46 protein-coding genes, 1 tRNA gene and 1 pseudogene are annotated in these 46,028 nt (G+C 68.3%); 27 read left to right on the forward strand and 21 right to left on the reverse strand.

The features are described 5' to 3' along the window. Nucleotides 1-1,708: tetratricopeptide repeat protein (locus MJ777_RS09675; protein WP_239375387.1), on the forward strand; the 1,708-nt coding region annotated here is incomplete at its 5' end. 729 nt (nt 1,709-2,437) lie between these two features. After that, entirely contained in the window at nt 2,438-3,649 is a 1,212-nt protein-coding gene (gene tnpB / locus MJ777_RS09680) for an IS607 family element RNA-guided endonuclease TnpB (protein WP_239375391.1), read from the forward strand. Between the two features lie 330 nt (nt 3,650-3,979). Here tnpB and MJ777_RS09685 read toward each other — a convergent pair whose 3' ends face one another. The 4 genes from MJ777_RS09685 to MJ777_RS09700 form a co-directional block, all read right to left on the reverse strand. Next, nucleotides 3,980-5,404, reverse strand: a complete 1,425-nt coding sequence (locus tag MJ777_RS09685) for a DUF234 domain-containing protein (RefSeq protein WP_239375393.1) — start codon at nt 5,402-5,404, stop codon at nt 3,980-3,982. A 105-nt stretch (nt 5,405-5,509) separates the two neighbouring features. Beyond that, the gene (locus tag MJ777_RS09690; protein ID WP_239375396.1) at nt 5,510-7,144 is read right to left on the reverse strand and encodes an AarF/ABC1/UbiB kinase family protein; all 1,635 of its coding nucleotides are present in this window, start codon (nt 7,142-7,144) and stop codon (nt 5,510-5,512) included. Nucleotides 7,145-7,228: 84 nt separating this feature from the next. After that, the gene (locus tag MJ777_RS09695; protein WP_239345857.1) at nt 7,229-8,452 is read right to left on the reverse strand and encodes a ThiF family adenylyltransferase; all 1,224 of its coding nucleotides are present in this window, start codon (nt 8,450-8,452) and stop codon (nt 7,229-7,231) included. Nucleotides 8,453-8,786: 334 nt separating this feature from the next. Then, nucleotides 8,787-8,939: a DUF5679 domain-containing protein gene (locus MJ777_RS09700; protein ID WP_239312409.1), complete on the reverse strand. Its 153-nt coding sequence runs from the start codon at nt 8,937-8,939 to the stop codon at nt 8,787-8,789. A gap of 490 nt (nt 8,940-9,429) precedes the next feature. On the opposite strand from MJ777_RS09700, the gene MJ777_RS09705 reads away from it, so the two are divergent. After that, a complete protein-coding gene (locus MJ777_RS09705; protein ID WP_239312406.1) occupies nt 9,430-10,248 on the forward strand; it encodes an enoyl-CoA hydratase/isomerase family protein in 819 nt (272 codons plus the stop codon). A gap of 222 nt (nt 10,249-10,470) precedes the next feature. Here the strand turns inward: MJ777_RS09705 and MJ777_RS09710 are convergent, their stop codons facing one another. Then, nucleotides 10,471-11,859, reverse strand: coding sequence for a zinc-dependent metalloprotease (locus MJ777_RS09710; protein ID WP_239312402.1), 1,389 nt, complete (start codon nt 11,857-11,859; stop codon nt 10,471-10,473). 161 nt (nt 11,860-12,020) lie between these two features. On the opposite strand from MJ777_RS09710, the gene MJ777_RS09715 reads away from it, so the two are divergent. From MJ777_RS09715 to MJ777_RS09725, 3 genes are all read left to right on the forward strand, one after another. Further along, entirely contained in the window at nt 12,021-12,521 is a 501-nt protein-coding gene (locus MJ777_RS09715) for a molybdenum cofactor biosynthesis protein MoaE (protein ID WP_239375399.1), read from the forward strand. Between the two features lie 14 nt (nt 12,522-12,535). After that, the gene (locus MJ777_RS09720) at nt 12,536-12,754 is read left to right on the forward strand and encodes a hypothetical protein (RefSeq protein ID WP_239345827.1); all 219 of its coding nucleotides are present in this window, start codon (nt 12,536-12,538) and stop codon (nt 12,752-12,754) included. Nucleotides 12,755-12,826: 72 nt separating this feature from the next. Then, the gene (locus MJ777_RS09725; RefSeq protein WP_239345828.1) at nt 12,827-13,870 is read left to right on the forward strand and encodes a PDZ domain-containing protein; all 1,044 of its coding nucleotides are present in this window, start codon (nt 12,827-12,829) and stop codon (nt 13,868-13,870) included. 61 nt (nt 13,871-13,931) lie between these two features. On the opposite strand, the gene MJ777_RS09730 is transcribed toward MJ777_RS09725, so the two are convergent. Then, a complete protein-coding gene (locus tag MJ777_RS09730) occupies nt 13,932-14,438 on the reverse strand; it encodes a PPA1309 family protein (RefSeq protein ID WP_239313685.1) in 507 nt (168 codons plus the stop codon). Nucleotides 14,439-14,492: 54 nt separating this feature from the next. On the opposite strand from MJ777_RS09730, the gene MJ777_RS09735 reads away from it, so the two are divergent. The 3 genes from MJ777_RS09735 (at nt 14,493) to MJ777_RS09745 (ending at nt 18,069) form a co-directional block, all read left to right on the forward strand. Continuing rightward, the gene (locus MJ777_RS09735) at nt 14,493-17,534 is read left to right on the forward strand and encodes a UPF0182 family protein (protein WP_370652685.1); all 3,042 of its coding nucleotides are present in this window, start codon (nt 14,493-14,495) and stop codon (nt 17,532-17,534) included. A 76-nt stretch (nt 17,535-17,610) separates the two neighbouring features. After that, nucleotides 17,611-17,687: transfer RNA gene (locus MJ777_RS09740), tRNA-Met, on the forward strand. Nucleotides 17,688-17,829: 142 nt separating this feature from the next. Then, nucleotides 17,830-18,069 carry a PIN domain-containing protein gene (locus MJ777_RS09745; protein WP_239313496.1) on the forward strand — a complete coding sequence of 80 codons (240 nt, stop codon included), beginning with the start codon at nt 17,830-17,832 and terminating at the stop codon, nt 18,067-18,069. 214 nt (nt 18,070-18,283) lie between these two features. Here MJ777_RS09745 and MJ777_RS09750 read toward each other — a convergent pair whose 3' ends face one another. From MJ777_RS09750 to MJ777_RS09760, 3 genes are all read right to left on the reverse strand, one after another. Next, nucleotides 18,284-18,667, reverse strand: coding sequence for a hypothetical protein (locus tag MJ777_RS09750; protein ID WP_239375402.1), 384 nt, complete (start codon nt 18,665-18,667; stop codon nt 18,284-18,286). A 297-nt stretch (nt 18,668-18,964) separates the two neighbouring features. Beyond that, entirely contained in the window at nt 18,965-19,300 is a 336-nt protein-coding gene (locus tag MJ777_RS09755) for a type II toxin-antitoxin system VapC family toxin (RefSeq protein ID WP_239375424.1), read from the reverse strand. 61 nt (nt 19,301-19,361) lie between these two features. Continuing rightward, entirely contained in the window at nt 19,362-19,724 is a 363-nt protein-coding gene (locus MJ777_RS09760) for a hypothetical protein (RefSeq protein WP_239375426.1), read from the reverse strand. Between the two features lie 132 nt (nt 19,725-19,856). On the opposite strand from MJ777_RS09760, the gene MJ777_RS09765 reads away from it, so the two are divergent. From MJ777_RS09765 to MJ777_RS09785, 4 genes and pseudogenes are all read left to right on the forward strand, one after another. Further along, nucleotides 19,857-20,234, forward strand: coding sequence for a hypothetical protein (locus tag MJ777_RS09765; protein ID WP_239375428.1), 378 nt, complete (start codon nt 19,857-19,859; stop codon nt 20,232-20,234). Between the two features lie 58 nt (nt 20,235-20,292). Further along, nucleotides 20,293-20,784, forward strand: a pseudogene (locus MJ777_RS23060) (DEAD/DEAH box helicase); the annotation flags it as partial. A 44-nt stretch (nt 20,785-20,828) separates the two neighbouring features. Next, on the forward strand, nt 20,829-21,119 hold the full coding sequence (locus MJ777_RS09780; RefSeq protein WP_239311850.1) for a nucleotidyltransferase family protein: 291 nt from the start codon (nt 20,829-20,831) through the stop codon (nt 21,117-21,119). Nucleotides 21,120-21,138: 19 nt separating this feature from the next. After that, nucleotides 21,139-21,480 carry a DUF86 domain-containing protein gene (locus MJ777_RS09785; RefSeq protein WP_239375434.1) on the forward strand — a complete coding sequence of 114 codons (342 nt, stop codon included), beginning with the start codon at nt 21,139-21,141 and terminating at the stop codon, nt 21,478-21,480. A 169-nt stretch (nt 21,481-21,649) separates the two neighbouring features. Here the strand turns inward: MJ777_RS09785 and MJ777_RS09790 are convergent, their stop codons facing one another. After that, on the reverse strand, nt 21,650-22,699 hold the full coding sequence (locus tag MJ777_RS09790; protein WP_239375436.1) for a hypothetical protein: 1,050 nt from the start codon (nt 22,697-22,699) through the stop codon (nt 21,650-21,652). A gap of 614 nt (nt 22,700-23,313) precedes the next feature. After that, entirely contained in the window at nt 23,314-23,931 is a 618-nt protein-coding gene (locus tag MJ777_RS22695; protein WP_370652686.1) for an integrase core domain-containing protein, read from the reverse strand. Here MJ777_RS22695 and MJ777_RS09800 point away from each other — a divergent pair. The 5 genes from MJ777_RS09800 (at nt 23,852) to MJ777_RS09820 (ending at nt 26,564) form a co-directional block, all read left to right on the forward strand. Beyond that, nucleotides 23,852-24,232: a hypothetical protein gene (locus tag MJ777_RS09800; protein ID WP_239375440.1), complete on the forward strand. Its 381-nt coding sequence runs from the start codon at nt 23,852-23,854 to the stop codon at nt 24,230-24,232. The genes MJ777_RS22695 and MJ777_RS09800 overlap by 80 nt on opposite strands. Before the next feature lie 218 nt (nt 24,233-24,450). Next, complete coding sequence (locus tag MJ777_RS09805; RefSeq protein ID WP_239375442.1) at nt 24,451-24,762, forward strand: hypothetical protein; 312 nt, start codon at nt 24,451-24,453, stop codon at nt 24,760-24,762. After that, nucleotides 24,759-25,244 carry a hypothetical protein gene (locus tag MJ777_RS09810; protein ID WP_239375444.1) on the forward strand — a complete coding sequence of 162 codons (486 nt, stop codon included), beginning with the start codon at nt 24,759-24,761 and terminating at the stop codon, nt 25,242-25,244. The genes MJ777_RS09805 and MJ777_RS09810 overlap by 4 nt, the downstream gene beginning before the upstream one ends. 429 nt (nt 25,245-25,673) lie before the next feature. After that, nucleotides 25,674-25,835, forward strand: a complete 162-nt coding sequence (locus MJ777_RS09815; protein WP_239341829.1) for a hypothetical protein — start codon at nt 25,674-25,676, stop codon at nt 25,833-25,835. A gap of 204 nt (nt 25,836-26,039) precedes the next feature. Further along, a complete protein-coding gene (locus MJ777_RS09820) occupies nt 26,040-26,564 on the forward strand; it encodes a helix-turn-helix domain-containing protein (protein ID WP_239375446.1) in 525 nt (174 codons plus the stop codon). A 94-nt stretch (nt 26,565-26,658) separates the two neighbouring features. Here MJ777_RS09820 and MJ777_RS09825 read toward each other — a convergent pair whose 3' ends face one another. Continuing rightward, entirely contained in the window at nt 26,659-28,545 is a 1,887-nt protein-coding gene (locus MJ777_RS09825) for a toll/interleukin-1 receptor domain-containing protein (RefSeq protein ID WP_239375448.1), read from the reverse strand. Nucleotides 28,546-28,675: 130 nt separating this feature from the next. Beyond that, complete coding sequence (locus MJ777_RS09830) at nt 28,676-28,933, reverse strand: hypothetical protein (protein ID WP_239345858.1); 258 nt, start codon at nt 28,931-28,933, stop codon at nt 28,676-28,678. 284 nt (nt 28,934-29,217) lie between these two features. Between MJ777_RS09830 and MJ777_RS09835 the strand changes: the two genes are divergently transcribed. Next, nucleotides 29,218-30,606: a spermidine/putrescine ABC transporter substrate-binding protein gene (locus tag MJ777_RS09835; RefSeq protein WP_239375450.1), complete on the forward strand. Its 1,389-nt coding sequence runs from the start codon at nt 29,218-29,220 to the stop codon at nt 30,604-30,606. 31 nt (nt 30,607-30,637) lie between these two features. Here the strand turns inward: MJ777_RS09835 and MJ777_RS09840 are convergent, their stop codons facing one another. After that, nucleotides 30,638-31,915 carry an aspartate aminotransferase family protein gene (locus MJ777_RS09840; protein WP_239310131.1) on the reverse strand — a complete coding sequence of 426 codons (1,278 nt, stop codon included), beginning with the start codon at nt 31,913-31,915 and terminating at the stop codon, nt 30,638-30,640. 101 nt (nt 31,916-32,016) lie between these two features. Then, nucleotides 32,017-32,508 (reverse strand): Lrp/AsnC family transcriptional regulator, encoded by a 492-nt coding sequence (locus MJ777_RS09845; protein ID WP_239310130.1) that lies wholly within the window; start codon nt 32,506-32,508, stop codon nt 32,017-32,019. Nucleotides 32,509-32,695: 187 nt separating this feature from the next. On the opposite strand from MJ777_RS09845, the gene MJ777_RS09850 reads away from it, so the two are divergent. From MJ777_RS09850 to MJ777_RS09865, 4 genes are all read left to right on the forward strand, one after another. After that, a complete protein-coding gene (locus tag MJ777_RS09850) occupies nt 32,696-34,126 on the forward strand; it encodes an aspartate aminotransferase family protein (protein WP_239310129.1) in 1,431 nt (476 codons plus the stop codon). Nucleotides 34,127-34,200: 74 nt separating this feature from the next. After that, complete coding sequence (locus MJ777_RS09855; RefSeq protein WP_239310128.1) at nt 34,201-35,631, forward strand: gamma-aminobutyraldehyde dehydrogenase; 1,431 nt, start codon at nt 34,201-34,203, stop codon at nt 35,629-35,631. Nucleotides 35,632-35,996: 365 nt separating this feature from the next. After that, nucleotides 35,997-37,154: an alpha/beta fold hydrolase gene (locus tag MJ777_RS09860; RefSeq protein ID WP_239310127.1), complete on the forward strand. Its 1,158-nt coding sequence runs from the start codon at nt 35,997-35,999 to the stop codon at nt 37,152-37,154. A gap of 456 nt (nt 37,155-37,610) precedes the next feature. Continuing rightward, on the forward strand, nt 37,611-37,808 hold the full coding sequence (locus MJ777_RS09865; protein WP_239345848.1) for a hypothetical protein: 198 nt from the start codon (nt 37,611-37,613) through the stop codon (nt 37,806-37,808). Between the two features lie 250 nt (nt 37,809-38,058). On the opposite strand, the gene MJ777_RS09870 is transcribed toward MJ777_RS09865, so the two are convergent. The 5 genes from MJ777_RS09870 to MJ777_RS09890 all read right to left on the reverse strand — a co-directional run bounded on the left by MJ777_RS09870 (nt 38,059) and on the right by MJ777_RS09890 (nt 43,183). Beyond that, the gene (locus tag MJ777_RS09870; protein ID WP_239310126.1) at nt 38,059-38,835 is read right to left on the reverse strand and encodes a glycerophosphodiester phosphodiesterase; all 777 of its coding nucleotides are present in this window, start codon (nt 38,833-38,835) and stop codon (nt 38,059-38,061) included. Next, nucleotides 38,832-39,650, reverse strand: coding sequence for a histidinol-phosphatase (gene hisN / locus MJ777_RS09875; RefSeq protein ID WP_239310137.1), 819 nt, complete (start codon nt 39,648-39,650; stop codon nt 38,832-38,834). Before hisN ends, MJ777_RS09870 begins: the two co-directional genes overlap by 4 nt. A gap of 171 nt (nt 39,651-39,821) precedes the next feature. Continuing rightward, a complete protein-coding gene (gene rsgA / locus MJ777_RS09880) occupies nt 39,822-40,895 on the reverse strand; it encodes a ribosome small subunit-dependent GTPase A (RefSeq protein ID WP_239310125.1) in 1,074 nt (357 codons plus the stop codon). Between the two features lie 35 nt (nt 40,896-40,930). Further along, nucleotides 40,931-42,286, reverse strand: coding sequence for a 3-phosphoshikimate 1-carboxyvinyltransferase (gene aroA / locus MJ777_RS09885; RefSeq protein ID WP_239375452.1), 1,356 nt, complete (start codon nt 42,284-42,286; stop codon nt 40,931-40,933). A 78-nt stretch (nt 42,287-42,364) separates the two neighbouring features. Then, on the reverse strand, nt 42,365-43,183 hold the full coding sequence (locus tag MJ777_RS09890) for a methyltransferase domain-containing protein (RefSeq protein WP_239310124.1): 819 nt from the start codon (nt 43,181-43,183) through the stop codon (nt 42,365-42,367). Nucleotides 43,184-43,421: 238 nt separating this feature from the next. Here MJ777_RS09890 and MJ777_RS09895 point away from each other — a divergent pair, with 238 nt between their 5' ends. The 4 genes from MJ777_RS09895 (at nt 43,422) to MJ777_RS09910 (ending at nt 45,861) form a co-directional block, all read left to right on the forward strand. Further along, nucleotides 43,422-43,700: a hypothetical protein gene (locus tag MJ777_RS09895; protein WP_239375454.1), complete on the forward strand. Its 279-nt coding sequence runs from the start codon at nt 43,422-43,424 to the stop codon at nt 43,698-43,700. A gap of 71 nt (nt 43,701-43,771) precedes the next feature. After that, on the forward strand, nt 43,772-44,581 hold the full coding sequence (locus MJ777_RS09900; RefSeq protein WP_370652687.1) for a sigma-70 family RNA polymerase sigma factor: 810 nt from the start codon (nt 43,772-43,774) through the stop codon (nt 44,579-44,581). Continuing rightward, nucleotides 44,578-44,862, forward strand: coding sequence for a mycothiol system anti-sigma-R factor (gene rsrA, locus MJ777_RS09905; RefSeq protein WP_239310122.1), 285 nt, complete (start codon nt 44,578-44,580; stop codon nt 44,860-44,862). The genes MJ777_RS09900 and rsrA overlap by 4 nt, the downstream gene beginning before the upstream one ends. Before the next feature lie 48 nt (nt 44,863-44,910). Continuing rightward, nucleotides 44,911-45,861, forward strand: a complete 951-nt coding sequence (locus MJ777_RS09910) for a GDP-mannose 4,6-dehydratase (RefSeq protein WP_239310121.1) — start codon at nt 44,911-44,913, stop codon at nt 45,859-45,861. On the opposite strand, the gene MJ777_RS09915 is transcribed toward MJ777_RS09910, so the two are convergent. Then, the coding region (locus tag MJ777_RS09915) for a hypothetical protein (RefSeq protein WP_239375464.1) at nt 45,848-46,028 on the reverse strand (181 nt) is incomplete at its 5' end. The two genes, MJ777_RS09910 and MJ777_RS09915, sit on opposite strands and share 14 nt — an antisense overlap.

Here is a 46,028-nt window from a genome sequence, read left to right on the forward strand (position 1 = left end):
GTTGTACCCGGACCGGTTAGGGGAGGATTTCCTCGCGTTGCAACTCCCCGGTGCCGACGGCGGGCAGGACCCTGATCCGTGGACGGCCACGGCGCTGTCCCGGCTGCTGGTGGCTGGGGCTGAGGAGCCGCCGGTGTATCTGGGTCGGGCGTTGACCGTGCTGGTGGAGACCGCGAAACGCTGGCCGCATGTCGCTGCTCGGCTGACCGCTCTGCTACGGGAGCGGCCTGATCTTGCGGTTGTGGGTGGTACGCCGGTCCTGGTCAGCCTCGCGTCCTGGGAAGCTGCCGACGTCGAGGTGCTGGAGGCGGTGGAGCGCCTGTTTCCCGATCATCGTCATGTCGACCTTGACGCTGGGATTGCCGCGGTCACGTCCTGGCTGCACACCCGCAGACTCGCTGCGGCCAGCGATCCGGCCGGGCAGGCCCGGCTGTATGAACGGCTCGCCTGGCGGCTCGGCCACGCCGGGCGGCGGGAGGAGGCGCTGGCCGTCACCGAACAGGCCGTCGAGATCTACCGGCGTCTCGCCACGGTGAACCGGGCCGCGTTCGAACCCGACCTCGCCGCCTCCCTGGGCAACCTCGGCGGCCGGCTGTCGGGATTGGGGCGGCGGGAGGAGGCGCTGGCCGTCACCGACCAGGCCGTCGAGATCCGTCGGCGCCTGGTCACGGTGAACCGGGCCGCGTTCGAACCCGACCTCGCCCGATCTCTGACCAACCTCGGCGGCCAGCTGTCGGAGTTGGGGCGGCGGGAGGAGGCGCTGGCCGCCACCGAACAGGCCGTCGAGATCCGTCGGCGCCTGGCCACGGTGAACCGGGCCGCGTTCGAACCCGACCTCGCCGCCTCCCTGACCAACCTCGGCGGCCAGCTGTCGGAGTTGGGGCGGCGGGAGGAGGCGCTGGCCGTCACCGACCAGGCCGTCGAGATCCGTCGGCGCCTGGTCACGGCGAACCGGGCCGCGTTCGAACCCGACCTCGCCCAATCCCTGACCAACCTCGGCGGCCGGCTGTCGGGATTGGGGCGGCGGGAGGAGGCGCTGGCCGCCACCGAACAGGCCATCGAGATCCGTCGGCGCCTGGCCACGGTGAACCGGGCCGCGTTCGAACCCGACCTCGCCCAATCCCTGACCGACCTCGGCATCGGGCTGTCGGGATTGGGGCGGCGGGAGGAGGCGCTGGCCGCCACCGAACAGGCCGTCGAGATCCGTCGGCGCCTGGTCACGGCGAACCGGGCCGCGTTCGAACCCGACCTCGCCCTATCCCTGGACAACCTCGGCGGCCGGCTGTGGGAGTTGGGGCGGTGGGAGGAGGCGCTGGCCGTCACCGACCAGGCCGTCGAGATCTACCGGCGTCTCGCCACGGCGAACCGGGCCGCGTTCGAACCCGACCTCGCCGCCTCCCTGACCAACCTCGGCGGCCGGCTGTCGGGATTGGGGCGGCGGGAGGAGGCGCTGGCCGCCACCGAACAGGCCATCGAGATCCGTCGGCGCCTGGCCACGGCGAACCGGGCCGCGTTCGAACCCGACCTCGCCCAATCCCTGACCGACCTCGGCATCGGGCTGTCGGGATTGGGGCGGCGGGAGGAGGCGCTGGCCGCCACCGAGGAAGCTCAAACGCTGTCCGCCGCGGCCCAGCGAACAGATCAACAGCAGCGTGGTTCACGCCGCCGTAGGACATCCACAATTGTTGCCCGCATTCTTGGACGGTGACCACAGCCGGTCTCACCGCTGGTAACCGTGCGGGTCGGGCTGCCCGGGGAGCGAAGCGGCCCCATACTGTCTCCCGGCTGCCCGCTGGCGTGCCCGTTACTCGTTTTTCGTCCGCCACCGACACACCCGCTGATGGTCTTCGTTGGTCGCTGCGGTCTGCCCATCCCGAAACGCGTTCCGGTAGTCAGTAAGCCTGACCGCGGAACAGGGCCAACAGCGCGAATCCGTGCCGCTCGGTACGGCATGGATTCGCCTGACCGGCAGCAGTCGACCTGAACAGCGTGGCGCGGCTGACCCGGGGTGGTCAGCCTGCTTGCTGGTCCTGGCCTGGGTTCTGTGCGGCGGCGGGGTGGCGACGCGCCCGGCGAGCACGGCCGTCAGGCCGCGCGTAGCCGGTTGCGGGGCGCGGCTCGCGCCGCGTCTTGACCCCTAAATTGGGTAACTCGGCAATCATCGAGACCTACCGCTTGGTATCCCGTCATTCAATTTTGCTGAGGTGGGGTTTGAATAGGCTGCTGAGGCTGGCGAGTAGTGCGGTGCCTTTGGTGGCGGTGGCCTGGGATGGATACCGATGACTCCGGTCGGGGTGTAGGTAGGCATCCCGGTGACGAGGAGGTGTGGGCGTTCGTCGGCTACGTGGTCGCCAGTCTTGTAGCTGGGTCTCACCTGGTCGGGTGCGACGTGTAGAAGAATGGAGACCTCTAGCCCTCCGGCGTGCATGTCTTCGGAGTGATTGGGTCCTACGGCTTGTCCGGCGACCTGCTCACTGCGGTGCGGTGGACCCTGCCCGCGTTGCGGCTCGCCTGGAACGCCGCCAAGCGGGACGTCGCCCCATGGTGGGACGCGTGCTCGAAGGAGGCGTTCTCCGCCGGGCTCGACCAGCTCGCCCGCGGGTTGAAGAACGTCACCGACTCCCGCAAGGGAAAGCGGAAGGGCCGGCGGGTCGGCTTCCCCAGGTTCAAGAAGCGTGGGAAGGCCCGCGACTCGTTCCGGTACACCACCGGCGCCTATGGCCCGGCTGGTGACCGGCGGGTGAAACTGCCTCGGATCGGCCGGGTGAAGGTCCACGAACCGATGGGTGCGCTCACCGGCCGGCTGGCCGAGGGGCGGGCCCGGCTGTTCGGCGCGACCGTGTCGCGCACCGCCGGGCGCTGGTTCGTGTCGTTCACCGTCGACGTGGAACGCGATGCGCCCGCCGGGCCGTCGCGTCGGCAGCGCGCGGCCGGGCCGGTCGGGGTGGACCTAGGCGTGAAGCACCGTGCCGTGCTGTCCACCGGGGAGACGGTGGCGAACCCGAAGCATCTCGCCGGGTCGCTGCGCCGGCTGCGGAAGGCATCGCGGGCGTATGCCCGGTCGAAGCCCGACAGCGCGGGACGGCGCCAGCGTGCCGCCCGGCTCGCCCGCATCCACGCCCGCGTCGCCCACCAGCGACGCGACGGGCTGCACACGCTCACCACCCGGCTGGCGAAGCGCCACGACGTGGTCGTGGTCGAGGACCTGCACGTCGCCGGCATGGTCCGTAACCGGCGGCTCGCTCGCGCCGTGGCGGACACGGCCATGGCCGAGATCCGCCGCCAGCTTTCGTACAAGACCATCTGGTACGGCTCGCGGCTCGAAGTCGCGGACCGCTGGTACCCCAGCTCGAAGACCTGTTCCGGCTGCGGCTGGCGAAACCCAAGCCTGACCCTGTCGGACCGTACGTTCACCTGCCAGTCCTGCGGGCTGGTGGTTGACCGTGACCTGAACGCCGCGGTCAACCTGCGTACCCTCGTCGCCGGCAGTGCGTCGGAGACGGAAAACGCCCGTGGAGGCGACCGTAAGACCGCGCTCGCGCGGCAGGTGCCCGGGAAACGGGAACCCGGCACCGCGCGGGCGGGTCAGACCGGGAGCGCCGTCCCACCAAGGACGGCTGCGAGGCAGAGGCTTACTCATGCTTCATGACTCGCAACGGATACGTGCCGGACTGCGTGGCCATACCGATCACGCGGCTCCGGCCGGCCGCGATCTGATCGACTCCAGCCGCTGAGGGTCAATACAGTGGCTCATCGACGCACGCAAGGCGGGTCTGATCGCCTGGCCAGACCGGATCCCAACGGCCAGGCGACCATCTGGAGCGCCCGGCAACAGGGAAGTGGATCAAGGAGTGGGGCTGGGGTGCGTACGTCGCAAGGCGGAGGAGGGAGTCACCCTGGTGCTGGGTGGCGACCGACGACAACGATGCGAGGTGCGTGCCCCAGCCCCGCGACGCCGCGTCCCTATTGCCGGGCGCTGTTAGGGGCGCCAGGCGGTGAGCAGGTCGTCCGGGCCGAGGGCGAGGATACCGGCCGTCGCCGTGCTGGCACGGGTCACCGCGAGCAGGGGGGTTGCGTCGTCGGCGCCGGGAAGCCGCGACCGGTGGTGGGCGAGCCGAGCGAGGTCGTGCACGTCAAAGGCGTCGTTGTCCTGCCATTTGATCGATCCGACCATGGTGATCTTTTTGGCGATCGGTTCCCGATCCGCGCCGACGATGTCGATTTCCGGGTCGTTGGTACGGGTCCAGTAGCCGCCGATGACGTTCGTGTCGTCCGGTAGTACCCCCGCGGGAAGCCGGTGCAGCGCATCCCTGATCACCGGCTCGATCGCCCGCCCTCGCCAGGCGGCCCAGGAGGCTTCGATCCGGGCGAGAACCAGGTCGCCGCGGCCCCGCTCGATTTCATGGAGGTACGGGCCGAGGAATGTCAGCCAGAACCGAAGATAGGGGTCGGCGATCAGATACCGGGTTTCGCGGGAGGGCCGGACTGACAGCGGAACCATGGCGGTGACCAGGCGCTTAGCGGCCAACAGCTGCAACGCGCGGCTCAGGGAGCCCGGCGCGATCCCGCCGGCGGCCCGTCCGATAAGCGAGAAGGCCCGTTCTCCGGATCCGATGGCACCAAGGACCCCGCGGGCCTGCGCTTCGACGGGAAACTCGGCCGCCAGCGCACGTTCGGCGCTGACCAGCAGCGCGGAGGTGGGATCGTCGACCGCTTCCCGCAGATAATCGTGCACTGAGGCGCCGCCGGGCCATTCGTCCAGGATCAACGGTAGCCCACCGGTCACCAGGTAGGCGTCGAAGGCATCGGCAGAGTTCAGATCCACCATCATGGACACGTCGGCCGGGTTCAGTGGCGGAATCACCATCTCGCCAGCGCGTTGGTGAAACGGCCGGCCGTAGGAATTGAGCGCCTCCATCATCGCCAGGTCCGAGCCGATGCACAGCAGGAGGACCGGTCGCCGGGACAGCTCGCGATCGAACAGCTTCTGTAGCGTCCCCTCGAAACCGGGGTCGTTGGCGATGAGGTAGGGCATCTCGTCTATGATCACCACGCTGGGTTGGTCCGCGGGCAGCGCACCGGCCAGCAGCCGCAGCGCCGCATCCCAGGATCCGGGTTTCTGTTCATGGAACAGGCCGGCGCCTGGAAGATCCGAGCTCGCACCCGCCTCGGTGAACAGGCGGAGATCCATCGCCATGTCCAGCTGCGCCGACGCGGTGAAGAACAGGTATGGCACGCCCGCGCGGTCGACGAATTCCTCGGCCAATCGTGACTTGCCGACGCGGCGACGTCCGCGCATCAGGACAGCCCGACCGGGACGACCCGCCCGGCCGCCGGCCCTTACCCGCCGCAACAGCCGGTCAAGCGTCGCCAGCTCGCGTTCCCGTCCGATGAACTCGGCCATGCTGACCTGCCTCGATCGCACTCATCCAGGATACTCTCACTGATGAGAGTATCCTGGATGAGTAGGAACGACCGGCGATAGGGGGCGGCGTGATCCGGTGGATGCTCAGGCGCTTTCGGCGGTCGTCCCGGACGGGTTTTGAGCGTGCGTGTCGTCGTCACCGGCTACGAGATCACCAGCTGTGAGATCACCGGATGCCGCGGTGGCGGGGGCGTCCCGCTCGCCGGTGCCACGCTGGCTGGGCGGCCCGGGGAGGCGCGGCTGCTTCGGCTGCTTCGGTACGCGGTGCTCTCCCGCCGATGCTTCCGGCGTCGGCGCGACCGGTGCCGCTGGCGGCCGTGGACGCTCCTGATCCGTTTCGACGGCGAGCGCCGGCAGCGCGCGTCCGGGCCGGTTCGCCCAGCGCGCATGCTCGGCCGCGGCGGACCCTGGCGGGGCGAAGCCGGGCTGCCATCGTTGCATCTCGGCGCGAAAGGTCCCCGCGCTGCCGAGCTGGCAGAGGATGCCGACCGCTCCCAGCGTCACTCGGTGGATCAGCAGGTAGGACGGGGGCAGGTTGAGCTGGCGGCCGAGCTGGGCCGCGGGGGAGCGGGGATCGCCCAGCCGGACGGCTTCCCCGCGCAGCCAGTCACGGCAGAAACGGAACTCCTCCGTGGCGATGGGCTCAAGGATGGGCACGAGGTAGTCCAGGAGGTCCGCGCCGCTGACCTTCGCCGTCGGCAGGACGAATCCCTCCGCCCGCAGACCCGCCATAACCGCGTCCGCATCGCCGTGGAGCGCCAGCCGGCTGAGCCTGCCGATGGGTTCGGGCAGCCCGTCAGGAAGCCGATTGACCGCGCCGAAGTCGAGGACTCCCAGCCGGCCGTCCGCCAGCAGCCGGAAGTTGCCCGGATGCGGATCCGCGTGCAGGAGGCCGACCCGGCCGGGACAGGAGTACAGGAACCGCACGAGCAGCAGCCCAGCCCGGTCGCGTTCGGCGGTGGTGCCATCGCTTATGATTTTTGATAGTGCTCTGCCGTCGATCCATTCGGATATCAGGACGTGCTGCGTGCCCATGATGGCCCTGGGCACGCAGATGTCGGGATCGCCGTGGAACGCTTCGGCGAAAGCCGCCTGCCAGGCAGCCTCCAGGCGATAGTCGAGTTCCTCGATGATCCGTTCCTTCAGTTCGGCGACCAGGGGTTTGATGTCCAGCCCAGGGGCCAGCGCGCTGAACAACCGCGCCGCGCGCGCGAGCTGGGTGAGGTCCGCGAGCAACGCGGGCCCGGCTCCCGGGTACTGAATTTTGACGGCGACCTCGAGCCCGTCCGCCCACACCGCCCGGTGAACCTGGCCGATGCTCGCCGCGGCCGCTGGCGTGTCGTCGAAGTCACGGAACATCGTCCGCCAGTCCGGGCCCAGGTCGCCCGCCAGCACCCGATGAACCGACGCCGTAGGCAGGGGTGGCGCTGCCTCCTGGAGTTTTGTCAGGGCCGCCCGGTAGGGCCGGGCCATCTCTTCGGGCAGCGCGGCTTCGAAGACCGACAGCGCCTGGCCAAGCTTCATCGCGCCGCCCTTGAGCTCACCGAGAACCCGGAAGATCTGTTCGGCGGTGCGCTGCTGAAGTTCCGTGGCGACGATCTCGGCGGGACGTCCACCGAGCCGCTTACCCATACCAACCGTGGCCCGTCCGGCGATGCCTAGCGGAAGACCCGCCAGTTTGGCGGTTCTGACGATCGCGCGTTTTGGGATTTCGGACACAACCCCATCGTGCCTGTTCGGCGGACGGCAGGCAGGCGGGACAGTGGGTCGGGGCAACGTTTTTACTTTTTGTAATGCACATGTTCAGGTGGGTGACGACGTGGCCGCCGGCCGGTCCGGTCGGTCGGCGCCCGTGCGCCGGCCGGTGGGTTGTTTGGTGACTTCGTCACGATTCGTTTCTGTGCGTAATCGAGCGCTCCGGCAGGGGCACGAGGGGTGTACCGGCCACGATCGACGCCGGACCCGGAGCTCGGCCGCGGCCATCTCCAGGGTTCCGTTGATGGTCGGCAGATCGCCGCTGGTTGGCGGGTGCGGCTGTCCCCAGGCCCGGGTGCGGGCGTCGTTGCGACGTCTATCGTGCCGGGCATTGCGCCCGTCGTATTCGACCATGGTGAGTGCCTGCATTGCCGTGATCCCAGCGGCGACGGCGGCGAGTGTCACGTCGCAGGCGTCGATCCCGCTGTCTGGACGGCGGGACAGCTGGAGGGCCAGCAGCGGCCAGGCCGGCTCAGCCGCTCGGCGATGCAGGTGCTGACAGTGCAGACACGAGGTCACACCGGGCAGGACCAGCGGCCCGATCACGGCGGTGGTCTCGCGGATGCCGGCGAGCAGGTGCGGGATGCCGACGCGTTCCAGCTCGATGGACTCGTGTGGATGGAGGACGGGAACCCCAGCCGGAGTGATCACGACGAGATCAGGGCGGAACGGTTCGCAAGCCCGCTGCCGGCGGCCGTGAGAGGCGAGCGGGCGGGCGACCCTGGCGATCGCCGAGGCCGTCGCCGTCGAGCGAGGGCGTCCGACGTCATCGAGACGGGCTCCGCCCGGCGCGACATCGGCCGGCCTGGTCACGCCGGTGTCGTCCACGACGACACAGCCGATCCCGGCCGCGGCCAACAAGGTCGCGACCTGCGACCCGACCCGGCCTGCCCCGCGGACCTGTATCCGTGCGTGGCGCCGGGCCCGCAGAATGCGGTGGACATGGGCCGGGTCGGTTGACCCTAACGAGATCGACGCAAGGTCGGGCAGCAGGCGTTCGTGGTCCAGCATGGACAGCGGCGAGTGGTCGGCGGAAGCCGCGTCCTCCAGCATGCCGGTGTTCTCCAGAAGAAGCACGAGTTCCCGGTGGGCGGCGTCGAGCGAGTTCAGCACCTGCTCGCGTGATCGGGTGCCGTCCAGGGCGTCGAGCACGGAGGCGTCCCGCGCCGTGAGCCCGCCGAGGACGATCGCCCGTACCGGATCGACACCGATCTGCAGGGTGGACCCGTCACGCCAGAGGCGGCGCAGGCCGGGCTTGAGGATGGGGCGCATCGCGTCCTCCTCCACGGAAGGCGACCAGATCGTGCTCAGACGGTCTCATGCTGTTCAGCGTTGTGTACCGATATATAACGATCTGTGGATAACAGTCGTATTTGACCGGATTATCGAGCGACGGCTGTGGATGGTGACAGCTGTGGATGGTGGATGACGGTCGCCAGAAAACCCCACAGCACACCGCGCGAGCCGCTGTCGCCAGTCGTCCGCTGAGGCGCTGGGCCGCTGGGGCGGGGCCCCGCTCGCCGCCCGGCTCCTGATCGTGCCTGCCCGTATCCCCGAGGTCTTAGCGATCTCGCGGATACGGGCAGGCACTACTCGCCGCTGTGCTTCAGGCCTTGCCGAGGATTCTGTTGATCGTTGTGCCGCAGACCGGGCAGGTACCCCGCGCCATCCGGCGCCCGGACTCACTCACCCGTATTTCGCCCTGGTAGTGCCGCTTGTCCTTGCACTTGACGCAGTAGCCCTCGAATGTCTCTGCCACCTGTTCTCCCCTCGTACCGTCGGTCGCCGGTGGCCGGCCGCGGGTTGTTGATGAAGAAGGCCGGCCCGGAAGGCCGCCCTGTCGCTATCTTGTCGGATTCGATGATCTTGATATCTACCAGGGCCTACGAATGTTGCGGCCGGCCCGGCGCTGGTGCGCGCGAACGGCTCTCGCGCTAGTGATCGCCGCCGGACGTCCGCCCAGGGTCTGCCGGTGCCTGCCGGTGCCTTGCGTCGTTGCCCCAGGCCCCGGTAGCACACCGCTGCCGGGGCCTGGGCCGCCTCGCGACGCATCCGCCCGGCATCCGCGCATACCCCCGATGGACCTCCCAGATCGGCTTCGCCAAGCCGGCGGGAACCCCGGCTTCCGGCAGCGACCGCTAGGGTTGGGAAGGTCCCGGAGCACCGGCCTGGCGGGTCCACGACCGCGCTGGCCGCGCACCCGGCTGACGTCTGGCCACCGATGTTTTTCGCCATACCAGGAGCCGACCGTGCCCGAACCGTTGCTCGTCGAGCGTCCCGCTGACGGTGTCATGTTGTTGACGCTGGCCCTGCCCGAGCGGCGTAACGCCATGACCGTGGCACTCACCGAAGCCTGGTCGCGGGCTTTGGACGAGATCATCGCTGATCCTCATGTGCGGGCTGTGGTCGTGACGGGGCAGGGCAGCGCGTTCTGTGCCGGTGGCGATCTCGACTGGGTCGATCCCCGGACGAACCGGGAGGCCGGTGTCGACCGGCTACGCGCGAAGATGCTCACCTTCTACCGGAGCTGGCTGAAGATCAGATCGGTGGAAGTGCCCACGATCGCCGCGGTCAACGGCGCCACCGTGGGCGCCGGGCTGTGTCTCGCGCTTGCCTGCGACCTGCGTTTCGCGTCGGTGGATGCCAGCTTCTGCGCACCGTTCACCCGACTTGGGATGCATCCGGGGATGGCCGCCACCCGGCTGCTGCCGGAGGCCGTCGGCGCGGTCCGGGCCAGGGAGCTGATTTTCACCGGCCGGACGGTTGACGCGCGCGAGGCCGCGGCGATCGGCTTGGTCAACGCGGTGGTGCCCGCCGCCGACCTGGTCGCCGTCGCCGTGAGCACCGCGACTCAGATCGCCGCGGCCGCGCCGGTCGCGACCAGGCTGGCCAAGGTCGCGTTGAGCGGTGCTGACGATTTTGACCAGGTGCTGCAGTGGGAAGCGCTCGCACAGGCGACGACGATGGCCAACGGCGAGGCCGCTGAGGGGATCCAGGCCCAGCTGGACCGCCGCCCGCCGTCATTTGTCACCACCACGGCACCGGATGCGGCCATGATCGGCAGCTGACAGCGCGGAGCTGACAGCCGACGGCTGACAGTCAAGCCGGGTGACACACGGGTACCAGTGTGATGAAGAAGCCCCCGGTACGCGGCCGAGCTCTCCAGCTTCCCCTTCTGGAGGGTCCTCCGAATGACCGGGGGCTTCGTGTCCGTCAAGCTATGGCCGCACAGCGGTGGCGGTCAACGACCGCCACGCGGAGCATTGGTGGGTGCGTCACCGGGGCCTGCGTCATCCGGCGGTTCCGGGGCCTGCGTCATCCGGCGGTTGTGGCCGCGGTGGCTCCTGCTGGGCGGGGGTGTCGCGGAGCCGTTCCAGCTCCGCGAGCGGATCGCCCACCGTGTTGGCGTCGCCCGCGGCGAACCCCCGCGGGTCAGCGAGATCGTCGGCGTTCGGAAGCAGGTCGGGATGCGCCCACAGGGAGTCGCGTCCGTCGATCCCCCGGGCGTCCGCCACGGCCTGCCACAGCGCGGCCGCCTCACGCAGCTTGCGCGGGCGCAGGTTGAGGCCCACCAGCGTCGCAAAGGTCTGCTCCGCCGGCCCGCCCTCGGCGCGGCGGCGGCGTACCATCTCCCGCAGCCTGGAGGCGGCGGGCAGGTTCTTCGCGGCGGCGGCGTCGGTGACCGTCTCCACCCACCCCTCGACCAGGGCGAGGATCACCTCCAGGCGGGCCAGCGCCGCGGTCTGTTCAGGCGTGGTCGCCTCGTCGAAGACGTCCTCGCCGAGGGCTTCCTGCAGGCTTGCCGGATCCATGATCCGCATTGGGTCGATCATCTCCATCGCCCGTGAAACCGCTTCCGAGTCGACCGCGATGCCTCGCGCGTATTCCTCGACCGCACCGAGAACGTGCGCGCGTAGCCATGGGACATGGCCGTACAGACGCTGGGATGCCGCTTCGCGCAATGCCAGGTAGATCCGGACCTCGCTGGAGTCGATCCCCAGGCCCGAGCCGAAGGCCTCGACACCCGCGGGGACGAGCGCGGCGGTACGCGGCGGGCTGAGCGGCAGCCCGACATCCGTGGAGGAAACGACCTCACTCGCGAGCAGGCCGATCGCCTGACCGACCTGAGCGCCGAACAACATTCCACCAACCTGGCTGATCATGTTCATGATCGGCCCACTCGCGGACGCCAGCTGGCCCAGGTCGATGCCTGGTGGAAGCTGGGCGGCGAACTCGGGCGGCAGCCCGCCGCCCGCGTCACCCATCTGCGCGAGCCCGCTGGAGATCCCGCCACGCATGGCCTCGGCGATCCTGGTCGCCACCGGATCGCACAATGTCCGCCAGACCGGCAGGGTCACCTCGATCCACCGGTTACGGGTCCATCCTTCGGCGGTTGTCGCCCCGGCGGGTAGCGTGGTCACCGGATCGAGCCAGATGTCGGCGAGCCGGACCGCCTGGCGAACCTCCTCGACCTCGCTGTCGGACACGGCACGGTCAGCGTCGCCGAGCGCACGTACCGCGACTTGGCGTGCGAGTTCCCAGTTCACCGGCCCGTCGTGCCAGGCCAGCAGCCGCTCCAGCTCGGCGAAGAACGGCGCCCCGCCGCCGGACGGCGGGCCGGAGGCACCGCGCGAGGACGAGTCACCCGGGGTGAACCCGAAGGGGAAGCCGCCGCTCATCGTCGGCGTCCCTGCCGGGTGGATGCGAGTTGAGGCCCAGGGCCCATGGATCCGGACATGCACCAACGGTAGTGCGTTTTCCCGCGGATGCCGAAACGACATCACGATACGACTACTGGAACGGTTTGGATCGCCCGCCCGAACGTCCGCTGATGAAGATGATGACGCCGGTCAGGCGGATCCCCTACGGTCGGATCGTGGGCCACATCCATGCTGGGCAGGAGGCGCAACACAGGACTGCCGGGCAGGTCGTCATCGCGGCGATCCGCGAACGGGAGCTGTCGGTCGACGAGTGCCTGAAGGCCGTGCGCGGGCCTGCCGTGGGCGGGGTCGCCGTTTTCGTCGGGACAGTACGCGATCATGATGGCGGGCGTGGCGTGGCCGCGCTGGAGTACACCGCCCATCCACGGGCCGGCGGCGAGATCGTACGGGTGGCCGCTGGCGTGGCCGCCGTCCATCCGGTCCGGGCGGTGGCTGTCACCCACCGGGTGGGGCTGCTCGGTGTCGACGACATCGCCGTGGTTGTGGCGGTGGGGGCCACGCACCGCGCCGAGGCTTTCACGGCCTGCCGGCGACTGATTGACGACGTCAAGGAACACGTGCCGATCTGGAAGCGCCAGGTATTTGCAGACGGTTCGTCGGAGTGGGTAGGCGCCTGCTGAACGGGGCACCTACGATGGTGTCCGCCTCCCTTCTTCCCCGTCTCGACGCCGAGGCCGCCATGTGGTTTCTGCTCATCCCGCCAATTGCCGTCCTCATCACTCTCGTCTGGCTCGCGTTGCGGTCACGCCCGGAACGCAAACCCGAAGCATTGATCACCGTGGAGGGCTACCGTCGCAGCATGGCCGCGCTCGCACGGCCCATGGGCGTTCCACGTGATCATTCCGTACGGTGACATGACCCCCATGTCGCTCATGTCGCCGGGCCAGCCCGGCGGGCGCTGAATGGCGGGTTCTAGACTGCCAGCATGACGCGGCGTATCCAGACACTTCTCGTCGCGTCTGTCTTGGCGCTGGTGCTCACGGTAGTGGGTTTGTCGCTGCCTGTGCCGTTCGTGATGCTTTCACCCGGCCCGGTGACCGACACGCTCGGGCGTCCCGACGGCAAGCCGCTGATCGAGATTGTCGGCCGCGAAACCTATCCGACATCCGGGAAGCTTGAGCTCACCACGGTCGAGGAGGTGCCCAAGCTGAGCGTGCTGGACGCGGTCCACGGCTGGTTCGACACCGATCGTGCCGTGGTCCCGCGGGAGCTGCTGCAGCCACCGGGCACGAGCGACGAGGAGGCCCGGCAGGAGAACACCGCGGCTATGATCGATTCGCAGGATCAAGCCACCTCCGCGGCTCTCGGCGAGCTCGGCATCACCCCGACCGGCACCTCCGTGCTCGTGCAGCAGATCATGGATGCATCGTCGCCCGCCGCGGGAAAGCTGCGCGTGGGTGACGTCATCGTGTCGGTCGACGGCACCGCTGTGTCCACTCCGCAACAGGTGCAGGATGCGGTGGTCCGGGTTCATCCCGGTCAGCCGGTAACCGTCTCCTTCATCCGTGACGGCGGCGCGCCGGCCCAGACCTCGATCACCACCGTGGCGGCGCGCAACGACCCGAGGCGTCCAGTCATCGGCATCAGCACGATGGAGAAGCGCAACTACCCTTTCACGGTTAAGATCAAATTGACCGACGTGGGGGGGCCGAGCGCCGGTCTTATGTTCGCTCTCGGCATAGTCGACCTTCTTACGCCAGGCCAACTCACCAACGGTCGCACAATTGCGGGCACCGGTACCATCGACGCCGGCGGCACGGTCGGCCCGATCGGGGGCATCCAGCAGAAGCTGCTCGGCGCTCGCAGGTCGGGCGCGGTCGTCTTTCTCGTACCGGCGGCGAACTGTCCGGATGCTCGGGAATCGGCACCGGCGGGCCTCCGGCTTGTGCGGGTCGAGACCCTCAAGGGGGCTGTCCGCGACCTGACGGCGCTCGTGGATAACCCCCAGGCCGTCGTCCAGAGCTGTTGATCATTGCCTTGCCCGGCTGGCTGGCTGAGCCGCTCCACCAGCCAGCGGCGAACGGGACGGGTCAGTGAAAGGTCGCCAGCAGGCCGTCCACGAGGCTGTCCGCGAGGTCCGGATCGACCACCAGCTCGTCGTCGCCGCGGACCCGCAGGCATGACGCGTGTTGCCCGTCCCGGGTCACTCCGACCGCGAGCCGGACGTCCTGGCGTTCGGGATGGCTGGCGGCCCAGATCTCGATATCCCGCTCATCGTATGGAGTCTCCTGCTCGGCGCTGGGCGGCAGGACGACGAGTTCGGTGACGAGGACGCAGCCAAGCACCTCCGGTGGCCAGCCGATTGCGGCCAGGACCTCGTCGAGACGGCCGGCCGGCAGCGGCTCCTGTTCGACGGGGGTGAGTGAGCCGGGCGCGGTGTCGCCGATGTGCGAGGCGAGGGCCGGTTCGCGGGCGATGAGCTCGGCGGTGTCGGCCAACGCGTAGACCTGACTGGGCTGATCCCAGCCCAGATCGGCGACGTGCCGTTCGACCTCCAGCACAACAGCGGTCAACTCGTTGATGTCGGGGCTGGTCACGAGCGCATCCTCTCCGATGGCGCCACCCGGGCACTGGCGTAGGTTGCCTTCCAGGTGGACAACCCGGTCGTCTGCCCCGGACGCAAGGAGGAGCGAGTGGCAGCAGCCCGCAGACCACTGGTGGCGCGTACCCGCATCCTCATCCCCGCGCTGCTTGTGGTCATTGTTCTGATCGTTTTGCTGGGCGTCTTCACGCGGGTTTACACCGACCTGCTCTTCTTCCGGTCGGTCGGGTTCGGCAAGGTCTTCAACACCGTCCTGTCAACGCGGATACTGCTGTTCGTCATATTCGGTGCCCTGATGGCGGTGGCGATCGGTACCAACCTTGTGCTTGCGTACAGGCTGCGACCACCGATCCGCCCGCTGTCGCTTGAGCAGCAAAACCTCGAGCGCTACCGAGTCGCCGTTGAACCGTACACAGTTCTGATCCTGTTCGGGGTCTCGGCCCTGTTCGGTATCGTAGCGGGTGTCTCGGCGTCCGGCCGCTGGCGGACGTGGTTGTTGTGGCTGAACGGCGAGCCCTTCGGGCAACGTGACCCGCAGTTTCACCGTGACATCAGTTACTATGCTTTCACATACCCGTTCCAGCGGTTCCTGCTGGGTTTCCTGCTGACGACCGTGGTGCTGTCGTTGCTGGTGACGCTGGTGACGCATTACCTGTTCGGCGGCATCCGGCTGCAGACCCAGGGAGAGCGGGTGGTGCCGGCCGCGAAGGCGCACATATCCGTCCTGCTGGGGCTCCTTGCCCTGCTCAAGGCGTGGGCCTACTACCTCGACCGCTTCGGGCTCGTGTTCTCCTCGCGGGGAGTTGTCAACGGCGCGTCCTACACCGACACCCATGCCGTCCTGCCGGCCAAGCTCATCCTCCTGTTCATCTCGCTGTTGTGCGCGGTGCTGTTCATCTACAACATCTTCCAACGTGGCTGGACGCTGCCCCTGCTGTCCACGGGGATACTGGTGCTGTCGGCGCTGGTGGTCGGCGGAATCTACCCGGCAATCGTCCAACAGTTCCAGGTCCGGCCGAACGAGGCGTCCCGGGAGGCCCCTTACATCGCCCGCAACATCGAGGCCACCCGGGCGGCGTACGCGATCCAGCAGATAGCCCCGTTGCCGTATGACGCCAGTACCGTGCCCGACGCCGCGAAACTCGGTGCGGATTCGGCGACGCTGTCCAACGCCCGCCTGCTGGACCCCAACCGGCTGTCCCGGACGTACGACCAGCTGCAGCAGATCCGTGGTTACTACGGCTTCCCGCCGTCGCTGGATATCGACCGCTACACGGCCACCGGACCGGACGGGCAGAGCGCGACCCACGACTATGTGGTCTCGGTCCGGGAACTCGACCAGAACGGTCTCACCGAGCAGCAGCGTAACTGGATCAATCTGCATCTGACGTATACGCATGGCAAGGGATTCGTCGCGGCGCCGGCGAACACCGTCGACACCTCCGGGCGGCCGAACTTCGCGGAGCAGAACCTGCCGCCCACCGGGCCGTTGGGCCTGACCGAGAGCCGGATCTACTTCGGCGAGATGTCGCCGGGGTACTCGATCGTCGGTACGAAGCAGGCGGAGATCGACGGGCCGGGCGTCACCGCGGACAGCCAGTCGACGACAACCTACGACGGTGCCGGCGGCGTGTCGATCGGGTCGACGTTCCGCCGGGCGTTGTTCGCGCTGCGCTTCCAGGAGAAGAACATACTGCTGTCCAGTGACATCACCGGGAAATCCCGCATCCTGTACGTGCGCAATCCGCGTGACCGGGTGAGCCAGGTCGCGCCCTGGCTCACCCTCGACGGCGATCCCTACCCGGCGGTCGTCAACGGGAGGGTCGTGTGGATTCTCGACGGCTACACCACCTCCGATGGATATCCTTATGCCGAGCGCAAGACACTCGGTTCGGTCACCGCGGACGCCGTGACGAGCCGTGCGTCAAACCGGTCCGCGCAGGGGGCCAGCGAGGTCAACTACATCCGGAACTCGGTGAAGGCCACCGTTGACGCGTACGACGGAAATGTCACGCTCTACGCCTGGGACGAGTCCGACCCGGTGCTCAGGACCTGGATGAGCGCGTTCCCCGGCACGGTCAGGGCGAAGAAGGACATTCCGGCCGGGCTGCTGGAGCATCTGCGCTACCCGGAGGACTTCTTCAAGGTCCAGCGGGATCTCCTTGCCTCCTATCACGTGCGCGACCCGCGTGAGTTCTATTCCCAGGAGGACTTCTGGGCGGTCTCGCCGTCGCCGGACAACCAGAACCAGCCCCAGCCGCCCTTCTACGTGTACAGTCAGCTCGTCGATCATTCTCGGCCGTCATTCAACCTGACGTCGCCATTGCTGGCGAAGGGCTCGTCGAAACTCGCCGCCTACATGGCCGTGTCGAGTGATCCCGGTAATTACGGCGAGTTCCAGGTACTGCGGCTGCCGAAAGGCGTGACCATCAACGGGCCGGTGCAGGTGCAGAACCTCATCGAGTCCAAGGGCGACATCTCCAAGGAGCTGAGCCTGCTGCGGGGCGAAGGTTCGCAGACGATTCAGGGGAATCTGCTCACTCTCCCGGTAGCCGGTGGCCTGCTGTATATCGAGCCGTACTACGTCCAGGCGCGGGAAAACGCGGTGTACCCGACGCTGCAACGGGTGGCCGCGGTCTTTGGTGATCGCATCGGCTTCGCGCCGACGCTGGACGAGGCGCTGAGCCAGGTCTTCGGCGTGACCGGCACGCCACCGAGCACGACGGCCCCACCGAACACGACGGCCCCACCGAGTACAGCCCCGCCAGGCACAACAAGCAACACGGAGATCCAACAGGCGATCGCGGACGCGGATCGTGCCTTCGCCGCCGGGCAGGACGCGTTGCGTAAGTCACCCCCCGACTTCGCTGCCTACGGCGCCGCCCAGAAGGACCTGTCGGACGCGCTGAACCGGTTGGCGCAGCTCACCAGGACGCCACCTGCCGCCTCGGTGGCCCCCGCACCGTCCGCGCAGGGCTCACCCCCGGCAGCCGTACCACCTTCCTCGCCGGCCGTCGCCGCGGATTCGGCCGCGCCCGCGGCTCCCGCGGCTCCCGCGGCGACCACCTTGACGGCGGTACCTGGCAGGTAGGCCGGCCGGCTGGAAAAATTAATCAAGATCGTTTGACACCCCCCGCCTGGCGTCCTGTAAGGTGAACTCACACCGACGCGGGGTGGAGCAGCTCGGTAGCTCGCTGGGCTCATAACCCAGAGGTCACAGGTTCAAATCCTGTCCCCGCTACCAGCGAAAGGCCCTCGGAGAAGCCCTCTCCGAGGGCCTTTTCCATGGGGCGCCGCTTGTCGTTCATCGGGATCATGGATGGTGAACGTGATCTGGCTGAACGTTCATCTCGGATCCTTCGCGAGGAGTTAGGCGAGCCGGACCGGTGATAGTTGTCGACACCGGTGTACTCGTCGCCGCCATCAACAAGCGAGACAAGTTCCATCGCGCTGCCCAACTGGTGCGGCGCTACGCCGATCTTCCGCTCGACACAGTCGACGCCGTGGTGGTCGCTACAGCGGAACACCTGGGCACGCCCAAGGTCGCGACGGTCGACCGCAAGGACTTCCAGATCGTCGTTCCCAGCCACTGCCGCGCTTTCGAGCTTCTGCCGACCCTCGGTTGACTTCCGCGCACCAGCACGAACCCCGATCTTTACTGGCCCCCAGTCGAGGTCCAGGTCCTCAGCCCATTGGCGGTCGTGCGCTCGTACCAGAAGCGCGGGGTCGGCTCGGCCCTTGTTCACCATGGCCTCAACATCCTCGCTGAGTCCTCGGTGCCACTCGTCTTCCTCGGATAGTCCCCCTTCGCGGACGTGTGCAGCCCGGGGGTGGTACCAGTCACCCTCGGGCCTGTCGCGCCAGCGGTGACCAGGCGGTCTCGAGGTCGTCTAGGCGGGAGCGGGCGGCGGACGTCAGCGCGTCCGCGGCGGTGACCAGTGCCGTGTGCCGGACGACAAGCTCGTCGGCGAGTGCGGCGGGGTCGACGACGGCGCGGAGCCCGTCCCAGGCATCCCAGGCGCCCTGGGCTCCCACGGCGCCCTCCGCGACCGCATCGACGACCTTGGCGACGGTCAGGCCACTCGTGGGATCGGTGCCGAGGATGTCCGGGCGCCGTTCCACCAGCGCGTGGGCTGCGGCGAGAGCGTCGCGCAGCCGGAGGTCGGCGTCGTCGGCCTCCTTCGCGAGGACGCCGAGCCTGTCGGCCTCGGCGGCGGCGGCCATGTTCCTGAAATCTCAGATGAAATACGACCTGATTCCGCCAGGCGAGGCGTACTACACGCTCGTCGTCCTCGGTCTGGCCGCGGCGCTGGGAATCATCTCCTCGACCCTGCCACTGCTCAAGCGGATCATGGGCCCGGAGGTCATGCGTAACAGCCGATGCTTCCCGCCACGCCCCCACCGCGACGGTGCCCAACTGTGGCCTGCCCTATCTGTCGTCCGGATTCGGTGGATGAGCGACGACCACCTTGCCCCGTCCGTCCGGATCGCTGGCCGCTTTCAAGGCCGGCGAACGCGCCATCAGCGCCTCATGGCAGCAGTGCGACCGGGCCTCGTGAGGCGGACGACGGAGAAGTGTCGCCGGTCGAGGGTTGCGATGGCGTCGGCGCCGAGCCGTTCGGTGATCGCGAGAACGGAGGCGTCGACGGCGCCGAGTGGGAAGTCGCTGTACTTTTCAACCAGTTCGACCATCCGGGCGAGGTCCTGGCGAGCCAGCGGGATCAGGCTGATCTGTCCCGTGCTGATGGAGCGCAGGAACGCGGCTTCGGCGCGGGTGCCTTTCTCCCGTTCGAGCATGAAACAGACTTCGGTCAGGACGGGATAGGGAACGAGTAGCGGCCGGGGCGTGCGCCGCATGAGAGCGACGCTGCGGGCGTGGTGTTCGTCGTCGGTGTCGGCGGCCCGGTGTCCCAGACAATCACTCGGGGGCGCGCCCCAGTTCCGCGCGCAGGATCTCAGCCGAATGGGCGGCGAGATCGCCCTTGCCGCTGGCCAACGCACCGACGAAATCCGGTAGTGGCCACTCGTCGCCGCCGCTCTCGGCGGGCGCGCTCTCGCGCACGAGAGCCAGGATCGGCGCCACGTGCGACTCGGGCAGGCGGTCGATCAGACTGTGCAGCTCGTCCCGCAGAGTACTCACCCATTGAGGATACGACCGACGCGTGGCCAGCCACCTGGATCCGCCGGGGCCGGGCCGCAGGTTGAGCGTCTTCGTCGGGCCGATGCCGCGGAAGCCGCGGACCGAGGCGGCCCGGACGGAGATCACCGTGCGCCAGGGCACTCCAAAAGTCATTAGGGGGAACTGATAAACCGGCTTATCACTCGATGGAGTCGACGACTAGATGCTTCCCAGTAGCCTGTGAGTCGCCGGAGCGATCAGGGGAGGTACGCGGTGGAGAGCGCTGGGGCCACTATGGCGCTGCAGGACGTCGCGGATCTGGCGCGGGTTCGTCGTCCGGTCGTGAGCATGTGGCGTAGCCGCCCGCGCGTACGCGGTCAGCACCTGCCCTTTCCCGACCCGGTGGAGACCTCCGGCGGAATAGAACGATTCCTGCGCGAAGATATCGTCGCGTGGCTGGCGCGTACCGGCCGGGGCAACAACGCGGAGGCGAATCTCGACGCACCGGCGTTAAGCGTGCCGGAGGGCGTTTCGCTGGACGAGCTCGTCACCTGGCTCTGCCTGGCGATGCTCACCGGGCGGGGTCTGCCAAGGCCGACCTCGACGCCGCGCACGCCCAGTTGGCGACCTACCTGCGTGAGTTCCCGATGGCCTTCCGGTTCGCCGTCGTGACGGTGATCAGCGACGGGATCACCGCTCGCTACGGCACCCCGTTCACGCCGCTGAACCATTACTCGGCGACTACATCGACATCTACGACCTGACCCGGGCCGTCGAGGACGGGGCGACCGTCCCCGTCTACTTCGAACCGCGGCTGCCGAAGGTCGCCCTGGCCAAGGACGTCAGCGAGGAAGACCTCGACCAAGCCGCCGACGAGGCCACGGTCGGGCTTGACGAGGTGGAGCGGGCGAAGATCGAGCAATCGGTCGTCGTGATCAACGCCGTGTACAGGGCGCCGGCCCGGCTGGCCTCGCTCGCGGACGAGATCGTCACGCACTGGGCGGCCCGCTCGGGGGAGATGCGCAAGTTCATCGGTTCCCCGGGCAAGGCGTTCATCGTCGGTGCGACCCGCGAGATCTGCGCCCGCCTCTACGACGAGATCGTCAAGCTCAGGCCGGAGTGGCACCACGACGCCGTCGACAAGGGTGTGATCAAGGTCGTGTACTCCGGCTCGGTGCAGGACGTCATGCCGGTGGCGAAGCATGTCCGCCGCGAGGGGCGCCGCAGTCGTGCGGTCGTGGCCTGTCTGGGGGCGATAATGGTCGGGTGACCGTCGACCTGCGTGACAGCCGGATTGCTGAGGTGTGCCGGCGCTACGGCGTCGCCGAGCTGTCCGTTTTCGGCTCGGTGGCGCGCGGCGACGACATCGGTTCCTCAGACGTCGACCTGCTGTATGTGCTGGCGTCCGACTCGACGCTTGGCTTCGAGATCGTCGATCTCCGAGACGAGCTTGAGAAGATCGTCGGACGTCGCGTCGACCTGGTGCCCAAGTCCCGGCTGAAGTGGGTCATCCGCGATCAGGTGCTCGCGGAGGCGAGGGTCCTCTATGCGGCGTGACGAGCTGTATCTCGTCGACATGATCGAAGCGGCGGCGGCCGCGACGACGTTCGTCCAGGACGTCGATGAGGCCACGTTCGCAGCGAGCGACCTGATCCAGAGTGCTGTTCTCCAGAAGCTGCTGGTGATCGGCGAGGCGGCCGGGCGAGTCTCATCCGGGATCCGCGCGCGCTGGCCGGATGTGCCGTGGCGATCCGTCACAGGCTTCCGCAACATCGCCGTCCACACATACTTCGACGTCGACTGGTCAATCGTGTGGCGCATCGCCACGACCGCGCTGCGTGAACTTCAGGAGCAACTGACAACGCTCCTCAAGACGGAGTTCCCGCTCGTCGCCAGCCAACTCGACCAGCCGCACTGACCACGGGCACATCGCCCTGGATCCGGAACCGCCGGAAAGTCGACAGTCCCGGGCGGATCGGGGTTGTGAGACCCCACACGGTCGGGGTCGAGACGAACGCGGCCGAACCCGGTCCCGACAGGGGTTGGGGACCGGGTCCGGCCGCAGGTGAGCGCCTACCTAGTGCTGGCTACTTGAGGGCGACGCCTCCGGAGTTGCGGTAGGCGATCGTCTTGTTGATCAGGTTGCCACCGTCGGTCTCGGGCGTGGTCTGTTCGGACCATCCCGCGCCGAACAGCAGGGCCGCGACATGGGCATCGGCCACCTGGGTCATGTGCGAGAACAGCCAGTCCACCTTGTCGTCCTGGTAGTGGCTGGGCGTGTTGTTCTGCGCCATGTTTCCCACCGGGATCTGCCACAGCAGCACCGGCTTGCCGACCGCCTCGGCCATCGTCTTGTAGAAGCTCAGGGCGGTGGCGGCCTTCTGGTCGGTCCAGAAGGTGTCCTTGCCCCCGTGCGCCGGCTGGGCGTACCAGCCCGCGTCCCGGTCGGAGATGTCGGTGACCAGGAAGTCGCCGGCGTTGGCGCCGAGGTCGACGTAGTCGCTCTTGCACTTCTCGATGTTGCTCTGCCAGTCGAAGCAGGACATGTGCAGGCCCACGCCGGCGTTCGGCGCGTACTTACGGGTCATCGCGATCATGCACTGGGCCAGGCCCGAGGCACTGTTCTCCTGGGAGCCGCAATCGGTCGAGTTCGCCGACCTCACCTGCGCCGGAACCTGGTGCAGATTGCCCAGCGATCGGGCGAAGCCCCAGAAGTCCGGCTCAAGGTCGATCAGGTCCCGCGACGTGCCGATCTTCTGCAGGAAGAACCGGTAGTCGTTCAGGTACTTGCCGAGCAGGTCGGCGTTGTTGATGACCTTGACCTCGTCCGGGCCCTCACTCAGGCCGGCCATACCTGCGACGTCGATCAAGGAGTACCAGTCCCAGACCATCCCCTGCGGGTGCGCCTTGCCCTGGTAGGTCGCCTTGGCCACGGAGTTCTCGCGCACGATGATCTGAGTACCGGGTGCGGTGGTGGGGCCGGTCCAGCACCCCCACCAGTTCGACCATGCCGAATCGCAGCGCGCCGCCGTGTACGCGGCCGGCGTAGGTGCGGGCTGGCTGTGCACGTAGCTGTACTGCAGGTCGAACGGAGCGGCGGACATCGAGGCGTCGGACATCGAGCCGCCGACCAGCACCGTGCTGCTGCCCATGAAGGTCTTGGTCGAGCTGCCGCTACTGGTGGGCGATGCCCCGCCCGGGGTGCTACTGGCAGCCGAGGAGGCCGACGAGGAGGCCGATGGTGTGGTAGCGGGCTGCGTGGTTACCGACGAAACCGTCGGCGTCGGCGTCTGCGAAGGGCTAGCCGCGGATGCGGGCACCTTGATCGGGTTACACGCGGTGGCCACGCAGAGCGTCATGCCAATTCCGAGCATGACCGCGGCGGGCCGCCGGGGCTGCGATGGTCGAGCTGCGGCACGGCGTCGTCGCGCGAGGGCGGACAGGGGCATGAACTCTCCGTTGTCGTGTCTACGCGACCGCGAGGTCGCACGGGTTGGGCCCCCAGCCGTTGCGACCCTAATGACAACCTTTGGCGCATGTCTACATCGATGCCCGAGTTGTTACCAGCTTGAGCTGATGTAGGTGCCTCGTCGACGGTCGTGGCACCGTCGTGAGACCACGGCCCTGCGGCGTCGACCCGGCCCGTGCCGACCGCGTCCTGGCCGCCGATGCTGGGGTGCGCCGGGACGGCAAGCTACCTGCCCGTACCCTGAAGGGCGCAAGTATGCGATCTCGCTGGTCAGGTGCTTGATCAGGCGACTCGTTGATATTCGTGGAGGAGGCCGCCGAGGCGGTCGACGCGTCTGATCGGGCCGCTCGGATCGCCGGCTGAGGCCGGCCGATCGGGCATGTCGAGGGCGAGGCGGTGGTGGGGCCGAGCGGTGTTATGGTGCTCGACGTAGATCGACAGGACCTGTTCCGCGCGGCGCCGATTCCAGATCAAGGTCCAGTCCAGGCACTCGGCGCGGACGGTGCGCACCCAACATTCGGCGAAGGTGTTCGCGCGCGGCGCCTGACACGCTGGACTGCGACTCGGCCGACGTGGAGGTCTACGGCCGTCAGAAGCGCGGTGTCGCCTATACCCGCGACGGGAAGAGGGCCGGCCGGCCGTTGCCGGCGAGCAGCTGGGCGCGCACCGGGCTGACGCTGGCGGCCCAGCTGCTCGCCGGCAACCAGGACCCGCAGCCGTTCGTGACCGCCCTGATGCGTCGGGCGTTGGCGGTGCTGCCTGATGCGGTGCGCGCGCCGCCACTGTTCCGGTGTGACAGCGCTTCTTCTCGGCCGGGTTCATGCGCGCCATGGTCGCCGGCGGCGACTTCGCGATCGCCGCGCCGCGCAGCCAGGCGCTGTGGCGGGCGTATGCCGCCATCCCCGAAGACCGGTGGGTCGACGCCCGCGATATGCGCGGCGCGCAGGTCGCCGCCTGCGACTACGCCCCGGCCGGTGCCCCGGCCGGTGCCCCGGCCGGCACCTACACGATCGTGCGACGGGTGAAGATCCGCGCCGACGAGGTCTCCACCGACCCGCGCTCCCGGCTGCGACGCACGATCCCGACCGGCCAGCTACAACTGATGCTCGACGGTGTCGCCGACCACGGCTGGGCCGTCAGCTTCCTCGTCACGAACATCCCCGCCGACGAGCCCGACGGGATCGTCGCCGTCGAGTGGTGATTCCGCGGCCGCGCCGACGTCGAAACAAGGATCAAGGAACACAAGCTCGGCGCGGGACTACGGCACCTGCCCTCCGCCGACCTGCTGGAAAAGCATGTGTCGCCTTGACCGCTTGATTCCGCCTACTATTCGTGATGTCAATGCTACTGAAATGCCCCGACGGCGGTCGCCAAGCCTGCTCGCCATGGTGACGTAATACGTCGTGTTACGATAGCGGCATGCCGAATATCCGGTTCACGATCTCGACAGCCTCAGACGTCCAGGCCGCGATCAGGACGCACGCGGAAGCGGCCGGCATGGACGTCTCCGCCTACATGATCGCGGCAGCCGTCGCCCAGATGGCGCGTGACGACGCCGCCACGGCGGCCTTCGCGGCACTGGACGCACGCAACCAGGACGCCCTGGAGCAGACCGCCGACCTCGCCGAGGCGGACCCGCCCTCGTTCGACGCCCTGACCACGGACGAACAGGCCCTCGTCCACCGGGTCCTGGCCAGCGCACTCGGAACGGATACCGCAAGCGTCGCGTGACCACCCGTACCGTCATCTACGACACCGGGATGCTCGTAGCGCTCCTGCGAGACAACCCCACGGCGCGACTACTCCACCACGGCCTACGCGCGGCGCCCCACCGACCGGTTCTCATCGGCCCGGTCCTCGCCCAAGCATGGCGACCGGACCCGAAAACGGTCCACGCCTTCAGCCAATATCTGAAAGACTGCACCGTTCCACAAACCCGGGAAAGCACGCCGCCCATCCGCGGCGCGGCGAGCATCCCCGCCGGCTGCGTCGCCTGTGCGAGAACCTTCACCCTCGACTCGTACAAACGGGCAGGGGCCATGCTCGCCGACGCCACGCTTCCCACGAAGAAGCGGCCGGACGTCATCGATGCCCTGGTCGTCATCACTGCCGCCCTGCACGCCCCCGCCCAGATCCTGACCAGCGACCCAGACGACCTCGCCGCCTACACCGCCACACTCGACCGCGCCGACATCCTCGTTGAGTCGATCTGACCGTCGCCGGCGCTGTCACCCATCCGATATCTGTCTGACGGTGCAGGGTGAGCGCCTGCCGCAGGTCCGGCAATGTCCTGCCCGCGAGGGCTTCGAGCCAGGGCATCCGGATGAGGCCACGCGGCCGGATCACGGCCGGCTTCCGGCCTGGTCGCAACCGCCTCCGGGCTGGCACGATCATGAAGCTGGCGAGCTTGCCGACCCAGACAGCGGTTCGCATTGTGCGAGCTTGACGTTAAGAGCGACCGGCAATAGGGGACGCGGCGTCGCGGGGCTGGGGCACGCCCTGCTCTCAGTGCGACGCCGTGGCGGGAACGCGAAGCGGCACTGTGCGCGGCGGCCAGTCACCTCGCCGCCGCCACGAACCGGCTTGGACTGGCCGAGCCCGTCGACCCGGCGTCGCGCCGCTTTCATTCCCGCGATATCCAGGTGCTCGGCGCGCAACGCCTCACCCGTGCGCTGATCGAGGCGATCGGCGATCCGCGGCTGCGAGTCCTCCTCACCCGCCTCGGACACCGGTCCGACGGCCCGCTCGGCCAGCTCCCTGGCGCGATCGACCAGGCCATCGACAGCGTCGAGATCCTCACCTAACCGGATCGCCGCCGCGACTACGCACCCGTGCTTGGACTCGGAGCCTGAGAGTCCCGGCGCGCTGGTCCAATGGCGCGCGGACGTCGGGTGCATCGTTCGCGCTGGGGGCGCGGTGTCCGTCGGCGGATAGCTAGCAGCAAGCCGCCGACATAGAATCGAGCGAAACGAGCATGTCGATCGCGACGATCGTCTTGGAGGCCGTTCATGACCTCATCGAACCGAACCGAACCGCTCCACGACGAGACGTACCTGCCCGACGAGGACACGGGCGAGATCATCGACTTCCTGGCCGCGCTTCGCGACCGCGCCCGGCAGACCGCCGACCCGCGGCCTCGGCTCACCGGCCCGGACGGGCACAGCGTCGAACTTCCCGAGCCGATGTTCGACGTCCTTGTGCAGGTCGCCGCGGCAATGAAGGCGGGCCTGGCCGTCACGGTGGCCCCGCACCATCTGACTATGTCCACCCAGGAAGCCGCCGATCTGCTCCGGATCTCCCGCACCACCCTGGTTCGGCTGCTGGAGAGCGGCGTAATCCCGTTCGAGAAGCCCAGCCGCCACCGCAAGGTCCGCCTCGACGACCTCCTCGAGTACCGCCGGCGCCAACGCCACGCCGCCGATCTCGCCTTCGCTGACATGGTCGCCGACACCGAGCGTCTCGGCCTCTACGACGTCAGCCCCGGCGAGACCCGGGCTGCGCTGAAAGCCGCCCGCAAGAAGACCGAAGGCTGACCAGATGTTCTCCGCGCTACTCGGCACCTGCGTCCTGGTGCCCAGCAGGGCCCGCGAGGTGCGGCATGAGCCGCATGGTAGGAATCCCTGTCCTTCAGAGCAGGGAGGACGTCAGGAGGGAGCGCCTCGGCGGCGGATCCAGGACAACAGCCGGCGTTGGGTGCGCTCTTGAGCCTGCACCGTGCTCCGTGGCGCGTGGCCGAGACCGGGGATGGGCTCCAGCGGTTCCAGCCGACGGATGGAACCGACGCCGTCGAGTTCGCCCATCTCGAAGCGACGCAGCTTCACTACCCACCAGCAGATCGTGGATCGACCGGATCAGCCCGAGCCGAACCTCGGCCCGCCGCGCCGCCTCCACCGACACCGCGTCGTCGCCGTGGGCGAACTTTCCGGCCACGGCCTCGGCGGCGACCTGCCGGTGAAACAGGCGAACGAGGAACTCCCGGATCTGTTCTTCGTCGAAGTCAACCAGGTGTACTTCGCGGCTGGCCGCGGCCAGCCGCGCCTGGTCACCGAGCTCGGTGCGGTGCTGGTCGTCGGTCAGGAAATGCTGGCTGCGGCTGGTCAGCACGACCTTGGCCCTGCCTGTCACCGCCGCCAGGATGGTCCGCAAATGCTCGGCGGCCCGGTCATAGGTCACCCGCAGCGCCAGCTCGTCGAACCCGTCGAACAGCAACGCGACCTTGCCCTGCTCCACCATCCGCCGCACGGCCCGCACGGCCCGCACGTCCACGCCGTGCTCGCCGAGCTTGGTCAGGTGCAGCGCGAGCAGCTCGTCGACCGAGTGCGTCTTCTCCAACGCCCGCAACTCGACGAGCAAGGGGGCGACCTGGGCTACCTCGTCAGGCAGCCGGCGCGTCAGCTCCCGCAGCAGAAAACTCTTCCCGTGCCCGAAGTCACCCAGGATCAGCAGGAACCGGGCCTGCTCCACATCCAGCCAGTCACACATCGCCGCGAATACGTCCCGTTGCACCGCCGGCCCGCCGGCGTCACCAACGGCACGGCCTAAAGCATCCTGGGCCACGGTGAACCGTTGCGGCACGTACAGACCTGGCGGGTACACCGCATCGTCGGCGAGACGTTCCTTCTGGCGGGCCAGATAGCGCCGTGGATCCCACCGGCCCTCGAACTCGGCGAGGCTGAACAGCCGGACCCGCCGTCGCCGTGCTTGGCGCAGCACCTCCTCCCCTGGTGGCTCACCCAGGTAGACCAGCTCCGAGTCCGGCCACGGCTCCAGCGGTAAGTACGTCCCCTGTACGACCGTGTTGTAGAACGCCTCGACCGCCCCCGCGTCCGGCGCGTTGACACTGATCCCAACAGGCCACCGCCGCCGTTCCCCATCACGTTCCCCAGACATATCCACATAGGGAAACAGCCCCTCCCGGTGGCTCCCGTGGACCGTCGCTTCGGGGTGCCGCTCCTTGCATGCCTCCTGGACCAGACCAAGCAGCCTGAGTCTCAGTTCCCCGTTGTCCGGCCCTGGAAAACGCGGCGGCTGCCCACGATCACCGGCCCCCGGATACCCCGGATACCCCGGATACCCCGGAGCTACCGCGGACGGTGCCGCTTCGCCATTCGTGGCTGCCATCAACCCGTCGACCAGCACACGGTGAGCGTCGGCCGCCGAACGGTCGACAAGACTGATCCGCCCGATCTCCCGCAACAGCGGCGGAGCCTCGCACGGCGCCACCCGTACCGGAACCAGCAGCTTCTTCCCAGCAACCGCATCCACCAGCGCCGCGTTCAGCTCTGCCTTACACCACTTCGAATCCAGATAGGCAGGAGAAAGGATCACCATGACGCAGGACGCTGCCATCAGCTCCGCACGGATCCAGCCGACGAAATTCCCGCCAGGAACCGAGTGCCAGGCCTGCAGCCGAGGCCGATAGCCCGCCTCCCGCAGCTGCCAGGCAACCCACACCGCCCAAGGCTCGTCCGCTTCCGCGTAACTGAGAAAGACCGTCCGCCCGTCACCCACCACGCGCGGAGCCCCACCAAACGCCCCCGAAGTCACCTAACCAGGATGACACCCCAAGGAAACGGAACGCTGCCCCTTGGCCTCCAACGACGCGCACCCGAATTCGGACATCCCTGCCCACAACGGGCTCAGCTCAGGGCCGAGGGGGGTGCCACGGGCTCGCCGGACGCAGCAGGTCGGCTGATCGCAGCAGTACGTCGGCGAGGGCGCGAGCCTCTTCAGGCGTCAGGTACGCGGCGGACATCGTGTCGAGCATGGGCGTGTCCAGCCGCAGCAGGACCACCGCGGCCTGCCCCGAGGCCGCGGGTGGTTCCGGCCGGACGGTGATCTCAGCCTGGCCGATCCGGGTAGTGAGGACGCCATCATGTGGATCGTGGCGCACCAGGGCCATGGTCATCCACTCCTCCCGAACCGAGTTGCTCTTGGCCGACGCACTTGTTGGACTCCCGTTGGCCGGTCGGGGTTGTCCTGGCCCGGCGTCCAGAACGCGACCGGTCCAGCGGCATCCTCGCGATCCCGTTGGACTCCCGCTGTCGTTCCGGTGACATCCGGCTACACCGTGGTCCCGATAGTGACGATACGGACACGCAGTTGAATGTCGGCGAAGGGAGTTCTGATTTTTTGTGCCAACGGTAGTTCGACTGTCAAGCAACAGTTCGCAAAAGGATGGCTACGATGTCAACGATGTCCGAATGGTCCGCCGTCGACGTGCTTGGAAATCATCGGAATGATCCAAATAATTCATGTCACCCGGCTCTGCTGCGCGGCCTGACCAGGCCACGGATGGCGATGCGACAGCCGGCAGCGCCGCGGTCTGGGCCTGCGGGTGCCCAGGCCGCCCTTGGACGGCGGGATCTCCTCCGGCTGGCCGGCATATTGACGGGCGGCGGCGTCCTGCTGGCCGCGTGCGGATCGCAACAGGCGGCTCCGCCACCGGCGCCGACGGGGCCGAGCCCCCTGCCCGAACGCTCCGTCACCGACTACTGGGCCGGCCGGAGCAGGGCGGGCCATCTGGACTTCGCGAACTGGCCGCTGTACATCGACACGTTCCCCGGCCAGAAGAACGGCCACCCGACGCTTGATCTGTTCACCCGGACAACCGGAATCACGGTTTCCTACCGTGAGGTCATCGACAACGACGAGTCGTTCTACGCGGGCATCCAGTCGTTACTCGAGGCGGGGCGTCCGATCGGCCACGATCTGATGGTCATCACCAACGGCCAGGTGCTCGCGGAGCTCATCCGGCTGAACTACCTGGCGCCGCTGGACAGGAACCGGCTGCCCACCTTCTACGCCAACGCCGACGAGACCGTCGTGAGCCCGTCCTATGACCGGGACAACACGTTCACGGTTGCCTGGCAGTCGGGAATCACGGGGATCGCCTACGACCTGAACCGCACCGGCCGTGAGATCAGGAGTTTCAACGATCTGTTCGACCCGGCCTTTGCGGGCCGGGTCGGGATGTTCGGAGATGTTCGGGATCTCCCGAACTTCACTCTGGTGGGGCTGGGCATCATGCCGGAGACCTCCACTCCGGCGGACTGGCACAAAGCCGCCGATGCCCTGCGCAGACAGCGTGCCGATCATATCGTCCGCAACTACTACCAGCAGGACTACATCGAGCCACTCAAGAAAGGGGAGGTGTGGTTGTCCATGGCGTGGTCGGGTGATATTTTCCAGGCCAATTCCGAAGGGGCGGACCTGCGGTTCGTCGTTCCGGACGAGGGCGGGATTCTGTGGACGGACAGCATGTGCATCCCGGTCACCGCGCCCCATCCGGTGGATGCGATCACTTTTATGGACTTCGCCTACCAGCCCGACGTCGCCGCGAAGCTCGCCGAGGGGATCAACTACATCACGCCCGTCCCCTTCGCGCGTGACCGGATCCTGCGAGACGCGGTCGCGGCCAGCGGCGACCAGCGGACCCAGCTGACCGCCACGGCCAACAGCTCGCTGGTTTTTCCCACGCGTTCAGACCTTGCCCGGCTGCGCCGTTATCGCGTTCTGGACAGGGCCGAGGCCGCCGAGTGGAATGCGCTGTTCCAGCCGATCTACCAAACCTGACCAGCCGCCGGCCACTCAACGCTGTGCGGGCTCACTGGCCCGACAGGGCCGCGGCGAGGGCGGCCGAGAGCAGGTCCACGTCGGCGAGGTCGATGACCAGCGGGGGGCAGAAGGCCAGTGTGGAGGTGCCGAGCGGGCGGACGATGACACCATGGGCGAGCATCCGGTCGCGGATCTCGGTGGCGGTCGGGCCGTCGGGCAGGTCCACCGCCCACATCGCGCCGTGGCCGCGGACGTCGCTGAGACCGTGCGTGCTCGCTACCGCCCGCAGCCCGGCCGCGAGGCGCTCGCCGATCACGGATGCCCGGCCTGGCAGGTCCTCGGTCTCGAGGACGGCGATGTTGGCCAGCGCGGCGGCGCACGCCGCCGGATGCCCGGAATAGGTGCCGCCGTGGCGCAGTACGACGTCCGGGCGGCGCAGCGGCTCGTGCGCCGCGGGGCCGATGAGTACGCCACCAAGGGGCTGATAGCCGCTGGTCGCGGCCTTCGCGAACGTGACGAGGTCAGGCCGGACGCCGAAGTGCTGAGCACCGAACCAGCCGCCCAGCCGGCCGAAACCGGTGATCACTTCATCCATGATCAGGAAGGCGCCGTGGGCGTCGCAGAGATCCCGCAGGCCCGTGAGGTAGCCGGGGCGGGGCGGATACACGCCGCCGGCCCCGATCACGGGCTCGGCGATGACCGCGGCCACCCGGCCGGGCTTGCTCGCCATGACGTCGGCCACCGCGTCGAGGTCGTCCTTGCCCACGTGGACGATGTTGCCGACACCGGGACCGAAGCCGGCCTGGTTCGCGGGAAGCCCGGTCAGGCTCATGCCGCCGTAGGTCACGCCGTGGTAGCTCGGCGATCGGCTGATGATGATCGTTCGTTCCGGCTCGCCGGTGACGGCGTGCGCCAGGCGGGCGATCTTCATGGCGGTGTCCACCGCTTCCGATCCGCCACAGGTCAGGAACACCCGGGCAGCGGGCATAGGCGCCAGCTCGGCGAGCCGCTCGGCGAGCGCTTCCGCCGGCGGGTTGCTGAAGCGTTCGAACAGGTGGAAGGCGTCCAGCGTGCGCAGCTGCGCCGTCACGGCTTCGATGATCTCTGTGCGGCCGTGCCCGGCCGCGCAGTACCACAGGCCCGCCAGGGCATCGACGTAGCGCCGGCCGGAGTCGTCCACGACGTGCGCGCCCCTGCCGGAGACGATCCGGATGAACGAGTCCTGGGCTGCCGCCGGGCGGGCAAAGGGGTGCAGGAGCGGGTACGGCGCCGTGGTCGGATCGGTACCAGCGGCGGAGCCACCGGTCCTTGACGGCGTGATGTGCACGGTGATCGGGCTCCTTTCCTGGATGGTCCACGCTATGCGGTATCTGTCCCCGCGGCGCGTCCATCCCCGCGTTGAGTCGTGTCCGTGCGTAACCGTTCGGATCAGCGCGCGCCCCAGGTGTAGGTCTGCTTCACCAAGCGCAGGTACACGAACGTCTCGGTCTCCCGTACCTGCGGCAGCGCGCGGATGCTGTCGTTGATCAATGACAGCAGGTGCTCATCATCCTCGGCGACGATCTCCAGCAGGAGATCGAACGATCCAGCGGTGAGCACCACGTAATCGACCTCCGGCAGCGCCGCGATGATGTCGGCCACCTCCCGGGCGTCGCCCGACACCTTGACGCCGATCATGGCTTCACGCCGGAAGCCCACCCGCAGCGGGTCGGTCACCGCGACGATCTGCATGATCCCGGAGTCGAGCAGCCGCTGGACCCGCTGGCGGACCGCGGCCTCGGACAGGCCCACGGCCGTGGCCATGGCCGCATAGGAGCGCCTGCCATCCTCCTGGAGCTGTTCGATGATTGCTTTGTTGATGTCGTCGAGGAGGGGTTCCGGCGCGGCCCTCGCGACGCTCGGCTTACGTTCCTGGGACAAAGTCTTCCTTATCGGGTCCTGAACGGCAGGAGCGGATCTCGGGTGGTGGCAGTCGCACGGTTGCGCGAAGCGGAACACGCGGTGCGGGCCCGGCATTTTCCCCGCTCGAGTGTTCCGTGGATTCCCTTGTCAGTGGCCGGGGCGGGCTACGCTTTCCGTACCTGGCTACCGGAAGGGGAGCGGGAACATGGGCGGGACGATATCCGAGTCGAGGGCATACGCGGCGCCCGCCGGCATCGCCGAGCGCGCTGCTGCCCTCACCCGGCAGGAGGAGCGCCGGCTGGCCGAACGCACCCCGGGCTCCCGGGCGATGCACGACCGGGCGCTGCGGTCGATGACCGGTGGGGTGCCGTCGTCCTACCAGGCCCGCGACCCCTGGCCGATCTACCTGACGCACGGGCGGGGCTCGCTGGTGTGGGACGTCGACGGAACCGAGTATTCCGACTTCCACAATGGTTTCGGCTCGATGGTGCAGGGGCATGCGCACCCGGCCATTGTTCGCGCGGTGCGTGAGCGGATAGGCCTGGGCAGCCACTTCGCGATGCCGACCGAGGATTCGGTGATCGTTAGTGAGGAACTGGTCCGTCGCTTCGGGCTGCCGCAGTGGCGCTATGTCAACTCGGGGTCGGAAGCGACCATGGATGCGATCCGAATCGCCCGGGCGGTGACCGGACGCGAGACGATCGTCAAGATTTTCGGTTCCTACCACGGTCATCATGACTACGTGATGGTCTCGATCGGGACCCCCTACGAGGACATCGGCCCCGTCGATCACATGGCGTCGCTTGCCTACGGCGAGGGCATTCCATCGACAGTGATCGATCTGACTGTGCCGGTGCCGTTCAACGACGCCCCGGCCATGGAGCGGCGGATTGAGGCGTTGGTGGCCGAGGGGCGTCCGCCAGCCTGTGTGATCATGGAACCGGCCATGATGAACCTCGGCGTGGTCCTGCCCGAGCCCGGCTATCTGGAGGCTGTCCGGAGCATCACTCGCCGGCACGGCGTGATATTGATTTTCGATGAGGTCAAGACCGGTCTGTGCGTGGCGGCCGGGGGCGCCACCGAACGCTTCGGCGTGCTGCCGGATATGATCACGCTGGCCAAGGCGCTCGGCGGCGGGCTGCCGTCCGGGGCCATCGGCGCCACGGCGGACATCATGGCGGCCGTTGCCTGCGGCCGGGTCAAACAGGTGGGGACGTTCAACGGCAACCCACTGGTCATGGCCGCTGCCCGGGCCAGCCTGCTGGAGGTCCTCACCCCGGAGGCGTATGCCCATCTCGATCGGCTGGGCGACCGGCTCATCGCCGGCTGCGATGACATTCTCCGGCGCCACGAGCTGCCTGGCTACACGGTCGGCATCGGCTCCAAGGGGTGTGTGCACTTCGCCGATGCCCCGATCCGCGACTACACGTCCTTCATGGCGCTCCAGAATCCGGCTCTGCCGGAGCTCGCCTGGCTCTACAACGCCAATCGGGGCGTCCTGATGGCTCCGGGCCGGGAGGAGGAGTGGACGCTGTCGGTGCAGCACTCCGACGCCGATGTTGACCGCTACCTCGACTCCTTCGCGGCGTTGGCCCGTGACCTCGCCGGCACCACCGGCGGCGGACAGCCAGGTTAGCCGGATGAGCCAGGTTGGCCAAGTTAGCTGGATTAGCCGGATTCGCCAGGTAAGGGGCGTGATGCGGAGTGCGTATGGATAAGATCCTCACGAATTTCATCGGCGGTGCCAGCGTCGCGGCTATGGACGGGCGGACGACGCCCGTGGTGAACCCGTCCACGGCAGCGGTCTTCGCCGAGGCACCGGTATCCGGCGCGGTTGATGTGGACGCGGCGGTGCGGGCCGCGTCGGACGCCTTCGAATCCTGGCGCGCCACCACACCGGGTGAGCGGGCCAGAGCCCTGCTCACACTCGCTGACGCCATCGAGGAACGCGCGGACGACCTCGTCCGGGCGGAGTGCGAGAACACCGGGAAGCCGATCGCGCTCACCCTGGCCGAGGAGATTCCGCCCGCCGCGGATCAGATCCGCTTTTTCGCCGGTGCGGCCCGGTTGCTTGAGGGACGGTCGGCGGGTGAGTACATGACCGGGTACACAAGTTTTACGCGGCGCGAGCCGGTGGGCGTGTGCGCGCAGGTGACCCCGTGGAACTACCCGCTGATGATGGCGGTGTGGAAGCTCGCGCCGGCGATCGCCGCGGGCAACACCGTGGTGCTCAAGCCGTCGGAGACGACCCCGGTCAGCACCTTGCTGCTCGCCGAGATCGCGGCCGAGTTCCTGCCCGCGGGCGTCCTCAATGTGGTGTGCGGTGATCGGGACACCGGCCGAGCCCTGATCGCTCACCCGCTGCCGGCGATGGCGTCGGTCACCGGCAGTGTCCGGGCCGGCATGGAGGTTGCCCAGGCGGCGGCCGGCACCCTCAAGCGGGTCCATCTGGAACTGGGCGGCAAGGCACCGGTGATCGTTTTTGACGACGTCGATGTCGCCGCGGCCGCGGCGGGGATCGCGGGCGCCGCCTACTTCAATGCCGGGCAGGACTGCACCGCCGCCACCAGGATTCTAACCGCGCCGGGCGTCCATGATGATCTCGTCGCGGCCCTGACCGAACAGGCACGAGCGACCAGAACCGGCGGCCCGGACGAGCCGAGCGCAGCCTACGGCCCGTTGAACAACGTCGGTCAGCTCGGCCGCGTGCAGGCAATGGTGGATCGTGCGCCGAGGCATGCCGAGGTGCTCACCGGCGGGGCGCCGTTGAACCGCTCCGGGTTCTTCTACCCGGCGACGGTTATCGCGGGCCTGCGCCAGGATGACGAGCTGATCCAGCAAGAGATCTTCGGGCCGGTTGTGACGGTCCAGCGGTTCGGTTCTGAGGACGAGGCCGTGGCCTGGGCGAACGGAGTCGAATACGGGCTCGCGGCCAGCGTGTGGACACGTGATCACTCCCGGGCGATGCGGGTTGCCCGTCGGCTGGACTTCGGCTGCGTGTGGATCAATACCCACCTCCCGCTGGTTGCCGAGATGCCGCACGGAGGCTTCAAGAAGAGCGGATACGGGAAGGACCTGTCAGTCTACGGCCTCGAGGATTACACCCGGATCAAGCACGTGATGAGCAACATCGAGTTTTGAGCGGCCACGAACGACCGGTGACAACGCGGCGAGGTACGTGCCCCAGCCTCGCGCCGCCATGTCCCTGTTACCGGTCGCGCTATGGCGTGTTTCGGAAGTCGTCGTTCGGCCAGGGGCCGCCTGGACGCGGCGGGCCGGACAGCTGGCTTCCGGAACACGTCCTCAAGGCGGTGGGAGGGTGATCCCCGCGTTGTCGAGGTGCACAGGGTGCCAACCAGCCGAAGCCGGCGCGATGCTGGTCCCGTCGCGCCCGCCGGAGGCGCTGTGGGACCAATAGGCCGAAGACGGGTTTTCCGGACCTGGTTGGTGGCTTTACTGTCTGGTTTGCCCGCCAGCCGGCCTGGACGAGTAGGCGGAGGGCGGCTATGCGCGAAACTCGTATCCGCGTTGCGGGTGACCTGGCACGTGTGCCCACGGATCGTCCAGATGACCTTACCGGCACCGCGACCGGCGCGGAAACGGAGCGGGCACGCCCACCCGGCTCCTCCCGCTATGTCATACGGTATGTAACCGTGCACGGATATCGTCGGGCTTACATCCGTGCCGGGCACGGACCGGCGTTGTTGCTCATCCACGGGATCGGGGACAGTTCGCAGACCTGGGCGGACCTCATTCCGTTGCTTGCCCGCGGCCGAACGGTGATCGCGCCGGATCTTCTCGGGCACGGCCGGTCGGACAAGCCCCGGGGCGACTATTCCATTGGTGGATACGCCTGCGGAATGCGTGACCTGTTGACGGTACTCGGCATCGACCGGGTGACGGTGGTCGGCCACTCCCTGGGCGGCGGGGTGGCCATGCAGTTCGCCTATCAGTTTCCCGAACGGTGCGAGCGGGTGGTGCTGGTAGCCACCGGGGGAGTGCGTTCCGACATCCATCCGCTGCTGCGGGCCGCGGCGATTCCAGGTTCAGGAGCGGTGCTCTCACTGCTTACCACGGCATCCCTGCGCCATATCGGTTGGGCGGTGACGCGGGCGTTGCGCTGGCTGCACACCGATCTGGGGCGCGATGTCGACGACCTCATGCGCACCTTGGAAGATCTGCATGTGGACACCGCTCGAGCGGCATTCCTCCGGACGTTGCGGACCGCCGTGGACGGCCATGGCCAGGCAATCACGATGTTGGACCGCTGTTACCTCGCGGCCGGAATGCCTTCTCTGATCATTTGGGGTGGGCATGACGCGGTGATCCCGCCTGAACATGCGCGGATCCTGCACGCGGCGATGCCCGGCAGCCGCTTGGAGATCTTCGCGGACGCCGGGCATTTCCCGCATCGCAGTAACCCGGAGCGCTTTCGGACGGTGCTGGAGGAGTTTTTGTCCTCGACTCGCCCGGCAACGTACTCGGCTCGCCAGTGGCGGGATCTGATGCGTTCCAGCGGGTGTCGCCCGCAGCAGCCGCCGGGCCGAAGCCGGAGCCGGCGGATGAGAGCGGCCACCGGTGAGGAAAGCGCGTTGGCCGCGGCTTCGAGCACGCCGCTCGGCACCCGTCACGGGGAAGGGCCGGTCCCGCGTGGGCCGAGGTGAACAAGACACGGCGGAAAGTGAGGATTCGCCACCGGCGAGCGTACGGAAGCCGGCGAGCCGGGATCCACCGATCGTGGGCAGTATCTTCGGCGCGGCCTCGTCCGGGGTGCCCAGCCAGGGTTCCGTAGGTCCGCGGAGCTGTGGGAAGAGCCATGACCGTGCGTCCATTGGCCCGGGAGGTTCATACTGGCTGGGAGCCATGGAACGTTCTCCGGAGCGAACAACCGCGGATCGGTTCGTGACCCGTACGCCGCTGACCGCACATGATACCCGCTTCATCCCGCTCAACCGGCTACCGCGCCGGATCGTCGAGACAGATGCCACTTCTTTGTTCCAACCCGCTATCGCATTGGGACACCGCGGCCCGCTATCGTGGACTTCGTCGGGCGCGGTCATGCCAATATGGCCTATCCTCGCTGTAGTAACTGAAGTCAGAGATATATCGGAGGTCGACCGTTGGCACGTCGTGCGCGTCTGAGCTGGCCGGAAGAGCGTCGCCAGGCAGGTGAGGTCGTCGTTCGCCGGGTTGACCCCGGCCGTGGCTGGACCCTTGAGCAGGCTCGTGACCTGGTACGGCAGGGTTACTCTGTCGAACATGTAGCGGAACGGACGGGATTTCCGGCGCAGATGCTGAAAGTGGCTGCCGAGGAGTGAACGTTTCGACGAAGCGGCGCCAGTCATGAAATATGCACTCTCGGCTATGCGAATGTGGTCGGCTCGGACTCATTCACCCGCGGTGAACCAGGGTGGTGAACCAGGCCTGGCCGAGGTCACGCCAATGCGTCGAGCTGGTCACTCTGCGCAGTGCGGGGGATTGTGCTGGCGGTTGTGTTCGGATTTTATTGAGTGATTGGATTTTGCGCCGACTATTTCCTGTCGGCGATGATCGGGCGTTGTTTTTTGGTCACTGCACGTGACGTGTACGCGCGATTGTTGCTTCGTCGTTGGTGGCGCGTACAAGCCGGCCGAGGTGGTCGGAGTAGACACCGTCCACGCCGAATCCCAGCAGGCGGTTCAGGGCTCGGGACGACTGGGCATGCCAGCCGAACGCAAGAAGCCCGTGAGCGTGCACCAACGGCACCATCGCGGCGGACCAGTCGTTGGCACGCAGGTTCAGCACGGTGGCTCCGGCGGCGGCCGCACGTCGCGCGTACGCCTCCAGGCCTCCGCCGATCGCCCGGTGGGAGCGGATCTCCCGGCTGGCTGCGGAGTTCACGAATTTCACCGTGTCATCCAGCGCCTCCAGGCTGATGATCGACTGCCAGGAGCGGATCGCGTCAAGATCCCCACACAGCCACAGGCGGTCCGCCGCACCAGCCGCGCGGGCGGTTTCGACCACCGCGCGCACGGCGTGGCGCGCGGTGGCGGGTGGGTCCTTCAGGTCCAGGCTGAGCTCGAAGGCGTTGCCACAGGCGGCGTAGAGGCCGGCCAGGCGTGGAAGCCACCCCGGGAGCGCCGCGGCCGGTGTCTCGCTGAGCCGGCGGCGCCGGCCCGGCGGTCCGAGCACGCCATCATGGTGCAGTACCGCCACGCCGTCCGCCGTGAGCCACACATCCGATTCCAGCCCACCGGCACCGCCCGCCAACGCCCGCTGGAAGGCCGCTACGGTGTTCTCCCGCTGGAACAGCGCGGGCGAGCCCCGATGGGCAAAGCCGATCGGACGGCGCGCGGTACGGGTCACCGCACGGAAGGCTGGTTCAGGATATCCAGCGCCCGGGCATGCAGCCGGCTGTTGGTTGTCAGAACCGAGCCACCGGCCGGCCCAGGGCGTCCGGTGAGATCCGTGAAGGTGCCCCCGGCCTCCTCGATGATCACCTGGAGGGCGGCCATGTCCCACAGCGAGACATCGGGCTCGCAGGCAAGGTCGACAGCTCCCTCGGCGACCATCATGTGCGACCAGAAGTCACCGAAGGCCCGGGTCCGCCACACCGCGGCCACGAGATCGAGGAAGGGCTCCAGCCGACCGGCCGCCGACCAGTTCTCGATGGAGGCGAACGACAGGTAGGCGTCGGCAAGGTCTGTCACCGCTGACACGGCCAGTGAACGGATCTCGCCGGCCACCGTCCGGGTGTGAGCCCCGTGACCGCGTGCCGCCCACCAGCGCCGGCCCATTGCGGGCGCGCTGGCCACACCGACGACGACCGTACCGTCGATCTCGAGAGCGAGCAGCGTCCCCCACACCGGCACCCCGCGGACAAAGTTCTTGGTACCGTCCACCGGGTCGACCACCCAACGGCGCCGGGCCTCACCGACCAGCCCCTGTTCCTCGCCCAGGACCGCGTCGCCGGGCCGGACCCGCGCCAGCCGGGCCCGGATCATCGCCTCCACCGCGGTGTCGGCGTCGGTCACGGGAGTGGCGTCGGGCTTTGCCTCGACCAGCAGGTCAACAGCTTGAAAACGGGCCATCGTGATGGCGTCGGCGGCATCCGCCAGGGCCAGGGCCAGGGCCAGATCATCGGTGACCGGGTGGTCGTCGGCAGCCGGGTTCGCCGGGATTTCGACGTTACTAGCCGGTAGGCCGCTGGGGCGGGGATCCGGATCTGTCTGTGCGGCACGGGTCACGCGGCGAGCGTACCGGGGCGCCGGCCGGTAATGACGGATATCCCCACCGAGTTCGGGCCTGGTGTGCCAGGCGGGTTCGTTGCCCCGCTATGGCTGGCCCCCCCGCTATGCCGGGTCGGCACCGGAGCGGGCGACAAGGAGCCTGCGCAGGCTCGCGAGCCGGCCGGGCTCCGCCAGCCCGTCATCGACGGCGCGGTCGACCGCGCAGTCCGCGAGGCCCGCCTGATGGGTACAGCCACCCGGGCACGCGGCCGCGGCCGGAGCCAGATCGGGAAAAGCGGCCAGTACCCGCTCCGCGCGGACCGCGCCCAGCCCGAACGAGCGCACCCCCGGGGTGTCGACGACCCAGCCCCCACCGGGCATCGGCAGGGCGATGGCCGCGGACGATGTGTGCCGGCCTCGTCCGGTGACCGCGTTGACCGCGCCAATTGTCTGGGCGGCATCCGGTACCAGCCGGTTGACCAGCGTTGACTTGCCGACACCGGAATGACCGAACAGGACGCAGACACGGCCGCGGAGCAGCGCGGTCAGCGCTTCGACGCTCCTGTCCGGCCGGGTGGTCACCACCGGGAGGCCGAGCGGTCCGTAGAGCTCCCGCAATGGCGCGTCGTCGGCGAGATCGGCCTTGGTGAGGCAGAGCACCGGTTCCAGGCCACCGTCGTAGGCCGCGACCAGGCATCGGTCGATCATCCCGGTGCGCGGTGGTGGGTCCGTGAGGGCGCAGACGATGATGAGCCGGTCGGCATTGGCGACGATCGGGCGTTCGAGGGGGTCGGTGTCGTCGGCGGTGCGCCGCAGCACGCTCCGGCGTTCAGCTCGCGCGACGATCCGGGCCAGGCTGCCAGGCGAGCCGGAGACGTCCCCGACCAGGGCGACCTCATCGCCGACGATCACGCTCGTCCGGCGTAACGAGCCGCCGCGGACGGCGGCGACCAGGATACCGGTGGACTGCGGCGGGCCGGTCGACCCATCGTCCGCCCGCGCCTTCGCCCTGGTCGCCCGCACGGTCGCTGCCGTCGCCGCGATCCGTCCGGTGACATGGCAGGTGTAGCGGCCGCGATCGACCGCGACGATGCTCGCCGCCACCGCGTCGGCGTGGTCGGGCCGCTCCCGGGTACGTGGCCGTGACCCGCGCCCAGCTCGGACCCGTACGTCGTCCTCGTCCAGCTCCCGCGGCATTCACCCGCGCCGTTCCAGCCCGCGACGGCGGGCTTTCATGGTTGCCGGACCGTCTCGTCCAGCATCCTGGTACCGGCCAGCATGCGTGCCCACAGCCGGTCGAAGTGTGGCACGGTCTTGCCGGTCGTGGCGATGTCGTGGACGAGCACCCCGGGCACGACCAGCCCCACCACGGCATAGGCCATGGCGAGCCGATGGTCGGCCCGTGGGTCGAGCCGGGCGCCGGACAGTGGCGCGGGAGAGATGGCCAGCCCGTCATCGGTCACGGTGATCGCCGCACCCAGGCGCCCCAGCTCCGCCGCGAGCGCCGCGAGCCGGTCGGTCTCCTGTAGCCGCAGGTGCGCGATGCCCCGCAGGCGGCTGGGTGAATCGGCGAGGACGGCGAGCGCCGCGAGGGTGGGCGCGGCCTCGCCGTAGTCGGTGAGGTCGACGTCGATGCCCCGCAGGCGTTGCGGCCCGCGTACCTCGAGACCGGCCGCTGTCCGGGTGACGGCGCACCCCATCGTGGCCAGCAGGTCCGGGAGCATCCGGCCGGGTTGCACGGTCGCGGCCGGCCAGTCGGCGAGAACAACACGACCGCCGGTCGCGGCCGCCGCCGCGAGGAAGGCGGCGGCACTGTTGATGTCGGGTTCGATGACGCGGTCGTGGGCGAGCATCCGGCCGGGCGCGACCGACCAGCGCGCCGTCACCGCGGCCCCCGCGGCCCCCGCCCGCCGGTCGGTATCAACCTCGACCAGGGCACCGGCCGCACGCAGGTCCGCGACGGTCATCTCCAGGTACGGCCAGGACGGCAGCCGCGAGCCCACATGGCGGACGGTCACACCATGATCGTAGCGGGGTGCCGCGAGCAGCAGCCCGGACACAAGCTGGCTGGACGCGGACGCGTCCACCGTCACCTCGCCTCCGGTAAGGCGCCCGCGTCCGTGGACGGTCAGCGGCATCCGGTCGCCGTCGATGCGCGCGCCGAGTGCCCGCAACGCGTCAAGCAGCGGGCCGAGCGGACGTTCACGCATGTGCGGGTCGCCGTCGAATACCAGGTCGCCGTGGGCAAGCGTGGCCAGCGCCGGGGTGAACCGGGCGACGGTGCCGGCGTTGCCGCAGTCGATCAGAGCGCCCTGGGCCGCCCGCAGCGGGAGCTCACCATGGACTACCCAGTCGCCGTGGTCGTCGACGACAGCAGCCCCGAGCCGGCGGAGCGCGGCGGCCATGAGCAACGTGTCACGTGATCGTAGGGGCCGGCGCAGCCGGCTCGTGCCGTCCGAGATCGCCGCCAGCACCAGCGCTCTGTTGGTTGCGGACTTCGAGCCGGGCATCATCACGGTCGCGTCGACCGGTCGATCCACGCTGGGCGCCGGCCAGGGGTCGATGGGCACGTCCGTGGTGGCGGTCATCACCTCAGCATGCCGCACGCCACCTCCCGCGGATAGCGGCTGCCGGCGCCGTGCCCGAAGCCCTGGGGATGATCTTTGTCAGCCGGGGCGGCGGGCGCTGGCGACAAGGTGGATGCCGATGGACTCGCCCTCGCGTTCGGCGGAGAGCTCGACTTCGGTCCGGACGAGGGTGGGGAAGCAGGACACATCCGAGGCGACGGCGCGCGTCACCGCTTCGGCGGACAGCACCGTTCGCGGCCGGATCCAGTCGACGTCCAGGCCCGCGCTGGTCAGCAGCGCGTGCAGCTCCTCTGGCCAGAAACAGCGGGTGATGGAGCCGTCCTCAGCGGGGACGAGGACGACATCAGCCCGCGGCACGTCCGACAGCTCGGCCCAGCGGTGCTGTTCGGCGAGGCGGGCAAGGCCGAGCAACAGCGAGTCGACACACAGCAGCAGCCGCCCGCCGGGGCGCAGCATCCGGTAGATCTCTTCCAGGGTCGTCTCGGTCGCCAGGCAGAACGACAGCGTCCGCCCTTCGGCGAGGACAGCGTCGAAACTTGCCGGAGCGAACCAGTCGAGAGAGCGGGAATCGCCCGCGACCTGAAGGAACCTGCCCTGGTCGGTGGCGGGCCCGCCCAGTTGCTCCCGGCCGTGCACGGGGCTCGGCCGGTCCACCGAGGGGACGACCCGCACGACGTCGTGCCCGGCCGCGACCATTTGGCGCGCGAACCGCGTCCGTGGGCCGGAGACGTCCAGCACCCGGATCTGTGCCGTTGGCAGCCAGCTGGCCAGCTGAGTTGCGGCGACATCCTCGTAGAACGCCCAGTACGGATCATCGCTGTCCGCGGGCGCCTCATAGACGAGGGTCGTGGTTCGTCCGCGCGGCTGATCTGGCTCGGCGTCGAGGCGGGGCAGCATGGACCTTTCCTACCCTTCGAAGGGGGAAGATGCGAAACACGTCACACGGATTCCCGGGAAGTCTGACAGATGTGAATGATCAACAGTGGCATATCTGTCACGGCGATGACCGTGGCTGGTGGATCCCCTCCCGGCGTGCCCTTGCTGGAGATAGCCGGCGAGCGGGTGCCACGGGTTTCCCGCCGCGCCCGCGGATGTGGTTTTGTAGTGTTTTTGTGTGGTATTAGTAGTTGAATGCATGGTGCCGTGTTGGCTGTCCTGTCCATGTTTTGTTGCCCGTACGGGAGGCGTCACGGGATCGGGGCTGGCCGGCCCGCACGCCGCCTCGGCGGTGGTCCGTTGGTACGGCGGCCCTCGGCCCGGCCCGGCTGGCGGGAATCCCGGCGCCCGGCCGGACGGTTACGCAACCTACAAGGCACTTCGGGCCGTCGACGCGAACAGCCTGCTCACCGGGGCATTTCGTCCCCGAGCGGTCGCGTCGTTCCCCGTCGGCGGGGACATCCACTCGGAGGTTTGATGACTGCTCAGTTCGCGAGTGGGCCGGTGTCCGGTACCGGCCCCGGCATCACCCCCGGTATCGGCGGCGCCGTGCCGGTACCGGTCGTCCCCGCGCGGCCGCGCGCCGGGGACGGGAGCGATCCCGGCCGTTGTCGCAGCGCGCCGGCCGTTGGTTCCCTCGGTGGTTTTTCCGCCCGCGTGACCGCACCCGGCAAGGTATCGTCCGTTTCAATGGTCGGCTGTGTGCCTGTCAGCCGGCGCCCCGCGGACGACCCGAGGTACGAGGGAGTGGTCCTGGTCGAAGAGACTGCCGAAGAGCGGGCCAGCCGTTTCGAGCAAGACGCCCTGCCTTTTCTCGATCAGCTCTATGCGGCGGCGCTGCGCATGACGCGGAACCCTGCCGATGCCGAGGATCTGGTTCAGGAGACCTTTGTCAAGGCCTTTGCGGCTTTTCATCAGTTTCAGGAGGGTACGAACCTCAAGGCCTGGTTGTACCGCATCCTGACGAACACGTTCATCAACACCTATCGCAAGCGGCAGCGCCAGCCGTTGCAGAGCCCGACCGAGCAGGTCGAGGACTGGCAGCTGGCCGACGCGGAGTCGCATACGTCCAGCGGGCTCAAGAGTGCTGAGACCGAGGCGTTGGAGCATCTGCCGGACAGCGATATCAAGGAGGCCCTCCAGGCGCTGCCCGAGGATTTCCGGATTGCGGTCTACCTTGCGGATGTCGAGGGCTTCGCCTATAAGGAGATCGCGGAGATTATGGGTACCCCGATAGGTACCGTGATGTCCCGCCTGCACCGCGGCCGCCGCAGCCTGCGTACTTCGCTCGAGCACTATGCCCACGAGCGGGGCTTGGTGCGTGCCGGCCGCTCCGAAGGCGATGGCGGTGGATTGTGACCTGTGGTGACCCGCATGCTGTCGACTGCCGGAAGGTGCTGGAAGCCGTCTATCTGTATCTCGACGGTGAGATCGATTTTGATCACAAGTATCTGATTCGTTCACATCTGGACGAATGTTCCCCGTGTCTTCGCCAGTTCGGCGTGGAGCACGAGGTGAAGCTCCTGGTAGCCCGCGGATGCGGGGGTGAGCGAGCTCCCGACGCCCTGCGCAGGAGTGTACTGGAGCGTTTGCGGGCCGCGAGAGCCGACGCGGCCAGGTCGGAGTTTCGCGCCGAGTAGGGCGCCTGTCCGCTGATGTTCAGTCCGTAGTGGTTAGGCTGTGGTGCCGTGCGTATTCTTGTCTCTGGCGCGGCTGGTTTTATCGGCTCCACGGTTACGGACCGTATGCTGGCTGATGGCCACGACGTCGTCGGAATCGACGATTTGTCCACCGGACGCCTTGAGAACCTGGCCCAGGCCTCCGGTGATGTCCGGTTTTCGTTCGAGAAGATCGATATCACCTCGCCTGAAGTGGTGGATATGGTGGGGCGCGTTCGCCCGGATGCGGTGTTGCATCTGGCGGCGCAGATCGATGTGCGGGTGAGTATCAGGGACCCACTTCTTGATGCCCGCCTGAACGTGCTTGGAACGATCAACATGCTGGAGGCGAGCCGGCGGGCCGGCGTCGCGAAGTTCGTCCATACATCGTCCGGTGGTTCGATCTACGGGACGCCCCGGCGGCTGCCGGTCGACGAGACCGCCGCGGTGGCTCCCGAGTCGCCGTACGCGGCTGGGAAGGCCGCTGGCGAGCTGTACCTGTCCGTGTATCGATCGACCTACGGCCTGGGGACGACCGCGCTGGCGCTTGGCAACGTCTACGGGCCACGCCAGGATCCGCACGGCGAGGCCGGTGTGGTAGCGATCTTCGGGACGGCGATGCTCGAGGGGCGGCCGACCGTTATTTTCGGTGATGGTTTGACCACCCGTGATTATGTCTTCGTCGGTGATGTCGCGGACGCGTTCGCCCGCTCGGTCTCGGCGGCGGCGGCCGACGGCGAACGGCTCAACATCGGGACCGCTACCCAGACGGCCGTCCGGGAGCTGCACAGCAGAATCGCGGGGATCATCGGGGTGGCCGACGTCCCGGAGTTCGCCCCGTCCCGTCCCGGGGAGCTCCAGCGGATCGAGCTCGATATCAGCAAGGCACGGCGGCTGGTCGGGTGGCAGCCGCGGGTTCATCTTGATGACGGTCTGGGCCAGACCGTCGCCTGGCTGCGGCCCCGCGTCAGCACCCGCTGAGAGCGCGTGTGAGATCGTCATTCCGGCTTGCCGCGTCCAGGTGCCCCCTGGCCGCGTTGTCGGCCACACCGAGACAACTCATCCGGTATCGCTTCGGCCTGCCGCCTTGCCAGGCGGCGCCTGGACGCGGCTCACTGATCGAAAGCCCGATCTCACACACGCTCTGA

This window comes from Protofrankia sp. Cj5 (assembly GCF_917627405.1).
Classification (GTDB): Bacteria; Actinomycetota; Actinomycetes; order Frankiales; family Frankiaceae; genus Protofrankia.

Bases quoted from the DNA above. Each gene is read 5' to 3' on its own strand.
- MJ777_RS22695 (WP_370652686.1), bottom strand. From the start codon at position 23,931: ATGGCGGCATACGCCCGCCACAGCGCCTGGCTGCGCGGCGCGGCGATC.
- rsgA (WP_239310125.1), bottom strand. From the start codon at position 40,895: ATGCCGCGGGAGCTGGACGAGGACGACGTACGGGTCCGAGCTGGGCGC.
- MJ777_RS09805 (WP_239375442.1), top strand. From the start codon at position 24,451: ATGCCGAATATCCGGTTCACGATCTCGACAGCCTCAGACGTCCAGGCC.
- MJ777_RS09820 (WP_239375446.1), top strand. From the start codon at position 26,040: ATGACCTCATCGAACCGAACCGAACCGCTCCACGACGAGACGTACCTG.
- MJ777_RS09850 (WP_239310129.1), top strand. From the start codon at position 32,696: ATGGGCGGGACGATATCCGAGTCGAGGGCATACGCGGCGCCCGCCGGC.
- MJ777_RS09710 (WP_239312402.1), bottom strand. From the start codon at position 11,859: ATGAGCGGCGGCTTCCCCTTCGGGTTCACCCCGGGTGACTCGTCCTCG.
- MJ777_RS09685 (WP_239375393.1), bottom strand. From the start codon at position 5,404: ATGGCCGAGTTCATCGGACGGGAACGCGAGCTGGCGACGCTTGACCGG.
- MJ777_RS09725 (WP_239345828.1), top strand. From the start codon at position 12,827: ATGACGCGGCGTATCCAGACACTTCTCGTCGCGTCTGTCTTGGCGCTG.
- MJ777_RS09695 (WP_239345857.1), bottom strand. From the start codon at position 8,452: ATGCGCCCCATCCTCAAGCCCGGCCTGCGCCGCCTCTGGCGTGACGGG.
- MJ777_RS09835 (WP_239375450.1), top strand. From the start codon at position 29,218: ATGTCAACGATGTCCGAATGGTCCGCCGTCGACGTGCTTGGAAATCAT.
- MJ777_RS09860 (WP_239310127.1), top strand. From the start codon at position 35,997: ATGCGCGAAACTCGTATCCGCGTTGCGGGTGACCTGGCACGTGTGCCC.
- MJ777_RS09785 (WP_239375434.1), top strand. From the start codon at position 21,139: ATGATCGAAGCGGCGGCGGCCGCGACGACGTTCGTCCAGGACGTCGAT.
- MJ777_RS09755 (WP_239375424.1), bottom strand. From the start codon at position 19,300: ATGCGGCGCACGCCCCGGCCGCTACTCGTTCCCTATCCCGTCCTGACC.
- MJ777_RS09895 (WP_239375454.1), top strand. From the start codon at position 43,422: ATGGTGCCGTGTTGGCTGTCCTGTCCATGTTTTGTTGCCCGTACGGGA.
- MJ777_RS09890 (WP_239310124.1), bottom strand. From the start codon at position 43,183: ATGCTGCCCCGCCTCGACGCCGAGCCAGATCAGCCGCGCGGACGAACC.
- MJ777_RS09855 (WP_239310128.1), top strand. From the start codon at position 34,201: ATGGATAAGATCCTCACGAATTTCATCGGCGGTGCCAGCGTCGCGGCT.
- MJ777_RS09720 (WP_239345827.1), top strand. From the start codon at position 12,536: ATGGTGTCCGCCTCCCTTCTTCCCCGTCTCGACGCCGAGGCCGCCATG.
- MJ777_RS09765 (WP_239375428.1), top strand. From the start codon at position 19,857: ATGGCGCTGCAGGACGTCGCGGATCTGGCGCGGGTTCGTCGTCCGGTC.
- MJ777_RS09800 (WP_239375440.1), top strand. From the start codon at position 23,852: ATGCGCGCCATGGTCGCCGGCGGCGACTTCGCGATCGCCGCGCCGCGC.
- MJ777_RS09750 (WP_239375402.1), bottom strand. From the start codon at position 18,667: ATGGCCGCCGCCGCCGAGGCCGACAGGCTCGGCGTCCTCGCGAAGGAG.
- aroA (WP_239375452.1), bottom strand. From the start codon at position 42,286: ATGACCGCCACCACGGACGTGCCCATCGACCCCTGGCCGGCGCCCAGC.
- MJ777_RS09830 (WP_239345858.1), bottom strand. From the start codon at position 28,933: ATGGCCCTGGTGCGCCACGATCCACATGATGGCGTCCTCACTACCCGG.
- MJ777_RS09715 (WP_239375399.1), top strand. From the start codon at position 12,021: ATGACGCCGGTCAGGCGGATCCCCTACGGTCGGATCGTGGGCCACATC.